Source organism: Shewanella electrodiphila (genome assembly GCF_023283985.1).
GTDB classification, from domain to species: domain Bacteria; phylum Pseudomonadota; class Gammaproteobacteria; order Enterobacterales; family Shewanellaceae; genus Shewanella; species Shewanella electrodiphila.
This window is the reverse complement of record NZ_JAKIKU010000014.1, coordinates 1-57,671: the sequence shown is the minus strand read 5'-3', so window position 1 is coordinate 57,671 and position 57,671 is coordinate 1. Positions and strand designations below refer to the sequence as shown.

Genomic DNA, 57,671 nt, shown 5'->3' with positions numbered 1-57,671 from the left:
TGCTTCCTGCGCTGCATCATCTTTCAACTCAATTGGTGTTTCAGGCTTGTTCAATCCATCAGCGTAACCTGTAATGAAGTGCCCTTCCATTTTATCCAGCACATGACGAAGTACGTCAGCATAAGGACCATAATGATGCTTTTGGAAAACAACCTTATTTAAGGGTTCACCTACTGCAGTTAGGAAATAAACCAACTTTTGTACTTCTAATAAAGACAGCCTGTAACCGAAACCTGTAGATACGTAACGATCAATCAAACCAAGTACAGCAGCTCTACCAATTGTCATTCTTGGACGAGCAGTTTTATTTGGCATAGCTTCAGCTTTAGGAGCTGATTGAGGTGGATATACTCGCCACTCAACATCAGGCATATCGGCTAGAGATTGTTGAATAAGTTGCTCTACTTGCTGCCAAGGCAGCCCGCCTAAGCCACTGCCTAGTGCCGGAATAGCAACAGATTTAAGCTTTAATCGCTTAACTTCGACTTTTAAACTTTCTAATCCTTGCTCTATGTATTCAAGCTTAGACTTACCTTTCCAATGGGCTTTAGTAGGAAAATTAATCACATGAAACGGCGCACTGATTGAATTAAGAGCTACCGTTAGAACTTGGCCTGTTACAAGCGAATGATCATCACATGCTTTTTTATAAACTTTAAAGTTATCAGGAAATGCTTTTTTAAATTGCAGAGCTAAGCCTTTGCCCATCACACCTACCGTATTTACGGTATTGATGATGGCATCAGCCTGATCATGCAAAATATTACCTGCTTGATAAGTAATCATAATAACCTCTAATAATACCACTGCGGCCGCACAACGACCTCTGGCTTGTGCTGCGCAGTTTGAATCAAAGCACTCACTTCATCTGCTAGAGCTTGCGTCTTAACACCAATTTGCTGAATTGTGACCCATTGTACTGATTCAAAAGCTAAAAACTCAGCTTGTTTTTCTTCTTTAAAATCTTGCCAGTACTTCTCATTAATAATCCGCTGAATATCCAGTTCACCAATCCGATCAAAGTCATCAATCTGCTCGGCATAATCCAAATCTGCATGGATGTCGGTGAAGAAGCATTGCTGATTGCTCAAACGAATAGTATCTGTATCACTGATCAAGTGTAGCACTCGATCTTGCCCGTCTTGAAAATCAGGGTGTCCTTTATGGATAACAAACAGCATGACTGAACGAGGGCAGAAATTAAATGGCACATACTGACCTATAGTTCCACCAGCAGCCACGTTTACAAGACGCAACAAACGACGTTTTTTAATATGACTGTAACCGATATTTTGATTTGCTAAACCAAGCTTAATACGCTTGGAGTCTGACCATAAACATGAATGTTCAAGAATACTTGCCAAGTTATCAATGTGCGTAATGTGTGAAATCTTTACTGTCATAAATTAACTCTTGGGAACATATTGGGGCGTTTATTGACGTATATACCTAACTTGTTTTTTCTTACCATCCAAGTAACTCTTTCTTCACAAGCATCAGTTTTAACAAAAATTGAACTAATGAGGCTCGCATCTACAATTCCTGGAGCAAGGCATTCAGCCATGCAAACACTTTTACTATTCGCATCACTGTAGTCCCTTTTATTCATCGCAACCCAATCAATAGCTTCTATTCCTTCATCGTATGCCATTAAAGAAATAGCTTCATTAGCTAACGGATGACGTGGTATCACTTCCCAGTTTTGTGCTTGAGAATGTGTTCGCGAAATACCTAGGATCACAAATGTCTTCGTTGGATGAGCTTTAACGACACCGCCATCAAATGGGTTATTGACAAAGAAATGAAAGGGCACTTTCTCATCAAGCCTAAATCGTTTTCTTTTTGCCAGAATCTCATGATCAGCTACATCAGAAAACCCGGTCAATTGACTCCTTGGCTTAATGCCTTCACTTAATATCGAATCGAGATTTCTCATATCTGTCATGTGATAGATAAGTTTTTGCTGTTTAATATCCTGTTTTTCAAAACTCATATACATCCTTGTAAATTGGTTTAAAATATTATTCTATAAAATTCTACATAGCCTGAACAGAGTTAGCCAAACGCTTTTCATGCCCTAACGGTGTAGTGTAAAAACGCTGCTCAATGCCGTAGAGCAGGTATTTAAGTTCATCGTCTGAGCTGATTTCAAACGTACTATTATCAGCATCAAATTCAAGTTTACCTTCACAGTAGCTATGGATATAGGTATACATTTGGTCGCGGTCAGCTTCTGGCAGAGTAGCAAGTGTCTCCATTGCTAAAGCAACACGTTTACGGTTTGGCTTTGACACTTTATTCATATCGTAATCGTTCGAGAGCTCTATGAAATCTTCATCTAGGAATGCTTCAACTTCATCGTTGGTGGCTTCTTTGTATAGAGTATCAATCCCTTTAAAAATACTAGATATAGTCGCAAGGTTACGGAATATAAGCGTATCGTCGTCTTTAAAATATACGGCATCAGGCAGAGTGTTAACCACCAATCGAGTATTGCTATCTTCAACCTCTGCTGCTTCACCAAAGGCTATCATTTTTTTCTTTAAAAATAATGAAGGCGTCACTTTTTGAAAGTAAAAGTCATCACCCTGCACTGCAAAGATAAATCCAATTTTTGCAAACTGACCTTTAGTTAAATCATCATACTCAGCTGAGTTAAAATCTGTTTTTAATAGCTTTAAACACCAACTTTTAAATTTAACTAAGAGAGTATGGGATAATCAAATAAAAAACAATGACATAAATCATAACACTCTAGGTGGTTTTCACTTAATTAATAATCATTTGATGACTTGCTCCAGTACTGTGTAAATCCCGCTCTTCTATCCTTTCTAAAATCCAGTCTTGCACTTCGCTCTCCACCCAAGCGACCGCTCTAGCTCCTAGACTTACTGGTTTTGGGAAAGTGGCATCAGCAATATAGTTATAAATGGTTGAACGCCCTAGCCCAGTACTATCCATCACTTCTTTTAATTTAATTAGTCTCATTGTGAATACCTCATGTTTGATTCACAACATGGGGCGAGCTAGTAAAAAAATACCGCCGACATCAGCCTCACAAATACGATTCCAGAAAGTTTCAGGTATATATCACTGCTGTGCATAAGCCATTAACAGTTAAAGGAGATTTTTATGCACAGTAATTCAAATCAAAACAAATCATCCCATTGGCCAACTACAGCCCTTCAAGTACTTGAAAGCGCTGCTAACATCATTGCTGAGAAACTAAATCATCAGGACGTATACACTAACCCTCAAAGCACAAAGGACTTCCTTACCTACAAGTTAGGTGGGTATGAGCGGGAGGTGTTTGGGGTGATGATGCTCAACAGCCAACATCAACTAATTGAGTTTCGTGAGTTGTTCTTTGGCACCATTGACGCTGCCAGTGTTTATCCAAGAGAAGTAGTAAAAGCTGTGCTTGAAGTAAATGCCGCAGCTGTCATCTTTTCCCACAATCACCCTTCAGGTGAATCTGAGCCTTCAGAAGCTGATAAGAGAATTACTCAAAAGTTAAAAGATGCTTTGGGATTAATCGATGTCAGGGTCTTAGACCACATAATTGTGGGTAAATCCCCGGTGTCACTGGCGGAAAGAGGTCTAATCTAACGATCTCGGCATTCAGTATTTTCTATTTCGAAAGCTTCGGCTTAATAACCTTCGAAGTCTATCCATTTCGATGTAGCTCAAAATCAATCAACCACCAGCTAGCAAGAGATTAAGAGCACAGGCTCTTAATCTCTTGCTGTTGCGTGTTTATTCATTAAGGACGTTTATATGACAATTTCAATTGATACTAATCAAAGGCCTGTAATGCCAGCCCCTTTTTATCAGTTACTAGCACAAGAGTTGATTAACACTAATCCAAAGGAGGCAAATGCCATCACCTTGTATTTTAGAGATCCCGACTACTCGCCTGAACAAGGTGGGTTTCATCCTGTTGAAGTAAGGCTTGAGAAACAACTTAATCAATGGCGATTAGTTTACGTTACTGATTTTGCTTTTCATGGGCATGACTTTCCTGACCTCATTAAAGACATCGACATTTGCTTCAACAGCAAACAAGTCTATAGCTCTATTGGTGGATGGATAAAACATGATGAAGGCGCAGAGCTTATTGAACTGTTTAGTGACAACTTCACAAGCTATCACCATATGGATGTTTATCAGGTGCAAATTGCACTGGGTTAACGCCATTTCAAACCCAAGTTCCCATATTGGTAAAACGGGAACAAGCAAACCCTTACCCCATGGGCCTTTGCGAAACCAAAGTGCCCAAAACATCGATATAGCAGAAAAAAGGAACTTGCCCATGCCTGAAGTTCAAGCAGTTAAAGATCATGATACAGTTAAACTTATTAGCTTCTTACTTGAGAAACAGTTTAGCCAACAACTCGCTGATGTGTGGAATATCGGCCTTAACCTGGCTTTACGTATCTCTGACCTACTTTCTATTAAGTTTGATGATATTCAAGACGGCAGGTTAGTCATCCGTGAATATCACATAGAAGTTAAAACATCCTATGCCAGCATATTTATGGAATGAAACAGCTCAGCTAGCTATGAGTTAATTGACTTATTATCCAAAACTAATCAAATACGACGACTCACTCGCCATTTTACAGTCACCAACGGATCAGTTAATTTAACCCTGATAATAAATATTCTGATCAACAGAAACTAAATACCACATTAATCGGAAAGGATTTCCTGTGAACACATCTCTTAGCCGCATTGCGGTTTTCAGTGCTTTTTCAGCACTGGCTTTAATGCCAATCACGTCTCAAGCAACTGAACAAGACAAGCAAGCTTTATTACTTGAGTGGATGCAAGGCCACTTTGATAGCGAGCAGCAATCTATTAGTGATAAAGACTTTTTTAATATCCACCTCAATATGGTGCAAATTTGGCCTGAGGATAAATCCACTTGGCTGTATGTTGAACAAGCTGCTGCAACACATTTAGATAAACCATACAGACAGCGTGTTTATGAGGTCACTGCACTATCAGCAACTGAGTTTGCGAGTAAAGTGTATACCTTTGAAAACGATAAAAGCTTCGCTGGCGTTTATAAAGATGATGCACCTCTGAGCGAGCTAACGCCTAAAGACTTAACTGAAAAGTCAGGCTGCACTGTGTTGTTAACTTGGTCTGATAAGTCACAATCTTTTGCAGGTTCTACTGATGAGAAAAGCTGTTTAAGCAAGCTACGCGGCGCAAGTTATGCCACTTCTGAAGTTACGGTTACTAAAGACAGTATTGTCAGCTGGGATCGCGGTTATGACAGTAACGATAAACAAGTGTGGGGCGCTGAAAAAGCGGGCTATATTTTCTTGAAAGAGTAAATAGCCTCCATACAATTAAGTTGAAGCCGCGCACCTTTTCAGTCTGCGTAGTTTCAACTTTTAAGCTTTAAGAACATTCCCCATCAAACCCCAATTGACTCTTTTAAAATAAAAAACACTGGTCAAAGCTGACTTAATCAATAGCTATGATAAAGTGAGTTATCTAACTGATTTTGTCGTTAAGTTGCCGTTTTTTAAGAGGGTGTAGTGGAAGAACTGAATATCGTCATCGACTTTTTAGCAACCTATAAGTTGTTTGTAACCGTATTAATCATCCTATTACTGTCGATGCTTAAACGCTTTGTGGTGTCTAAAATTCGCGGTGATATTGCGTTTGTCAGTGAAGGCCAACGTAAATGGATGTCACGAACGAAAAATGGCACTTTTATCTTAATTGTCATGATCCTGTTTTTATTGTGGCAAACCGAAATCAATAAATTTGCCCTGTCAGTGACTGCAATTGCGATTGCCTTTGTGGTGGCATCTAAAGAAATTATCTTATGTTTTACTGGCTCTATTCAGCGGGCGAGTTCGCGCTCATTTGTGATTGGTGATTGGATTGAAGTGGGCAAACTTTGTGGTGAGGTCATTGAGCACAACTTAATGGCAACGGTGATCCAAGAAATCGATTTGCACCATGGCCAGTATCACTACACGGGTAAAACAGTCACTTTCCCTAACAGTATGTTTTTTAGCTATGCGGTGAAAAACCTCAATTTCATGAAGCGTTATGTTTACCATAGCTTTACGATTACTGTGGTTGAGTTTGTAAATCTGTACCCTTTATTTCCAGCGTTAACCAGCAAGATTGAAGCGCATTGCGAGGACTTTTTAGAAGTGGCAACTCGCTATAACAATATTATCGAAAGACATGCTGGCGTTGACTTACCAGGACCTGAGCCACACATTCATATCCATAGTGGACCTGCGGGTGAACAAATGGTGCATATTATGATTTTTTGCCCAACTGAGCGTGCAACCCATTTAGAACAACACATTAGAGAAGACTTTATGATTGCTTATCATGAAGCATTTCCTAAAGCGGCTGACGCTATTACTTTGAGCTAATTCGAGCTAACGATTTTTCCAAAAAAGAAGCCACTCAATCGAGTGGCTTCTTTTTATGCTAAACAGACGAGCAGCCTACTTCAATGCATGCAGCTCATCATGCAGTTGATGCAAATCTTTCACTTCAAAAGTAGGAGTAATCCCATCAACGGTCTCTTTACCGTGATGATTAAGCCAGCAAGTATCTATACCAGCATTCACGCCACCTAAAATATCGGAATGTAAGTTATCACCCACCATTAGAACGGTATTTTTATCTGGGTTACCCATGAGCTCAAAGGTATGCTCGAAAATGCTCACATCGGGCTTCGCTTTGCCAAATTGCTCTGAAATCACCACATGTTCAAATGAAGACTTAAAGCCTGTGCGCTCTAGGCGTACATTTTGCAGTTCAGTCAAACCGTTAGTGATAATGCCCAGAGTCGCTTTACCTTCTAAACTTGATACCAGTTTTTTTGCACCTGGTAAGGGCTGACAAATGTCTGCCATGGCTGCTAAAAAGTCACTGTTCAAGCGCTTAGTGGTAACCCCAAGTTTTTCAGACCAATGTAAAAAACGCGTATGTTGTAATTGCGCTGCATCAATCAAGCCTTGTTGATAATCGACCCAGAGCTGTTTGTTTACCGACTGATAAAAAGCAAAATCATTGTTATCAAAGTCGATATCAAAACGGGAAAACATGAGTTTTAAGCCAGCAAAAATATCGAAATCAAACAAGGTTTCGTCTGCGTCAAACAATATCCATTGGTACTTCATTGCTTACTCTTTATGTTTTTAAATAAGGAAGATTTAAATAATCGAAATCGCCAATTTAATCAAGATTTTTTGACCAACAAGACCTTTATTAGATCAGGCGCTTATTCAAAAAGTCTTATTCAAAAAATGCCTTAAGTGACGACTCTTGTGCGACTAAACTTTTGAATACAGTAAGCTGGTTAGCTGCGCGATCTAGGTTATGACCTTCGCGATGAATACCAAAGTACACGTCACCATTTAAATGGTCGGCTAAAAAGCGAGAACCCAACATGAGTGCCATCACTTTAATGCCTAACCAAAGGCTGCGCTTTTCAAGCGGGGTGAGAATATCTGCCAATTGCTCGGTATAGGCTTCACAAGCTGCTTTGATAATTTCTGGTCGTGCAATGACTTTATCAAGCGCTGTTGAGTCCTCTTCTTCAGGAGAGCAAAACGCGCGCACCATGTCACCAAAGTCATACATTAAGTAGCCTTTCATGCAGGTGTCGATATCGATGACTGCCATGCTCGACATATCACGCTTATCAAACAGCATATTGTTGATTTTGGTGTCGTTATGGCAAATACGAAGTGGCAGCTGACTTTCCACGTGCTTAAGCTCATCAAACAAGCTTTGCTGCGACAAGACAAGCTCTGCCCACTCACTGCAATCAACCAATCGGGCTGACTTATCATCTGCTATTGCTTGTTTAAGCTGAGTAATACGCTGCGGGAGATTTAAAAAGTTAGGAATAACATCATTTAAGCTATTAGCATCTAAATCACTTAATGCATGGGCGAAATGCCCAAAGGCACTAGCGGCCATTTTGGCTTCTGCTTGATTAGTTACGACTTCAATAGTGTGGCTGTTAGCTAAATAGCTGATGGCGCGCCAAAATCCTTTATCGCCTAAATCGGCAGATAAGCGACCGTCTTTTAGCACTACCGGAGAAATCACATCGAGCTGATACTCACCATTGTTGGCTTTTTGAATGAGGTGATGGCTGACTTTAGCGGCATTTTCGATTAACACTTCAGGCTCAGTAAACACTGTAGTATTAATTTTTTGTAGCACTATCTGGCCTGTTGCCCATCTTACTAAGTAAGTTTGGTTAATATGGCCATTGCCTAACGGCGAAATACTCGCATGTTCATCATTAATTCCATACAAAGGCAAAATCGTTTGCCTAATAAACTCAACCACCCAACTCTCCATATCTTTTCATTGCGAGCGAGACAGTTTAATACGATTGATATAAACCACAACACTTACTTACAAAGACATTTACTCGCGAATTAACACCGTTTAGTGTAATTCGCGATGCTTTCTATCATAAACCTTTAATGTATTTCTCAAAGGCAGGTTGACTTGATAGCGTGGCTTGGCTGCCTTTCAAGCTAAAGTTATAGCCACATAATTTAAAGCTGCCACGCATGGCGACATTATTAATAATGCGGCTATTATCTAATGGTGAGAATCTGGCTTCTGTGCCACTGTCAGCCATTAAATCGACCTGCATTGGCCTAAACTTGCTGCCATCATTAAAGGTCATTTCAGCACAGCGCTTATCACCTTCTGCGGTATCAAGTCGCCAAATAGATTGTGCGTCGCCTTCGTCGCCTAACCAGCGAAGTACTAATACTTCATCTTCAAGAATTAACCAAAAACCATCGGGTAATTTAACCCTTGTGGTGTCGTTAATGGCAACAGGCTCTTCAATCGGGGCTGTTTCTAATGGTCCTTGCTCTACTTCTTCGCCGGTAAATAGCAAACTGATCAAATAGATAATAATGCTTATTGCTAGGACAACGCCTAAGCCTTTAGCGACCATTATCAACATTTTTTGATTGCCCTGTGCCCAAATCAGCCAAGATTTAAGTAATTCAGACAATGAACCAGACTCTAGTGCACCGCGATCAACCCGATAACTTGGTTTGTCATCTGCGCCGTATTGGGATTCACTATCTTCAGGTATCTCACTATGGTTTGCTGCCGTTGGCGTTTCTTTATATACGGTTTCTTGTTGGTAACCTGGCTCATATCCATGCTCTTCATCGTAAAAGCTGGCGTCATTTCCACTGTCAATGTCCTCAGTATTAAAGCTACTTTGGTTTTGCTCACCAATGGTTGGCTCTCTTCTTCGGCGTGTGTGCCCATGGCCTGCATCATCTTTGTTATGCGGGCCGTTATAGCCTTGCACATAGACTGTTTTACGTTGATTCGTTTTAGAATCAGCAAACCAACCAAACCCAGCAGCCACCGCTACGCCAAGTATAAACAGCACACTGGATACAACTGCGGGAAAACTAAGGCTTAACGATAAACTAAAGAGTAATAATAAGGTCACAGGCACAGCGACAAGAGAGCTAGGTTTAGCGGCGTCTCGTAAACGGCGTAAACAGCTTAGGGCACAAACAGGTATCGCAATGACAGCTGCGATTAAGGTCACAACGGTATTGGCAAATAATAGCGAGATGAGTAATACCAACACTAAACAACTTATTTGAATAGCGATAGCTCTTAGGCCGTTGTCTCGACCTTGACGACAAAATAAGGATGCGAATGACACAAGAAATCCTAATATCTAAAAAATGATCTGTTGGCAGACTAAACAATTTCACCGCCAAAGTCAGTGAAACCACCAAAAAATGGCTTAAAAAATTCTAAAAATGTCAATTTGAACTTAAATCGGCTCGAAAGCTTAATCAGTCTGCTTTTTAATTAAGGTTAATTTCAGTCTATCTGGGGGTTAAGCGCATGCCACAAAGGCCTTAGCAAACAATGGCGCTGCATTAAATCTGTTTTTTCAAAGCTCAGATTTGTGCACTTTTATCCTTCACGTATCTCGCAAATTTTATCGCTTTGAGTATAATACTCGCCCTGATAAATAATCTGGTTGGAAATTGCACTATGAGCGCTCGTGGAAATCTATTTATTGTGTCTGCCCCAAGTGGCGCCGGTAAGTCTTCACTTATCTCTGCATTACTAAAAGATAAACCTAGCGACATGCAAGTGTCTGTGTCACACACCACCCGTAAACCGCGTCCAGGTGAAGTTAATGGTCAACATTATCACTTTGTTTCGGTTGAAGAATTTAAAGCACTTATCGCTGATGAAGCTTTTTTTGAATGGGCGGAAGTGTTTGGTAATTACTACGGCACATCCCGCACGGTTATTGAACAAACATTAGCGAACGGTATTGATGTGTTTTTAGATATTGATTGGCAAGGCGCCGAACAAGCTAAAAAATTGATGCCTGACGCGATTGGGGTATTTATTTTACCTCCTTCTAGAGCTGAGCTTGAACGTCGCCTAACTGGTCGCGGTCAAGACAGTCAAGAAGTCATCGATGGACGTATGGCTGAAGCCGTATCAGAAATGTCACACTATAAAGATGCAGATTATATTATTGTTAATGATGATTTTGACGTTGCTTTAGGCGATCTTTGCGCGATCATTCGCAGTCAAAGATCAACCTGTGCTAGTCAGATCCATACTCACAATGATATGATAAACGATCTGTTGGCAGATTAATTGTCATAGTGTACAATTTTGCGTCATTTTTTCCCATATATAACACTGGAGTTTCACCACATGGCTCGCGTAACTGTAGAAGACGCCGTAGAACAAATCGGCAACCGTTTTGATATGATCCTGGTTGCAGCGCGTCGTGCACGCCAAATCGCTGTGCAAGGTAAAGACCCAATGGTAGAAGAGATGAATGATAAGCCAACGGTTATCGCTTTACGCGAAATCGAATTAGGCTTAGTCACCTCTAACACTTTAGACGCTGATGAGCGTCAAACTGTTCGCGAACGTGAAGCCGCTGAAATTGCTGCAGTAGCTGCAATTGCTGAAGGCCGTACGCTTTAAGGAGTAGCGCCACTTGTATCTGTTTGAAGGTCTAAAGGAGTCTGCGTCAGGTTATTTAGAACCCGCGCAAGTAGAGTTACTCAAGCAGGCGTATATTGTTGCGCGTGATGCCCATGAAGGGCAAATGCGCACAAGTGGCGAGCCTTATATTACCCATCCCGTTGCGGTTGCCCGCATCGTGGCTGACATGCGTCTTGATCACGAGACATTAATGGCAGCCCTGCTCCATGACACCATCGAAGACACCCCAGTTACCAAAGAAGAACTCACTGAGTTATTCGGCGTTACTGTGGCTGAACTTGTCGAAGGCGTGTCAAAGCTCGACAAAATTAAGTTCCGCGATAAAAAAGAAGCCCAAGCTGAAAACTTCCGCAAGATGATGATGGCAATGACGCAGGATATCCGCGTTATTCTAATCAAACTTGCTGATAGAACGCATAACATGCGCACTTTGGGTGCATTACGTCCTGACAAACGTCGTCGTATTGCCCGCGAAACCTTAGAAATTTATGCTCCGATAGCCAACCGTCTTGGTATTCACAATATCAAAAGCGAGTTAGAGGATTTAGGTTTCCAAGCCTATTATCCAATGCGTTATCGTGTGCTTAAAGAAGTCGTTAAAGCAGCCCGTGGTAATAGAAAAGAACTGATTAATAGTATTGAAGGTGCTATTACGACTCGTCTTGAAGATGCCGGCATTAAAGGCACCGTCAAAGGTCGTGAGAAAAACCTTTATTCCATCTATCGTAAGATGAGTAATAAAGAACTGCAGTTTCAAGAAGTCATGGACATCTATGCGTTCAGAGTCATGGTCGATACCATTGACACCTGTTATCGCGTGTTAGGTGCTATGCATGGTCTTTATAAGCCACATCCTGGCCGCTTTAAAGATTATATTGCCATACCAAAAGCCAATGGTTACCAATCATTGCATACCTCATTATTTGGCCCTCATGCGGTTCCTGTTGAAGTACAAATTCGTACTGAAGAAATGGATCTCATGGCGGATAAAGGGGTTGCTGCTCACTGGATGTATAAGAGCGGCACCAATAGTTCGCAACAAAGTACCACTCAAATTCGCGCCCATAAGTGGATGCAAAGCTTGCTTGAGCTGCAACAAAGTGCCAGCAGTTCGTTTGAGTTTGTGGAAAACGTTAAGACCGAACTATTCCCAGAAGAAATTTACGTCTTCACCCCAGAAGGCCGTATTTTAGAATTACCGGTTAACTCAACTGCAGTCGATTTTGCTTACGAAGTCCACACCGATGTAGGTAATACCTGTGTTGGTGCACGCGTTAACCGTCAAGCATACCCCTTAAGTCAGCCTTTAATCTCAGGTCAAACCGTTGAGATTATTACTGCTAAAGGCGCTCGCCCGAATGCGGCGTGGCTAAACTTTGTGGTGACCGGTAAAGCCCGCGGCAAAATACGCCAAGTATTAAAGAGCTTAACCAGTGACGATGCTGTAGCACTAGGTAAACGCCTATTGAATCACGCTTTGGGTGAAACCAAGCTTGATAGCATCGATCCTGAACAGCTTGATAAAGTGATTTCAGAAACCAAGCATGACGATTTAAATTCATTGCTGGCTGATATCGGTTTAGGCAACGCCATGAGTATTGTGATTGCTCAGCGTTTGTTAGGTCAAAAGCTGACGACTACTGATAAAGATGACGACACTGAAGAGCACTTGATGCCAATCCGTGGCGCTGAAGGCATGTTAGTGACCTTTGCCAACTGTTGTCGCCCTATTCCAGGTGATGCGGTTGTTGCTCATGTTAGCCCAGGTAAAGGCTTAGTGGTCCACATGGAAAACTGTGCCAATATCCGTGGTTACCAAGGTGAGCCTGACAAGTATATTCCAGTGCATTGGGATAACGTCGAAGGCGAAACTTACCAAGCAAATCTTCGTGTTGAGATTGTGAATCATCAAGGCGCTTTGGCTAAAATTACCAATATCATTGCAGCTGCAGGCTCAAATATTCATAACTTGAGCACTGAAGAACGCGATGGACGAGTTTATTTAATTAACCTGCGTATCTCGGTCGACGACCGTGTTCACCTCGCCAATGTAATGCGCCGCATTCGTGTATTACCGGAAGTCTTGCGTACCTCACGTAATCGCTAGTAAGATTAGAGCAACTACCTAAGCTGATTGATTCTTTTACAAGATTCAGACTTAGGTTTGCTTGCATCTAATTTAAATTACCCAGAGGGCGTCATGGCAGAAAAAATCATTATCGCAACTGATAAAGCTCCACAAGCAATTGGCACATATTCTCAAGCAGTAAAAGTAGGCAGCACTGTTTACCTGTCTGGCCAAATCCCACTTGTACCAAGCACCATGCAAATGGTTAGCGATGACTTTTCAGAACAAGTTGTTCAAGTATTTGAAAACTTAACAGCTGTTACCGAAGCTGCAGGCGGCAGCATGGCTGATATCGTTAAGCTTAATATCTTCCTGACTGACTTATCTCACTTTGCCACGGTAAATGAAATCATGGCACGTTACTTCACTCAACCTTACCCAGCACGTGCTGCTATTGGCGTAAAACAACTGCCAAAAGACTCTTTAGTCGAAATGGATGGAATAATGGAGATCTAGGTCACAAACCGACTTTTCCACTACAGGCGCCTATTGGCGCCTTTTTTATTAGAGTTATTACTCGATATTGGTTCACTTTTCAGCAAAACCTGCTAGTTTATTAGTCGTAATTGCCTAAATTTTATAGGTTATCGTTTGCGCAGGTATCTTTATAAAGCCATACTGATACCGATCGTATTGAATATCTTATCGTTCACTGGGGGCTGATCAAGGTACGCTTTTTAGTTTTAACATTCAGTATTGGCTATTCGCTTTTACTGCATAAAACTAATCTATAGCGAATTGAGACTGGTCTGAACTGATTAGATATTCAATAGGATTACAATAGATTATTGCGTTAATGACATTGAAATATGTACGTCCTACATTAAAACAAAAACGAACACGGAATTGTCGATGGAAAATCTAATGAAAACACCAGTAGAAATGTTATCGCACTGGGTTGAGACTCAAGGCGACGAAGTATACTTACGTCAACCAATTAACGGTCAATACGTTGACTTTACATGGCGTGAAGTACAACAAAAAGTACAGCAAGTCGCAGGTGCACTGCGTCATTTAGGTTTAGAGCCTGGTGACAAAATCGCTGTACTCTCAAAAAACTGCGCAGAGTGGTTTATTACCGATTTAGCCTTAATGCACGGCGGCTATATCAGTGTGCCTATTTACCCTACCGCTAACGCTGAAACGATTCGTTATGTCCTTGAACATAGCGGTGCAAAAGCTATTTTCACCGGTAAGTTAGATTACTGGGCAGATCAAGAAGCCGGTGTCGGCGGTGAAATCCTACGTATTTCGATGCCATATGAAACTATGCCAGCTCAGTACCACTGGGAAAAGTTTGTTCAATTAGGCACGCCATTAGTAGACGCGCCTACTCCGTCAGCTGAAGATATGATGACCCTGATTTACACGTCAGGTTCAACAGGTAAGCCAAAAGGTGCCATGCAAACCTTTGGCAGCTACGGCTGGACTTGCGAAGCTGTAGTACGCGATTTAAAAACCAATACGGCTGATCGTTTACTTTCTTACCTACCTTTAGCGCACATTACTGAACGTGTGGCGATTCAAGGTTCTTCTTTCTATTCAGGCTCTTCAGTGGCTTTTGTTGAAAGTTTAGACTCGTTTGTTGCCGATGTTCAGCGATGCAGACCGACGGTATTTTTCTCAGTACCACGTTTATGGACACTATTTCAGCTCAACATTATTAATAAAGCGGGCGAAGCGAAACTGAACTTCTTACTTAAGCTGCCAATTATTAGCAGCCTAGTAAAACGTAAAATTCAAAAAGGCTTGGGACTGGAGCATTGTCGTTTATTAGGTTCAGGCTCAGCACCTATTCCGCCAACTCAATTAGAGTGGTACAACAAAATCGGTATGAATATCTCAGAAGCTTGGGGCATGACCGAGAATTGTGCTTATTCCATTATTAACTTCCCATTTGATGCCACTAAAATCGGCACTGTAGGCCGCCCTGTTGAAGGTTGCCAAGTACGTCGTACTGACGATGGTGAATTAATGGTGAAAAGCCCTGGCTTAATGACGGGTTATTACAAACAAGAAGAAGCCACTAAAGCCTGTTTTGATGAAGACGGCTTTTTCCATACGGGTGATTTATGTGAAATCGATGAAGATGGCTACATTTCAATTACTGGCCGCGTTAAAGATAACTTCAAGACGTCTAAAGGTAAGTATGTGGCGCCAGTGCCAATTGAGCGTAAGTTAGCACAGGATTCTCATATTGAATTATTGTGTGTTATTGGTTCAGGTTTACCGCACCCTGTTGCCTTAGTGCAGTTATCAGAAGGTTCAGCTCTTCAGCCTCGCGAAGAAGTGCGCTCGTCACTCAAAGCAACGCTTGATAGCATCAACCCTAATCTTGAGTCACACGAACATGTCGATGCCGTTGTGATAGTCAAAGAGCCATGGACTGTCGAAAACGATGCCCTTACGCCGACATTAAAAATTAAGCGTCATGTGCTTGAAAAGCAGTTTAGTGCCAAAGTTGATGGTGTACGCGGTGCTAAAGTGGTCTGGGAAGATGAACTGTAATTTCCTTGCGTAACCACGCCGATTTATAACACTTAAAAGCACACATCATTGTGTGCTTTTTTATTGGTTGAATTAATGCATTTTAATCACTCGATTGGATAAATTAGATTGCGTATTATTAAAAAATATCTATGCTTGCCATCCTTTTCGATTTAACCCATTTGTGAGCCTTGTTCATGTTAATTCTATTATCGATTATTGGTGGTTTTGTCATCCTAACTATTGGGGCTGAAGCCCTTGTGCGTGGTGCAAGTCAAATTGCCCTAAAGCTAGGACTAACCCCCTTAATTATCGGTTTGACTATTGTAGCCTTTGGTACCAGTGCACCAGAGCTTGCCGTGAGTGTAAAATCTGCACTGGCAGGCAATAGTGGTATAGCTTTAGGCAATGTGATTGGTTCAAACATTGCCAATATTGGCCTTATTTTAGGTATTACGGCATTAATACGCCCGATTAAAATTGAGTCACAAATGGTGCGCCGTGACATTCCTATTATGATTGCCGCATCACTGCTATTTTGGAGCTTGTTACTCGATGGCGGCTTAAGCTTTTGGGATGGAATGCTGCTGACCTGTTTATTAATCGGTTACCTGTCTTTTAGCTATATCACCGCTGATAAACAAAGCAATGAAGATGGTTTAGCAGTTAATGCGCAAAGTAACTGGTTGTCGATAGTCTTGATTATTATTGGTATTTCTATGCTCGTTGGCGGCGGTATTTTGTTTGTAGATGGCGCTGTTGCCATGGCTAAGTCATTTGGTATTAGTGAAGTTATTATTGGTTTAACTATCGTCGCTATTGGTACTAGCATGCCAGAATTAGTCACCTCCATTGTTGCGGCAATGAAAGGCGAAAGTGATATTGCCATTGGTAATGTGATTGGCTCAAACCTATTTAATATTCTAGGTATATTAGGGGTTACCGCCTTGATCCATCCAATATTAAACAGCGAGATAAGCTCGATTGATTGGATAACGATGATCGCACTTGCCGTAGTATTGCTGCCATTTGCTTACACAGGTTTACGGATTGGTCGCCGTGAGGCTGTTGTATTAGTTCTCAGTTATCTTGCCTATATCAGCTACCTGATCGTACAAGTATAAGCCTGACAGGCTTAGAGATTTATAAGCTTCCCAATACCGTTAATGAACGCCAGCCTATTAACCCGATAGGCTGGCGTTTTTGTTAGTCATTGCTACCGCTTTTGCTTATCACTTGATATCGAATGTTTTCACTGATGACATTTGTCACCTCAAACTGATGACGTTTGTGCCTGCACAGTTTACGCCCATTCTTAGATACTAACTCCGAAGCAACAAACCTTTAATTGAATAAACGGAGTTAATCATGAAAACATTATTTATTGCAGTCACCCTTTCATTAGTCAGCCAAAGTAGCATGGCAGATATTAGCGCAATTGATTCAGCAGCAAACGCGATGAACATAAATGAGCTTAAACAAATCAGCGAACAAAGCGTGGATTACGAACATGCTTACGCAGAATATCGCACCGCAATTACCGCGAATATTGTCGGACAGCGTGGCATGTTCAAGCGCTCACTAGATGAAGCTCAAACCACTCTCGAAAATATTCTTGGCCGTGAAGATGATGTTGAGTCAATGGCATTACTCGCATCAGTGTATGGCATGCAAATTTCAAATGATCCAACGAAGGGGCAAACATTGGGCATGAAAGCTGGCACTCTACTCGCGCGAGCTGAACAGATTGAACCCAATAATCCTCGTATTGCATTGGTGAAAGCCATGAGCGCTTATTACACACCGACTCAATATGGCGGCGGTATGGATAAAGCAAAACAATATGCCTCTGTTGCTATCGAGCGCTTCCAAAGTCCATGTGATGACATTTGTTGGGGGCACAGCGAAGCTTATACGTGGCGCGGACTTGCTCAGCAAGAGTTAGGTAATCAACAAGGTGCCGAGCAAGACTGGCAGCAGGCTATCGATATTGACCCTAACTATAGCTGGGCTAATTTTTTACTTAATCCACCGACTTCAGCGCAGCAGTATTAATAAATCCCAGTATTCACACAACTTGAGTTACTTAAGCGGCTGACGAGTAACGTCAAACTGTTTGATAGTGTAAAACGAGCATACAGTTGCAGGTTTTTAATCTGCTACTGTATGCTAACTCAGCAAGGAGAGGTTATGAATCATCAACGATTAGCCCAGCAAATTGAGCAAGGAAAGGTTCACCAGAAAATGACCAACAGCGACACAATTCAACCTGAACGTGACTATAAGCAAAAAACCGCTTGGGTATACTTACTTAACTTGATTTTTTACTTCATCCCATTGTGGTTTATGCGGGACGACGTATTACGTATCAGCGTGAGTTTGTTGCTCCTAATCCCTTTTGTTTACAGTTACTATTGGGCATTTAAAAGCGCCTCAGCTAAAGCCATTTACCCCATTGGATTGATGCTACTTACCGCCAGTGTTGCAGCACCATTTACCAGTGGTGCCATTTCACTTTTCAGTTTTGCCGCCTTTTTTATTGGTTTTTTCTATTCGCTTCGCACCGCAGTATTCTGCTTTTTCATTTTATCTGGATGGTTGTGGACACTGGATTTTCTGATTGGATTTGAAGCCTATTACTTCCCGCTCTATGGCATGCTCATCATGTTTGTCGTGGGATTACTTGGCGTGATTGAGCACAATAATGAGCGAGTGAGACGTCAGCAGCGTCAATCAAGCGATGAAATAGCCAGCCTAGCAACCGCGTTAGAACGAGAACGTATTGCCCGTGATTTACATGACATTATGGGTCACAACTTGTCGTCTATTGCCCTTAAAGCCCAGCTGGCTGAAAAATTAGTTGAAACAGGAAATTTGCCTTTAGCCCAACAGCACTTGAGTCAACTGGCCGATATTGCTCGTGAAAGCCTAAGCCAAATACGTCAGACGGTATCGGACTATAAACATAAAGGGCTGACCGATACGCTGCAGCAGTTAACGGGGTTACTGCGTGAACAAAGTATTGAAGTGCATCTAAAAGGGACATTACCCAAGATGCCTGCATTACAAGAATCACAATTAGGGTTAATGTTCACCGAATTGGTCAATAATACAATTAAACATGGCAATGCCACTGAATGTGTATGGCAGTTCGCCCATGAAGATGAACAGCTGAGCATTAGCTTTAGCGACAATGCATCGACTAAGGAGATCATTGAAGGCAACGGGCTTAAAGGAATCAGAGAACGAGTCGAGTTGTTATCAGGTGAGTTTAATTACACTACGGAAGAGGGTTATCGATTCATGATTTCTTTACCACTTTCAGCCCAACAAATAGCACAAGACAAGGACGTGGTTGAATGAGAATTTTACTGGCAGAAGATCAAGCTATGGTGCGTGGGGCACTTTCTGCATTGCTAACCCTGACAGACGATGCCGCACTCGGTAAGGTAGAAGTCACCGAAGCCGAAGATGGCGCCCAAGCGATGGCATTATTAAAACAGCAGTCCTTTGATTTACTGCTCAGTGATATTGAGATGCCACAACATACGGGACTTGAACTCGCACAATGGCTGCAGCAATATCAAGCTGACTCATCCCATAAAACTAAGATTATTATCCTGACAACCTTTGGCCGTGCGGGTTACATAAAACGCGCACTAACCGCTGGGGTTGAAGGTTTTTTACTTAAAGATGCCCCAACCGAGAGCTTACTGTCAGCCATTAAGCAGGTGATGTCAGGTAAAAAGGTTATTGATCCCGAATTGGCGATCAGCGCAATTGGCGATATCGATCCACTCAATGATAAAGAGCGCAAAGCCTTAAGGCTTGCCAGCGAAGGCTTATCAACCAGTGATATCGCAGCACAATTATTTATTGCCGAAGGCACATTACGTAATTACCTGTCCGAAGCTATCAGTAAGCTAAATGCCACCAATCGCATTGATGCTGCGCGGATTGCTAAACAAAAAGGCTGGTTATAGAGTCGCTTAGCATAGAATCAGGTAATATTATTGCCTTGTTTTAAAACTCTGCTAAGATAAGCCATACATCTGTATATATTTACAGTACTATTGTCCCTAGCAGCGATTAACGCTGCAAAGTGAGTTGTATAACTCTTTGGATAACTCTCTTTGCCTGCTAAGCGCAAAATGAGATAAACCGTAAATAAAGTCGTTACCAGACACTATAAAGGCATTGTGGATTTGCAACCATTGGATCAGGTTCCTATAACCGACTTAAAAGGCGTCGCGAAAAAAGTCGCCGAAAAGCTCGAAAAACTGGGTATTAAAACAGTGCAAGATGTACTGTTTCATTTGCCTATGCGCTATGAAGACCGCACCCAAATCTATCCTATTGCCAGTCTATATCCTGCCATGTACGGCACTGTTGAAGCTGAAATCGTTTCGACCCAAATCGTACCCGGTCGCAGACGTATGCTGACCTGCACCATAGCTGATGACAGCGGCATGCTGACTCTGCGCTTTTTCAACTTCTCAGTTGCCCAACGTAATGGCATGCAAAACGGCGCCATCATTCGTGCTTATGGCGAAATAAAACGTGGCAAACGTCACTTCGAGATCATTCATCCCGAATACAAAATCATCAAAGAAGGTGAAAACCCAGCTTTGAGTGATTCGCTTACGCCTATTTATCCATCCACTGAAGGCCTAAAGCAAGCCAGCTGGATTAAACTGACCGAACAAGCCTTAAATCAATTAACACAAGGTGGATTAACCGAGTTATTGCCTAGCGAGTTGCAGCCCAACAATATGAGCATTGGCCGCGCGCTTCACCTCATTCATCGCCCCCCAAACGACATTGAACAGTCTGATTTAGAGCTGGGTATGCACCCCGCTCAGCAGCGCTTAGTGCAAGAAGAATTACTGGCACATAACTTAAGTATGCTGAAACTACGTCAGCGCAATAACCTTGATAAGGCGGTGACCTTGCCCGCTACAGGTCAGTTGCTAAATCCATTTTTGAAAGCATTGCCATTTAAGCCGACAGGCGCACAACAACGAGTCGGCGCTGATATTAGCCGTGATATCGAACAACCCACTCCAATGATGCGTTTAGTGCAAGGGGATGTAGGCTCCGGAAAAACCTTAGTCGCGGCGCTCGCGGCGCTACAAGCAATAGAAAATGGCTACCAAGTCGCTATGATGGCGCCCACAGAATTGCTGGCAGAACAACACGCGGTTAACTTTGCTGCATGGTTTGAGCCACTGGGGCTAAAAATTGGCTGGCTTGCAGGAAAATTAAAAGGCAAAGCAAGAGCGCAATCGTTAGCGGACATCGCAGATGGCAGCGCGCAAATGGTGATTGGCACTCACGCCATTTTCCAAGAGCAAGTTAGCTTTAATAAACTCGCATTAATTATCATTGATGAGCAACACCGTTTTGGGGTGCATCAACGTTTAGGCTTGCGTGAAAAAGGCGTCAGTCAAGGTTTTCATCCTCATCAGTTAATTATGACGGCGACACCTATTCCCCGTACTCTCGCTATGACGGCTTACGCCGATTTAGAAACCTCGGTGATTGATGAGTTGCCACCTGGTCGAACGCCAGTATCTACTGTCGCCATCAGTGATAATCGCCGTGATCAAGTGATTGAGCGAGTGAAACAAGCTGCACTAAATGACAATCGACAAATTTATTGGGTCTGTACCTTAATTGAAGAGTCTGAAGTGCTCGAGTGCCAAGCCGCTGAAGATACAGCCGAAGAACTCAGTCGTTTACTACCAGAGCTTAAAATAGGCCTAGTTCATGGGCGGATGAAAAGCGCTGAGAAGCAACAAATAATGGCCCAATTTAAAGCAGGTGAGCTACATTTATTAGTAGCAACCACAGTGATTGAAGTCGGTGTGGATGTGCCCAATGCCAGCTTAATGATTATCGAAAACCCTGAACGTTTAGGCTTAGCACAATTGCATCAGTTACGTGGCCGTGTGGGACGAGGCTCGATTGCCAGTCACTGTGTATTACTCTATAAAGCGCCTTTATCGCAAACGGCGACCAAACGTTTAGGGGTGTTACGCGAAAGCAGTGATGGCTTTGTGATTGCACAAAAAGATTTAGAAATTCGTGGCCCAGGTGAAGTCCTCGGAACACGTCAAACAGGGCTAGCAGAGATGAAAATTGCTGACTTGGTCAGAGACCAGTATTTAATTGAAAATACGCAAAAGTTAGCCGCACATGTTATGCAACAAGTCCCTGGTAATGTTGATGGCATCATTCACCGTTGGTTAGGTGATCGCCAACAATACGTACAAGCATAAATTATTGTTAACCTAAGCTGTTATCACTAGACAAGTCTTAGGAATATTGCAGAATGAAATTTGAGCTTAAGGCTAAATAGTCTGATTTTAAGTTAGATAGACTTTATCCCGTGTTCAGTTCCACTTTCGACGTTTAAAGCTAAGGAATAGAAATGCAAGTCAATCAAGAAGACAGAGCGACACCACAATCAGATAAATCGAGTGGTAGCAATGCAGGCGTCATTGGGATCACGGTAGCCGTATTATTAGCGGGGGCGGGGTATTTCTATTTCACTTCAGAAAAGGAACCTGAAATCATTGAGCCTATCCCAGTTCAATTACCAGAACCTGTGCCAGAGCAGCCAATCGAGCAAGAGCCAATTGAAGAAGTGATTGTTGAACCTGAAATCATTGAGCCTGAAGTTATTCCTGCAGAACCTGAAGTGGTCGTTGAGCCTTTACCTGCACTGACTGAAAGCGATGATTTTGTGGAACAAAAAACCATTGCTATGGCTGATGGCATGAAAATCGAGTCGATGATCCTTAAAAAGGATATCGCACGCCAATTTGTGGTCTTTGTCGATAACATGGCACAAGGCGAAGTCATTCACAAAGCTAGCCCATTAAAGGGCCCTAAAGACAACTTTAGCGTCAGTGAAATCACTAACAAAACTTACTTAAATCCAGACAGCTACCACCGTTACGATTTATATGCAGACATGATTGCAGGTATGAATGACGAGCAGCTTGTTAGTACCTTTGAAGAGTTATCGCCTTTGTTCAATGAAGCTTTTGAAGAACTAGGCTACAGCGACATGAGCTTTGATGAACGCATGCTTGAAGCTTTCCAGATGATTTTAGCAGCGCCGATTATTGAAGACCCTATTGAGCTGTCATCTATCAGCGTGAATTATCAATTTGTTGACACTAAGCTTGAAGCCTTACCTAATGTGCAAAAGCTGATGGTCAGAATGGGCCCTGAAAACACCCGTAAAATCAAAACTGCCGTCAGAAAACTGCAGCAGCAACTGAGCAAATAACGAATAGCGTAACGCTATATCGTGAATGCTGGTTCCATATTTATTTGGAATTTTTGCATAGCTATGTGAGCTTGATAAAAATAGTGACATTCGTGTCGCTATTTTTATTTCTGCTCATTGCAAAAAGCTTCATTAAGTCGCAATTATTACGGTACAATTATTACGGTACAATTATTACGGTACAATTATTACGGTACAATTATTACGGTACAATTATTACGGTACCGTTATTACAGTTCAGCCTGATAGTTGTTTTAGAGCAACGCATTAATAAATCAAAAGCACGGAAAATGTCACCCAGTTAGGGATAACGGGGTCATATCAGAGGCAAAATAGTGCAATTAGTATTTGATATCCTGTCATGGGGCGCTTGGTCTGTGGACTTTCAAGATAAAGAAAGCTGGACTCATTGGGATAAAAGCACCGCACCGTCATTAGACAAAAAAGATTCTCCTGCATTAGCCCATGTTCCTGCGATGCAGCGCCGCCGTTTTAGTCGTTTAACTAAAATGATGCTCTATGCTGCCCATGATTGTCAGCCAGCCCAAGATTGCCGTAGTGTATTTTCCTCACGTCATGGTGAACTCACGCGCACCCTTGGCTTACTAGAAGATATTGTTGCTAAAGAAGCCTTATCTCCCCTCGCCTTTAGTCAGTCAGTACATAATACCGCCAGTGGGATATATGGCATCGTAACTGGCAATACTGCGCCTTCAACGTCAATTGCTGCAGGTGAAGAAACGTTATCTCAAGCCGTGATCGAAACTTATGCTCAGTTAGCTGAAAATCCAGCTCCTGTATTATTAGTGTTTGGCGATGATCCGGTGCCTGCGGTTTATAATCAGTATACCCAAGAGAATGAACTACCATTAGCCATGGGCTTGTATTTAGCACCAGCAAATAATGGCCAACAACCCGCTATTGCCCAGCTGACATTAAGCCCTTCAAACGAACAAGCTATGGCAGATAACGTAAGCGGCCAGAAAACATTAAGCTTTGCAGAGTTCATCAATGGCATCGCTTGCCAGAAATCACTATCAGGCCATATAAGTCAGTGGCACTGGCAGTTAACAGCCACTTCTGACTCTGTTGGGCGGTTGTAGACAATGAGCCTAACCCATCAAGGTCACTTTAAGCATCCAAAGCCATTCCCATATTTAACAGGAATGGCCTATATCCCTCGCTGGATTGGTGGCGTGATGTGTTATGTGGTCTTTGGCATAGGAGGGTTATTAAGTTCATTAACCATTTTGCCTGTGCTGCGTTTTTGGCCTGGCTCAAAACAGCAGCGGATCGCTAGAGTTCAAAAAGCGGTGCACTATATGTTTAAAGGTTTTGTGTGGATGCTAACCTTCACAGGGTTAATTAAAGTCAGCGCCCCAAATACCCAAGCATTAGCAGATGCCAAAGGCATGATTGTTATTGCTAATCACCCAACCTTAATCGATGTCGTGGTGCTAATAAGCCTTATCCCCAATGCGGGGTGCATTGTGAAACAATCGCTTTGGCGCAACCCATTCATGCGTGGTGTCTTATCATCAGCTGGTTATATTCCAAATCGCGGCGCAGAATTACTACTGAAAGATTGCCAACAAGTGCTGAACGATAGCACCAACCTCATCATTTTTCCTGAAGGAACTCGCACTGTGGTTGGCACCCAAATCAACCCATTTGCTCGCGGCGCAGCAAACATTGCAATACGCACCCGCACAGATATCCTTCCTGTTTTGCTACATGTCGACGTAGCAGGACTAACTAAGCAACAACCTTGGTACGAACCGCCAAGACAAACAGTAAATATGTCTGTAGAAATTGGCGCAGCTTTTGACCAGCTAAGGTATGATATAAACCAAACGAGTGATGCAAAAATGGCTCGCGTACTGACCAGAGAGTTAGAGCAGCTTTATTCGCAGCAGATAACCGCACTACCGCCCTTATCTGCAACGACTAAGAAATAATTACAATCAAACAAATTAGAATATTAATATGAATCTACATAACGAAATTAAACAACTGATCATCGACTGCCTCGACTTAGAAGATGTCAGTATTGATGATATTGACACCGACGCACCACTTTTTGGTGAGGGATTGGGGTTAGACTCAATTGATGCGCTTGAATTAGGCTTAGCGATTAAAAAGCAATTCGACATCAAAATCGAAGCAAACTCTGATGCCACTAAAGCACACTTTTTCAGTGTGGCGAGTTTAGCTAGCTTTATCGAATCTCAACGTTCTTAGGAGTTATCATGAAAAATCGTGATCAAATCCTAGAGATGCTGACGCAAATATTAGTCGATGAGTTTGAAATCGAAGCTGAAGATATCAGCCTAGATGCTTCACTTTATGAGTCTTTAGATTTAGATAGCATTGATGCTGTTGATTTAGTGATAAAGCTACAGCAAATGACTGGCAAGAAGATTCAACCTGAGCAATTTAAAACTGTGCGCACAGTTGAAGATGTGGTCAATGCCATTGAAGGCTTAATGAAAGATTAATGGTGCTACTACTGCAAATCGTCACAGCCATCGTCATTATCTGTTACCCGTTAGCGGTTTACTTTGGCTTGCAGTACCTTCCACCAGGCACCATTGCGCTATTACTTTGCGCCATATTAATCGCACGCTTAGCGCTAAATAAACGGCAGTTAAAAACCATGGTGTTGCCCATACTGGTTGGTATTGGCTTAACTGCTGCCAGTTTTATTGCTAAACGTAATGACTGGCTACTGTATTACCCTGTAGTCATTAACATGACTATGTTGGGACTGTTTACTAGCTCGTTAATAAAAGGCCCAAGCATGATCGAACGCTTGGCCAAGTTAAAAGAGCCTGATTTACCAGATTCAGCCATTCCATATTTAAATAATGTTACTCGCCTTTGGTGTGGATTATTTATCATTAATGGATTAGCTGCATTTTATACTGCAGAGTTTGCCACATTGGAATTGTGGACACTTTATAATGGATTAATTGCCTATATCTTCATGGGTTTACTGCTCGGTGGAGAATGGATATATCGCAACTTTTGGTTGAAAAAACATGAATAACTTGCTGATAAATTGGCTTAATACTGGCCCTAAAACGCAACAACTAATTAGTTTCAATCATCATGACATCGTAACAGGCTCACTGTTTACAGCTCATGTTGCCCATCTATTCGAGCAACTCAATGCAAGTCCAATTAAGCGTTGGTTATTGGCCGCTGAAACCAGTGATTTATTTGCAGCTGGCATTTGCGCAGCGCTATTAGCAGGTAAACAAGTCATATTGCCGTCAAATACCCAAGGCGGCACATTAAACGAATTAAATCATGCTTTCGATGGCATCATTGCAGATCAGCCACTGTCTGAAGTTAAACACTTTATTCTATTAAAAAAAGAAATGGGCTTAGCCAATAAACCTTGGCCACAATCATCTCAAATCGGTGATTTAGTCCTATTCACCTCAGGCAGTAGTGGTGAACCTAAAGCGATTCAAAAATCCATTGAACAACTGGATGCTGAAGTCAGCGTACTGGAAAGCACTTTTGCGTCAAGATTACCCCAATGCAGTGTGGTATCAACGGTTTCTCACCAACATATTTACGGTTTACTGTTTAAAATCTTGTGGCCATTAGCTGCCAGCCGTCCCTTTTTAAGTGACTTAATTGAATACCCAGAAACCCTGAGTTATTACATAGCATTAATGCCAAACCTGTGTTTAGTCAGCAGTCCTGCGCAATTGTCACGATTACCTGAAGCCCTTGAGTTTGAGCAACAACAGCTTGCACCAAGCCTTATCTTCAGCTCTGGCGGTCCGTTAAGCTATGAAGCGTCGCAGCATATTCATACCTGTTATGGCCAATTTCCAATTGAAGTCTTTGGTAGCACTGAAACTGGCGGCGTTGCTTATCGTCGTCAAATGTCGCCAAACAGAACCTGGCTACCATTCAGTCAAATTGATATTGCCAGCAATCCAGAAGATGGCGCCTTAATGATCAAATCGCCATATTTAGCCTCTGATTCTGAGTGGCTAAAATGTGATGACAAAATTGAGCTTGCAGCCGACGGGCGTTTTACCTTGCTTCACCGTCTCGATCGTATCGTGAAAGTAGAAGAAAAACGCTTATCCTTGGCGCAGATGGAAGGCTTGCTATGCACGCACCCGTTTGTCAAAGAAGCTGCGGTGGTTCAATTAACAGAGCCAAGGATGATGCTAGGTGCAGCCATCACCTTAACAGAACAAGGTCTAGCACAGCTGGATGACTCCGGTAAATTGAGTGTTAACAACCACCTTAAAAAACATTTACTTAGCGAGTTCGAACGAGTGACTTTACCTCGTCGTTGGCGCTACCCAGAAGCCTTACCTGTCAATGCACAAGGTAAGCGTATACAAACGGATTTATTGACAGTATTTAATGATGATTAAATCAGCTTTACCCCAAATAATCAGTCAGCAAACCACTGATGATGGCATCAGTTGGCAAATTTTTGTTGCCGCAGAGCTGGATTACTTTAAAGGCCATTTTGAAGAACAAGCAGTTTTACCTGGCGTAACCCAACTCGACTGGGCTATTCAATTAGGTTGTCAGGCGTTTGGTTATCAGCCCGATGTTGCCAGCCTTGAAGTACTTAAATTCCAGCAGCTGATGCTGCCCGACAGCCAAGTGGAGTTATTTATCAGCCATAACGCCGCAAAATCAAAACTCACTTTCAGCTACCGTGATGGTGAAAAACGCTATGCTTCTGGCCGTATTGCACTGACAGAAAATGCTGGTTCAAGCACTAGCAGCAAGGAGCGCCAATCATGAAGTTGGCACTGATCATTCCCAATTATAATCATCAACAAGCCATTGCAGACACCTTAGTGGCGTTAGCGCCATTTGGCTTACCTTGCTATCTGATTAACGACGGTAGTAATGACGAGACTCGTTATTTATTACAATCGTTAGCGGATAAATATGACTGGGTGACGCTGTTAACTCACCCATTTAATCGTGGCAAAGGCGCTGCTGTGACGACTGGACTGCGTGCAGCCTTCGCGGATGGATTCACCCATGCATTGCAAATCGACGCCGATGGTCAGCATTGCTTAGATGATATTCCTACTATGATTGCCGCCAGTGAAGCGGAGCCTCTTGCACTGATTTCTGGTAAACCTCAGTATGATGAATCTGTGCCTAAAGGCCGTTTATATGGTCGCTACATCACTCATTTTTGGGTATGGGTTGAAACCTTAAGTTTTGATATTCAAGATTCTATGTGTGGCTTTAGGGTTTACCCTTTAGCGGCAACTGAGCAACTCTTTCGCGAGCAAGCATTAGGTGAGCGAATGGATTTTGATATTGAAATCATGGTGAAACTGCACTGGCAAGGTGTACCAGTAACACACATTCCAACCAAAGTGATTTACCCAGAAGATGGCATCAGCCACTTTCAGGGAGTTAAAGATAACATCCGTATTTCAGCCATGCACACTGGGTTGTTTTTCGGCATGTTAAAGCGCTTACCGAAAATACTTTCAAAAAAAAACGCTAATAAACATTGGTCTGCCATGGGAGAACGTGGCAGCTACTGGGGTATAAAGCTCATCGCCGACAGTTACCGTTTAGGCGGACATTGGCTGTGCAGAGCGATCATGTACCCAGTGATTTGTTACTTCTTCTTGACGGGTGTGACAGCTAGAAATGCTTCAATGGACTTTTTACGTCGAGTTAAACTCAAGCACCCACTACATGAACAGTTATCAGATCCTGTCACTTGGCGAGACAGCCTGAAACACTTTTTTGCCTTTGGTAATGCTGCATTAGACAGAATTGATGCTTGGTGCGATCGGATTAAACTCGCCCAAGTCGACTTTCCTGATAGGCATATCTTAGCCGACCAAGTTGAGTCAGGCCAAGGCGCGGTATTGTTAGTGTCTCACTTAGGTAATCTTGAACTCTGCCGAGCGATTTCTATCCACCAGCAGCAGGTTAAAGTGAATGTCATGGTGCTCACTAGCCATGCTGAAAACTTTAATAATGTCCTGAAGCAACTTAACCCGAATAGCGGATTAAACCTTATCCAGGTTAACGAACTTGGCCCAAGTACAGCCATGTTATTGCAAGATAAAATTGCAGCTGGAGAATTGGTCGTGATAGCCGCAGATCGCACCTCATCAGATACTGCCGGTCGAGTGTTTTATCACGACTTTATTGATCAACAAGCGGCATTTCCTCAAGGTCCATTTATCCTTGCTGGCCTGCTTGATTGTCCTGTTTACACCATGTTTTGTTTACAAGAACAAGGTCGATACCGAGTTCATGTAGAACACTTGTCAGATAGTTTAAAAGGCCCACGAGCCGGACGTACTGAGCGTTTAGATGACGCGGCTTGTGAATATAGCCGCCGTCTTGAACATTTTGCTACCAGCCAACCGTTGCAGTGGTTTAATTTTTATGATTTTTGGCGTCGCGACGAAGACTCACAAAGAGTAAAGGCAGAACAAGCACAAACAACTGCTGAATCTGATTCATCGCATAGCAGTTCAACACCGAGCAGTTCTGCACAACCGGCTTCGTCACAGCACTCTTCACCTAACAATAAGCAGGAACAGTAATACCATGAGCCAATCGACTTCATCTTCAGCAACCCCAAATTTGGCAACGGTAAACTTCGGTCAACGATCTATTAGCCTTGAGCAAGTCGTCAGTGTCGCTAAAGGGGCGCCTGTAAAGTTAAATGAGACACCTGAGTACCAAGAATACATTCAAAAAGGTGCTCGTTTTATCGATAGCTTATTAAACGAAGAAGGTGTGGTTTATGGCGTAACAACAGGTTATGGCGACTCATGTACTGTCAATGTTGGTCTGGATTTAGTCCATGAATTACCGCTACATTTGTCCCGTTTTCATGGCTGCGGATTAGGTGATATTTTCTCGCCGATGCAATCTAGAGCCATTATGGCTTGTCGATTAAACTCACTCGCTGTGGGCAAATCAGGAGTGACTTATGAGTTACTTCAGCGCATTGAATTATTACTTAACCTCGATATTACCCCTGTTATTCCTGAAGAAGGATCGGTAGGCGCAAGCGGTGACTTAACCCCGCTGTCATACTTAGCAGCGGTATTGATTGGCGAGCGAGATGTGGTTTATCAAGGTAAGCGCCGCGCTACAAAAGAGGTATACGCCGAGCTAAATATTGTGCCATTAACGCTGCGTCCTAAAGAAGGGTTAGCATTAATGAATGGCACCGCAGTGATGACCGCTTTAGCCTGTTTAGCTTTCGATCGCGCTCAGTATTTAGCACGCTTATCGAGTCGCATTACAGCTATGGCATCGCTAACACTTAAAGGTAATTCAAATCACTTTGATGACATCTTATTTGATGCTAAACCGCATCCTGGGCAAAACCAAATTGCAGCTTGGATCCGTGAAGATTTAAACCATCACACCCACCCAAGAAACTCAGACCGATTACAAGATCGTTATTCGATTCGCTGTGCACCGCATATCATTGGTGTACTACAAGATGCATTGCCATTTATGCGTCAATTCATTGAAACCGAATTAAACAGCGCCAATGACAATCCAATTGTCGATGGCGAAGGTGAGCATATTCTTCATGGTGGTCACTTCTATGGTGGTCATATCGCATTTGTGATGGATTCAATGAAAAACACCGTCGCTAATCTTGCCGATTTAATCGATCGTCAAATGGCATTGGTAATGGACACCAAATTTAATAACGGCTTACCCGCTAACTTATCGGCAGCCGTTGGGGCAAGACAAGCGATTAACCACGGCTTTAAAGCAGTGCAAATTGGCGTGTCTGCTTGGACTGCTGAAGCATTAAAGAACACTATGCCAGCCAGTGTGTTTTCTCGCTCCACAGAGTGCCATAACCAAGATAAAGTCAGCATGGGTACTATTGCTGCACGTGACTGTATGCGTGTATTACAACTTACCGAACAAGTAGCTGCTGCCGCATTATTAGCGATGACACAGGGGATACACTTACGTATCGCCCAAAATGAATTAGCACAAGATTCATTAACACCATCGTTAGCTAAAACTGTTGCACAGGTCAGTGAAGACTTTGAGTTACTCACTGAAGATCGCCCACTGGAAGCGGTTTTACGTCAAACCGTCGAGAAAATTCAATTAGGTCAGTGGGAGGTTTGCTGATATGAAAGCCATTTTCAGCACCGAACTCGCTATGGTGGTGCCCTTTCATGATGTGGACTCAATGGGCATCACTTGGCATGGTAACTATTTACGCTATTTTGAAGTCGCTCGCTGTAAATTGCTCGATGAACTCGGTTATAACTACCGTCAAATGATGCACTCAGGTTACGCTTGGCCCATTGTGGATACTCAGCTTAAATATGTAAAAAGCAGTACCTTCGATCAGCACTTAATTGTGCATGCTGCCATTGTTGAGTGGGAAAATCGCCTGAGGATCAACTATCAAATTCACGATGCTGAAACCGGCCAGCGAATAACAAAAGGCTATACCATCCAAGCAGCGGTAGAAATCGAAACCGAAGAATTGTGCTTTGTCACCCCAGCTGTATTTAGGCAGAAAATTTTACCGTTGTTAGCTGAAGGTGAGCTAAAACAAGAATTAGCTGCTGAACTTGCCAGTCATAGCCAAGAAGTAGCGCAAAATGCCACTGCAAATGAAACCCTTATTAATAAGAGTGTCAGTTAATGAGAGCCTTACTTACCGCAATCATTGCTATAACGCTGCTTACTGGTACTGCGATAGCTCAACCAACTGCAGCCATTACAAGTCAAGATGAGACTGAGACTGAGACTGAGTCTGAGTTATCCAACCTGCAGTTAGCTACGCTATTTACGACGCCTGCGACCGCTGCACAACTCAACACCTTAGCGCAGAACCTTCAGCTAGGTGAACAAGCTAAAGGTGAGTTTCAGCAAACACGTTATCTTGCGGTACTTAAACGCCCACTTAAAAGCGCTGGTCAGTTTATTTTCAGTCAAAATATCGGCTTACTTTGGCAACAAACCTCTCCTTTTAATAGCACCTTATTACTGAAACAAAATACCCTGATTCAACAAGATAGCTTAGGCAATATCACTCAAAGCAAAGCCAATCACACCAGCGCTGCCACGGCTGAGCAGTTGCCGCAATTGATGCAAGCATTGTTAACGGGTGATCTTGATGTATTAGCTCAAGACTTTGATTTATTTATGTTTGAAGCGGCTAATGAAACACCAGATAACAACTCGGAAAACACTGACTGGCAACTGGGCTTAGTGGCAAAAGATCCATTAATTCAACAAGCCATTGGCGCGATGGTGTTAGAAGGTGGCAATGTTAATGGTAAGCAGCAAATTAATCGCCTTACTATGCTATCAAGCCTTCCCCAAAAACAAGCCAGTGCCACGACGGATAAAACCCTTATTCATTTTTCAAATGTCGTCCAAGAACTGACTGAAGAGGATGTGCAAAAAATGACACTCTTGCCAGTCACAGCGACTGAAGATGCCGTTAGTGAAGCCAAGTAATGTCCAAACTGGCTAGTTGGTTTAACTCACCCAAACAAGCTGTTCCACGCTTTATCATCTGGTGCTTATTGATTGCGCTAGTGAGCGCTTATGGTGTTTTGCTATGGCAATCAGGCGCTAAAATTCAGAGTAACATTTTGGCTATGTTGCCAACGCTTACTGAAACCCCATTAACCCAAAAAGCACTTGATAAGGTTGAGCAGCGCTTAGCAGATCAGGTATATATTGGTCTATTAGCGGACAACAAGCAGCAAGCTATCAATGCTGCAACTCACTTAATCGAGCAGTTACAACAGTCACCCGATGTATTTACCGATATCCGCAGTGGCGAAAGTCAGCAGATGCAGACATTAAGTCAATATTACTTTGATAAGCGCTTTTTTTTACTGACCGATGAGCAATACGGGTTGCTTGCTGATACTGAACACTCTGCAGACTGGCAGCAATTATTACTCGCAGCTCAGCAGCAACTATACAGTAGCTTTGGCTATGCCAGCAGTGCATTGCTGACTCAAGATCCTTTACTGCTTTTTCCTGACAATCTCATTGCGCTCGCTCCTACACAAAAGCTCACGAGTGAACAACATATTTTATTGGGTAAATCTGAGCAAAAATTTGTGGCTATCGTTATGGCAAAAGGCGTTAAGAGCGCCTTTAACCCTGATGGTCAGCAGCAACAAATGACCGTATTAAATGATGCTTTCAGCTCGCTCAAACCTGTTAATTCACAACACGCTCCCAATTCATACCGCGGTGATAATACCGATATTGAAGTCTTGAAAGCGGGAACCTTATTTCATGCGCAAGCGGCAACCGATTCCGCTAAGTTTGAAGTATCGACCATTGGCTCTTTGTCGTTACTCGGCGTGATGATATTAGTTTGGCTAGGGTTTAGAAGTGTGATGCCATTAGCGCTTGCCGTGCTGACCTTATCTAGTGGTTTCTTGTTTGCAGCGGTTGCCACCCTGTCTATATTTGGTGAATTACACTTGCTGACGCTGGTGTTTGGCACCAGTTTGATTGGCGTTGCCATTGACTATAGTTTTCACTTTTACTGTGAAAAGCTATTGTTAAATAAACCTAACGCCACAGCAGTCATCAATAGAATTTTACCTGCAATGACACTGGCTTTATTAACCAGCGCCATCGCCTTTATTGCGATCGGAATGACACCATTTCCAGGTATGCAACAGGTGGCAATATTCTGCGCGGCAGGTCTGTTGGGCGCATATTTAACGTTAGTCTTTGCCTATCCATTATTAGCTAACTCTCGACTCCCCACCTCATCGTTCTTGCTGGTTTGGGCTGAGCGGTATTTGCAATGGCTCACTAACGTTACGACTCACAGCGCACATGCAAATTTGAAAGTATCTGCGGTGGCATGTGTTATTGCTCTCTTCATGATTGGCGGGATATCCACACTCAAAAGTAACGATGATATTCGTAACTTACAACAAAGCCCTGAACGGATTACCACTGAAGAGAATAAACTCAGACAAGTACTAAGTGGCGGAACGGATAATCAATTTATCTTGGTCACGGCAAATGATGAACAAGCCTTACTCAACGAACTCGACAAAGCGTCAACCTTGCTATCTGATGCGGTTGTTGCCAACGAAATCAGTAGTTTTGTTAGCTTAAGTCGTTACTTACCGAGTGTGGAGAAACAAAAGCAGAACTATCTCGCTTATCAGCAGTTATACCATCATCATTTAGATGAGATTATTGACGCTCTTGGTTTAGATGAATCGCTTAAAGCAGAGTTGCTGAACCAGCTTGCCCTGAGCGAAAACCAGTATATTTCTCCAGATTCTGTGCTCAATATTGCCAGCAATGATTTGGCCAGTTTGTGGTTAAGCCCTAACGCAGAAATGAGTACAACAACTCCTATAACAGCGAATATAACAGCGAATATAACAGCTAATATAAAAACGGATTATCAAGCCAGTTCGAACAGTGAATCACATCAGTTTGGCAGCATAATTTTATTAGGCGGGATTAATGATTTATCCGCGCTCACCATTCGCGCAGAGCAAAGTGGTTTATCGGTTAACGTTATCGATAAAGTCGGCGAAATATCTAATCTCATGGCACAATTTAAGCAGCTGACCTTACAATTGCTGGTCTTAGTCTGCGTCGTCGCAATATTCATTTTTAGTGTTAAATTTGGCATAAAGCTGGCCATCGGTATTGTATCTGTACCTGCGAGCTCGATACTGCTTACATTAGCTAGCCTTGGCGTCGTCGGCTCACCACTGAGCTTATTTCACGCATTAGCATTGATCCTCGTGTTAGGGATCGGCATTGATTACAGTTTGTTTTTTGCCTCGGTAAAATCAAGTTCTCCAGCTAAGGCAAGTGGCGTGATGATGGCAGTCTTGATGTCCGCCTGTTCAACCTTATTGGCTTTTGGCTTATTGGCCTTTAGTCAAACCAATGCGATACATTATTTTGGCCTCACTTTATTATTTGGCATTGGATTCACTTTTTTACTCGCCCCCTTGATAAGTATAATAACCAGAGAAGTAGTACATAATGGTAAATAACCCTGTAGGTTCCAGTATGGATGCACCACAAGAGACACCGCGAGACATAAATATCGATGTCGTCATCATCGGCGCAGGGCCTTCAGGTGCAATTGCTGCAAGTTTACTTCATCAACAAGGCAAACAAGTGCTTGTACTTGAAAAGCAGCATTTCCCACGCTTTTCAATTGGCGAAAGTTTATTGCCTTATTGCATGCAGTTTATTGAACAGGCAGGCATGCTTGAGGCGGTTGAACAGGCAGGATTCCAATTCAAAAATGGCGCGGCATTTCGTCATAATGGCACTTACACCACTTTTGATTTTACCGAAAAATTTACTCAAGGTCCGGGAACGACATTCCAAGTTCAACGAGGACAGTTTGATAAACTACTCGCAGATACCGCGGTTTCACAAGGCGTTGAAATTCGTTATGGGCATCAGGTTAATGATATCGATTTAGGTCAAAATGCTTCATCTACGTCAATTTTAACAGTGACAGATGAGCACGATAGCGTTTATCGCGTCACCGCCAAATATGTGCTGGATGCCAGTGGCTTTGGTCGAGTATTACCAAGGTTATTACACTTAGAAAAACCGTCTAATTTACCTGCTCGCAGTGCCATTTTTACCCATATCGAAGATAACATCACTGATGCTAGTTTTGATCGCGAGAAGATTCTCATCAGTGTTCACCCTAGTCAAAAAGATATCTGGTATTGGCTTATCCCATTTAGTGATGGACGTTGTTCAGTCGGTGTTGTTGCTGAGCCTCATTTAATTGAGCATTGCCAAGGCGATCTTAAAGAACAATTATGGCAACTACTCAACGAAGAACCCGGCTTAAAAGCTCTACTGAGCAATGCCAAAGTATTGCAGCCTTGCGCCAGTTTAAAAGGTTATTCGGCCAATGTATCAACCTTAGCGACATCGCAGTTTGCACTATTAGGTAATGCTGGAGAATTTTTAGACCCAGTATTTTCATCAGGTGTGACGATTGCCATGCAGTCAGCATCAATGGCTGTTGAGACCTTAATAAAACAACTTGATGGCAATGAAGTCGATTGGCAGCAAGATTACGCTGAGCCATTAATGCAAGGCGTGAATACCTTCCGCACCTATGTTCAAGCTTGGTACGATGGTCGTTTTCAAGATGTCATTTTTTATGACGACCCAAACCCAACCATAAAACAAATGATTTGCTCTATCTTGGCAGGCTATGCTTGGGATACAAACAATCCGTTTGTAAAAGACTCTGAGCGTCGACTCAATATGATTGTCGACCTGTGTCGCGACCACAATAAAGCGAGTTAATTATGTCTCGAATCATTGCTTTTTCGGTTGTCATTATGGCCATATTTGTTTCTGGTTGTAGTCAACAATTGCAGCGTCAAACTTGCGTTAAACTGACACCAGAAGTGAATTATTGCCTTGCACCTATGCTGCAAGCGCCAACCAATAATGAACAACTGCTCAGCCAAAAAATCAGTTTTACTCATGGCGAAAAACACCACGAATTACTGACTCAATTGGAACTTAATTCAACCCAAATGACTTTGGTGGGTCTTGCGCCAATCGGCCAGGCTTTATTCACAGTGACCTTTGATGGTGATGAGGTCATCAGTCAGCAAAACGTGCTTATGGGTGAGGATTTTAAGGCAGAGTATTTGATGGCGATCATGCAGCTGATATATTGGCCTCATGAGCAAATTAATCCGTACTTTAACCAAGGTGAAATGCATGATATCGATTGCACTAAGCAGCGCTGTAGTGCACTTATAGTCAATGACCAGCAAGCCATCACTATTGATTACTCTAATACGAATCCTTGGCTTGCTGAGGTAATATTGCATTTCCCAGCCGCAAATATCACCTTATCGATATCGCCCTTATTATGATGAAAATGGTAAAAACGAAACAGGTTATAATCAATATGCTTGTAACCAAAGTGAATAGTAACCATCACCAACAAGATAAAAGCCAATGACGATGAGCCGTTCCATAGCAATTACACAAATTGGACTATGTACTCCATTAGGCCAAACTCCTGAATCTGTATTAGCACATTTACTTGCTGGTAATACTGATTTTATGGTGCCGCGTGATGAGTTAATGTTTAATGCAACCACTCGCGTAGGCGCTGTCAAAGATACTGACTTGTTGGCGATACCCGAAAGGCTTGCGCAGTATAATTGCCGAAACAACCGATTATTGTTCACAGCTGCAATTCAGTTAAAACAGAACATTGAGCAAGCCAAAAGACGATTTGGTCACGATAGAATAGGCATTGTAATTGGTACCAGTACATCAGGTATTTCAAAAGGCGAAGCGGCGCTTGATTATCATCAGCAAAACGGTCATTTCCCATCGAGCTTTCATTACGCCCAACAAGAACTTGGTAGCACCAGTGACTTTTTACGCCAACTCTTTGAGCTAACAGGCCCTTGCTATACCGTTTCAACAGCATGTTCTTCTAGCACCAAAGTATTTGCCAGCGCCCAACGATTACTTAATGCTGATTTATGCGATGTCGTCATTGTCGGTGGCGTTGATAGCTTATGCCAATTAACATTAAATGGATTTAATTCCCTTGAGTCTGTTTCTAAAGGCCTCTGCAACCCTTTCAGCCAAAATCGAGATGGGATTAATATTGGCGAAGGTGCAGCGTTATTCCTACTGCAAAAAGCGAATACCCTAGATAGTCAGCCTGAGGTGATGCTTGCTGGTATCGGGGAGTCCTCTGATGCACACCATATTTCAGCGCCGCACCCTCAAGGTTTAGGCGCGATTGCAGCAATGAAAGCTGCACTTAATGATGCCGATATCAATGCAAGCCAAGTGTCATACGTCAATTTACATGGCACAGCGACCCCTAAGAATGATGCGATGGAATCAGTCGCCATGCATCAAGTGTTTGCAGGCGAAATAACAAATACTATTTCTAACACGAGTACTCAAAATACAATCCCTCTATGCAGCTCGACCAAGCCTTTAACGGGTCATTGTTTGGGTGCTGCTGGCGCCATTGAAGCAGCATTTTGCTATTTGTTATTAAGCTCATTCAACCAAGCTCAATTACTGCCTCCCCACGTATGGGATAAGCAACAAGATCCAAACGATCCAATATTACCTCTTGTTGAGTCAGCACCTTTAAATGGTACGGTTCAGTCAAAGCCACTGAATTATATTATGAGTAACTCATTTGCTTTTGGTGGCAGTAATGCCAGTATCATTTTCGCGAAAGCAGGAAACCAAGATGTCTGAAAATATTGCAGATAATACTTTACTAGCAAAAAACATTGCTGAGTTTGTGCCCCACAGAGCACCAATGATCTTGATAGATAGAGTCATTCAACACCAGCAAGACAGCCTTATCACCGAAGTGGAAATTACCCCACAAAGTGCTTACTTTAACCACGCTATTAATGGCGTTCCCAATTATGTCGGCATTGAATATATGGCGCAAAGTATTGCTGCATTAGCCGGTGTTGAAGCCCACTTAAGAGATGATAAAATTCGAGTCGGTTTTTTATTAGGCACACGTAAATTAGTCATGCATCAGCCACAATTTACACTAGCCGAAAAGTATCGAATTAGCGTGACAAGGTTATATCAAGAAGACTCTGGTTTAGCGGTATTTGATTGCCAAATATTAGCGGGTGCCACGGTTATCGCCTCAGCCAATGTTAACGTATTTCAACCCCAAGATACCCAAGCGTACATACAAGACAATCAAGTGTAGCCAAGCATAGCCGCTTGCGCAGAACAATCACAGCAAGCTGGCGCTGCACTTTTGGAGAAAACATGACAGCAACGAATAACAGAGTTTTAGTCACAGGCTCAAGCCGCGGAATAGGTAAAGCCATCGCGTTAAAATTGGCCTCTCAAGGTTTTGATATCGCAGTTCACTACCACAGTAATGTGAATGCTGCAGAGCAGACCCAAGCTGAAATCCAGGCCCTTGGCGTTAATGCCAGTTTGATTGCTTTTGATGTTGCAGACAGACAAGCCGCTAAAGCACAAATTGAACAAGATATTGCCCAGAATGGGGCTTATTACGGCGTGATATTAAACGCTGGGATAACCAAAGACACCGCATTTCCTGCAATGACAGAAGATGAATGGGACAGCGTGATCCATACTAACCTCGACGGCTTTTATAACGTTATTCAACCCACTATTATGCCCATGATCCAAGCTAGAAATGGTGGCAGAATTATTACTATGGCTTCTGTTTCAGGGATTGCTGGTAATCGTGGTCAAGTAAACTATAGCGCCTCCAAAGCTGGGCTTATTGGCGCAACAAAAGCACTCTCACTTGAGCTTGCTAAACGTAAAATTACCGTTAACTGTATTGCACCAGGTTTAATTGAAACCGATATGGTAAGTGACTTCCCTAAAGATATGGTTAACCAAATTGTACCAATGCGCCGTATGGGTAAAGTCAATGAAATAGCAGGGCTGGCTAACTTCTTAATGTCTGATGATGCAGCTTATATTACTCGCCAAGTGATCTCAGTTAATGGAGGCATGATATGAGCAATAGAGTCGTTATTACCGGCATCGGCGGCGTTTCAGCACTAGGCCATGATTGGCCAACTATTGCTCAGCGATTACAGCAAAAATATAACTGCGTTGTCACTATGACGGAGTGGGATAAATACCCTTCGCTCAATACTCGCCTTGCAGCACCTGTCACTGATTTTGAACAGCCAAAGCATTATTCACGTAAAAAAATTCGCTCTATGGGGCGAGTGTCCATTATGGCAACACGCGCCAGCGAAATCGCCCTTGAAGATGCAGGTCTGCTAGGTGACCCGGTGGTATCTTCTGGTGACATGGGCATTGCCTACGGTTCATCAACTGGGAGCACTGAGCCCATTATTGGTTTTGGCGATATGCTAAAAAACGGTGATATGTCGGGTATCAATGCCACCAGCTATATTCGTATGATGGCGCATACGACAGCGGTAAATGTCGGGGTGTTTTTTGGCCTTAAAGGCCGCGTTCACACCACCAGCAGTGCATGCACATCAGGTAGCCAAGCAATAGGTTATGCCTATGAAGCCATTAAATTTGGTCAACAGACCTTAATGCTAGCAGGTGGTGGTGAAGAGCTTTGTCCCACTGAAGCTGTAGTGTTTGACACCTTATTTGCCACCAGCACTAAGAACGATGAACCTCAATCCACTCCGAGACCCTTTGATAGTCAACGAGACGGTTTAGTGATCGGCGAAGGCGCTTGTACCTTAGTCTTGGAAGAGCTTGAGCACGCAAAATCTCGAGGCGCAACCATCTATGCTGAACTCGTTGGTTTTGGCACTAACTCTGATGGCTTGCACATTACACAGCCTAATGCCGACACCATGGAAGTGGCTATTCGTCTTGCACTAAAAAATGCCGATGTTGATGCAGAAAAAATTGGCTATGTTAACGCTCACGGCACCGCCACCGACCGTGGTGATATTGCAGAGTCAAAAGCCACTTATGCAGTATTTGGTGAACACACACCAATTTCATCACTTAAAAGCTACACAGGACATACCCTCGGCGCATGTGGTGCGCTAGAAGCTTGGGTCAGTATTGAGATGATGAATGCAGGCTGGTTTGCTCCAAGTCTTAACCTTGATCAAGTGGACCCAGAGTGTGCACCGCTTGATTATATTAAGGACGACGTCCGACCGATTAACACCGACTATGTCATGAGCAATAATTTTGCTTTTGGCGGCATAAATACGTCATTAATCTTTAAACGGTGGCAGGCATAAATGCTTGCTATGACTCTACACTCATTCATAAGGATATAGAATGAAACTGCTACTCAATACACTCTTGAATACACTCATCATTAGCTGCTGTTTATTCAGCTCTATGACATTAGCGAAAACCTACACCACAGAAGAGTACCAACAGATTTTTGCGGGTGATGATACCTATAAACAACAGCAAGCTGTTGAATCAATGATCTTGGTGGGGCTTGAAGACCCAAGTATCTACAACACCATCCAAGCAAAAATTGTCGCCCAAATGCATACTGCAACAGATAAGCACGCCATTGATAATACTGCTTGGTTAATTAAGGGCTTAGGATATTCAGGCGACCCACAATACCATGATTTCCTATTAACCCTCTCTGAAGGGTATGCCCATAAAAAAATCCGTAAATATGCTAAACGTGCCGTTGACGATTTATCTAAATTTCAAGTGTGGAATGTGATCCTTCAAGATAAAACCCACTATGATAATAAGCAGCCACATCGTCAAAATATCTATGCCGCAGCCTTAAGAGGTGACGATTTAGAGTTAATGCGAATCGCAGCTAAACGAATCGCCAACGAATACCTTTTTGACGATTTTATGCTCGAGCAATTAGCGACACAGCTCAAACCAATGCGCTTAATGGATGACAGTAAGCTTGCTATTGATACTTATGCCTGGGTAACTCGCGCACTAGCAAGCTCAGGCAACGAAAAATATAAACCTGTTGTTGAAGCGGTATCACAAACTGCAGAACAGAAAAAACTGAGAAAGTACGCCACTAAATATTTAAGAAAATATTACTAGCGCCCTTATGACAAATCGCTACAGCATCAGTAAATGCTGTAGCGATAAAACTGATCCACCCTACTGCCTACTGCCTACTGCTTACTCACTAATCACTAATCACTAATCACTAATCACTACTCACTACTCAACTTTCCCACGATAAACAGCCCCCTTTAAGTCAACTTGCTAATTGTTCTACCGACACCAATAGCTTGAAGCAATTATTTCAGGCTTGATTTAAACACTTTATTAGAATAATCTTATTGAGATAAATCTTATAGAAATGAATTTTATAGAGATAAGTTTTATAGATAGTCAATAAACGATTCGTAGAGTTAACATTAGCAGGTGGGTTCATCATGACAGACGCAACTATAGTTTCAGACCATAGCAATTTATCAACCGCTGCAACAAAACTAGCAGGCAAACAAGAAACAGATGTTTGCTGGCAGCTCGTTAAGCAAGGCGCGCCGTTAATTGATGTTAGAAACCCTGATGAATTTGCTTTAGGTCACCTGCCTAATGCCATCAATGTTCCATTAACAGAGCTTGCTCAATGGTTGCGCGCACATAAAGCAAAGCAACAACAATTTGTTGTATATTGTGGTGCAGGCATTCGGGCACAAAAGGGCTGTGATATTTTTGAAGCTGAAGGGTTTAGCTGCGCTGTAAATGCCGGTGCAATGAAAGACTTACTGTGTTGTGAGTCACTTAATAACTAACATAAAGACCAGTAAAAGTTGCACAGAGTTTACCTGCGCAATGTAGCTGAACCTCTAGTGTCACTTTCACTTTTCCGCCTGTTTTTAATGCATCAAGTGATGTTGATTCAGGCCAAGTGACACTGACTTGAGGCGCTTGAGTAATAGGCGCGGTATAGCGGATATGGGCATCGGCTAAGACGATATTACCTTCAACCCCATGGACTCGTTGCTGCAGCCACAACATTCCCCAACCCGTTAACGTCATCAGAGTATAAATACTGCCAGCAAACATCGTTTGATGTAGGTTAATATTGGGTGCTAACGGTGCTGTGCAGGAAAATTGATCACCATCAAAATGAACGGGGGTCACTTGCATAAACTGACTCACAGGAATGGTTTGGTGCCATGTCTGCTGCAGCTCAAGCAATAATTTTGCTGTCATTGTTGAGTCAGTTTTCATCGATTAAACCTGTTACACCTGCAAGTTAAAAGTCACTGGGCCATCATTAAGTAGTTCAACTTTCATATTGGCGCCAAATGAACCCGTTTGCGTTGTTACGCCTTGTTCACGGCAAAAGGCGATAAACGCTTGGTATAATTCATTTGCTTGCTCGGGTGTAGCAGCACTGGAGAAACTTGGGCGTAAACCGCGACCGGTATCGGCAGCCAAGGTAAATTGAGAAACGACTAATAACTCTCCGCCAACTTGTTGAAGGTTAAGGTTCATTTTGTCATTTTCATCATTAAAAATGCGGTAGCCGATAACTTTTTTAGCTAACTTGCGCATTTTTTCAAGGTCATCATCTTTCTCGACCCCAAGCAGCACTAATAAACCTTTATTAATACTACCTGTAACTTGCTCAGCCTGTTCGGGATCTTCGCCTTCAGCGGCAATAGTGACACTGGCATGTGCCACCCTTTGGATTAGTCCAATCAATGCTATGTCCTAATTTACGGGATCTATGAACACATTCTACAATATTAAGCGCCTGCGTCAGGCTTAATAACAGGAATTGGCTTAATCAAATCCTCTGAACCTTTTGGCAGTGATTTACCCACTTGCTTAAGGCCTTCATCGGTCCACAACATGAAACGACGTAATTCTTCTAACTCAATTGAATCGACAAATGTAGCTGCACCTTGCACTTGGATCACGCCGCCATTCTCGCGAATAACAAACTTAGCAAAGTTCAGTTTTTGGTTTAATGATCCAATCAATACAAGCAGTTCTTTACTGCCATGTAATTGCGGATGAACAGCAAATAAGCGATTAGTTAAAATTCTATCTACGCCTTGCTCACTCATGCTTGGCTGTAACACAAATTGATTATCACCAAACTGGACAGCCACGCTGGTTGGGCTGAGTTTGGTGGCTAAATAGCTTGATTTCAATAATGCGTTATACAATTCATCAGTGGCTTGCTGATCTGTCATACCTGCCATATTAATCATTGTAGGGGCAGCATTGGTTGCACTTTCTGTTGTTGAATTGTCGGTTGCAGCACAAGCTGTTAAACCTAATACACATGCCGCAATAAGCAATTTTTTCATTTTCGTTCCTTGTAAGTACTTCCGGTATAACCTCATGATGAAGTCATAGCCAATATTTTATTATTATTTACCACTTGGATAGCAATATACCGTGTAGTGCTAGCTTAAGCACAGATAAATTATTCATGTTGTTCATGAACACCTACTGTATCGCTTATCGCTCCGTTGATTTTGTGGCGTCATTTTCTGGGTTAGACACTGCCAGCTCAATCACATCAGAGTGAGAATCAACGTCTTCAATTTCAGCGTTATCTTTACTTGTATTTGCTTTAGCCTGTGCGTGAAGCTGGGCTTTTTTCTTAACTGAAAAAATACCCGAGGTGAGATACTCTGGCAACGCTGCGGTAATTTCAGCGCCTAATAGCACGATGACCCAAGACAAATAGACCCAAACAAATAAAATAGGAATGGTTGCTAGCGCACCATAAATCGCTTCATAACTTGGAAACTGAGTCACATAAAATGCAAAGCCTTTTTTACCCGCCTCAAAGAGTATTGCTGCCACACTTGCGCCAATAAGAGCATGCCAAAAATGCACTTTTTTATTAGGTACCACCATGTACAGCAGCAAAATTGAAGCCACTGAAAATAACATCGGCAAACGCTCCACCATCCAAGTCATTAAGGCCGATATTTCGCTGCTATCAAATACCTTGAGTGACACAACATAAGACGTCGCAACGATGCTCGCCCCCATTAAAACGGGTCCGAGAGTCAATACCATCCAATACATTGAAAATGACACCACATAAGAGCGCTTTTCTGTGGTGCGCCAAATATTATTCAACGCTTTATCAATCGCCGAGATCAACATTAATGCGACAACAACTAAGGCCAGGACACCGACAAAGGTCGCTTTTGAGGCATTATCAACAAATTCATTAATATAAATTTGTACCGTATCCCCTGATGCGGGCATAAAATTACTGTAAATGAAGTTTTCGATCTGACCGCGAATACCTGAAAAACCAGGAAAAGCAGATAACATCGACATCATCACTGCCACCATTGGCACTAACGATAGCAAAGTCACATAGGCTAAATGTCCGGCTTTGACATTGATTTGGTCTTCCTGCAATCTTTGCTTCAGGTGAACTAAAAACCGCCAAATGCTGACATTCATATTTTTTAGATAAGCTACATCTATCTTATTTGTCACAATATTCTCTGATTTATTAATTTCAATTACGCGTTTAACTTCGTACAATGTTATAACACGATAGTTACACTCCTAGGGAGCAATTTAATGTCTCAACAAGGTTCTGCAGGCAATGTTATTGCCGCAATTGCCAGCTTCTTTTTTCCAGGTTTAGGCCAACTGGTTCAAGGGCGCATTATAGCTGCAATTCTATTTTTCTGTATTACAGCAGTAGGTTACTTTTTTTGGGTGTTAATTATCCCAGCGATTATTGGTGCTGTTTTTCATCTTTGGAGCGTTATCGACGCAGCCATATTTAAAGCAGATTAGTGCAACGACAACAATAAAGAGATCAGAAGATGAAGAAATGGATATCACTAGTATTCCTTAGCGTCAGCTTGTTATTAAGTGGCTGCCAAAGTGCCTATTATGGTGCAATGGAAAAAGTAGGCTATCACAAGCGTGACATCATGGTCGATCGCGTTCAAGAAGCGAAAGAGTCCCAAGAAGAAGCTCAAGAGCAATTCAGTTCAGCGCTAGAAGAAATGCAGGCTTTGCTGGCGTTTGATGGTGGCGATCTTGAGGATGCTTACAACAAAGCTAAAAATGAATATGAGTCAGCTCAAGCTGCAGCAGATGAAGTTGGCAGCCGTATTGATAAAGTCGAAGATGTCGCCGAAGCTTTATTTGACGAATGGGAAACTGAAATTCAAGAAATCAGTAAAGCGAGCCTTCGTCGTAATAGCACCAATAAACTCAATGAAACTCAGCGCTCATATAATTCATTAGTTAAGGGAATGCGCCGTGCAGAAGCGAAAATGCCGCCAATCTTAACGGCAATGAAAGACAATATGCTGTACTTAAAGCACAACCTAAATGCCCAAGCAATTGGCGCAATTAAAGGTGAATTTAATAGCTTACAATCTGACATTTCAAGCTTGATTACTGAGATGAACAAATCGATTGCTGAATCAAACAAATTCATCGAAGCGATGGAAAAAGGCTAACTCCGGTCATAACCTCGTTAGACTTACTGCAATCTAAATACTAAGGCGTAACATCGTTGTTTACGCCTTTTTTATTACTTGTCTAATCATAAGATAAAACACAACAAACAAAACTGGGATATTCCGACTTACTGACACTGTCCTAACCAGAATGAGTCACAGTCTCAAAAGTGAGACAAATAGCTATAGAAACCAATCTATTTAACTTATATTTCAGTTTAGTTAGTCCAAGGTCGCTCTGTTAGAGCAGATTTTTAATTTAGGTTTAGCTTTTATCTGTCGGTTCAAAACAATTACATCGTTAATGTAGCCGCAACTTTTTCTTTTCAATTTCGTTTAACGATAGCTTTATTACGGTGGATTTAATGAGCAGTTTAATGCATACCTTGCGCTTTTTTATACTGCCATTCTTTATTACATTTCTGTCATTAGCCTTATTGGCGCATTTTCAGAGTCACTGGATAGATTGGCAAGATACTTTGCATTACGCACCGTATTGGTTACTCGCTGCATCATCATTAATTTGTCTGCAATTCAATCGCAGCCGTCTATTTTATATAGGCTTATTATTACTATGCTTTTATACCCTGCAAAGTCACCGACTCTTTCTTTCCCCTATAATCCATCAGTTTTTACCGCTATTTGGCACTCTGGTCATTTGCATGTTTTGCTTTATTAAAGACCGTGGAGTGATAAGTGTGCATAGCTTTTACCGCATGGGTGGAGTTGTTATATGTGGGATACTGGCTTACCTTTGGGTTTATCTTATCGGACAATACTCACAGGGATTAAATCAATTTCAGCAAAGTTTTGGCCTGAGTGTAGAAAGCTCGCCACTGCATTTATTGCCAATTTATCCGCTAGCCATCGTGCTGATTTTCCGTCTCAGTTGGCACAGTAATCTCGCGCAAACCAGCTTAGGGATCTGCTTACTATTGTGGCTTTGCTATTTTTTAATCCCGACCAATTTACCCTTATCTATCCTATTTTGCGGCATCGCGATTAGCTTCTTATTTACAGTGCTTTTTGACTCGTATTTCTTAGCTTACCGCGATGAGTTAACTGGACTGCCTTCTAGACGAGCATTATTTAACTTGAGCCTAGCATTAGGACGTAAATATACCGTTGCCATGGTCGATATCGACCACTTCAAAAGCTTTAACGACACTTATGGTCATGATGTTGGTGATGATGTGTTAAAACTGGTCGCAGTAAAACTCGCTAAGGTGACCGGTGGCGGCAAGACTTTCCGTTATGGTGGTGAGGAATTTACCATTGTATTCCCGCGTAAAGACATAGACCAAGTCTATTCACACCTTGATGATGTCAGACAGAGTATTGAAGATTATGACATTGTCTTGCGTGATGAGAGCCGTAAAACCAATTCAAAGCAGAGTCGCGGTAAAGCGCCGGTAAAAAAGAAAACCGTGAATGTCACCGTCTCTATTGGCTGCGCTGAACATAAGTCAGACCAAAGCTTTGAACAAAGTATGAAACTTGCTGATAAAGCCCTGTATCGTGCTAAAGATCGCGGACGTAACCAAGTTAGGTTTTAATATCGCCACTCATTAAACCTGACTAAATAATTCCCCCATACCAATCTTATTAAAATCCCTGTTACTCGGATTGAATTGATTCTTAGGGAAAACTTGTACCAAAAGAGCAAAAAGAACAACTAGATGTGAGCTGGTCAATAACGACCTAAAAAGCACTATATTGACAAGGGTTATCGCTCGAAGTACATGCCACAATAGTCACGGCAATGCCTGAAGGTGTTGCTTTTGACTCAGTCATAAAACCATAAGCTTCCACAACCTTTTTCATCACCATATAGTCTTCACTTTGTTGCGATTCAAACTGAAACTTATCTCCGAGAGTAAATATTGGGTCTTCGGCCATGTCGAGGAAATTATTATGCTCATCTTGCAGGGCGATAAATTTATAATGCAGCTGTTCGTCCATATCAATCATGTCAACTTCAGAATTAAACTGCGACTCATCAGAGAATCTATACACTATTTTCGGAGATAAATTCGTCACAAAAATCCTAGTTTGATAGCTTACCTGCATGCCGTGTTTATAACGATTTACCAGATCTGAATATTCACTTTGTTGACGCCAAGTATCACTCACCTTATTAGGCAAGTATCCACTGCCGATTAACTCCCAAGCAGAGCCTGCAACTTGGTAATCTACCGATATATTAACAGGTTGAAAGAAATCGATTTGATACAGTTCTTCTGCGAAAAGGATAAATTGTTCACGGGCAATATTAGTTAGCTTAAGCGGCTTTACTATCGAGCCATCTTCCATCCTGCAGAAACCTTTGGTCGCTGATTTACTATAATCACTACACACTTCCACTTGCAGTTTTTTGACATCAAATTTACGAACGTCAAACTCATTAAAATTAACCACATTAACGACTTTTTGTTCTCTGTCTCTCAGGGCTGATATGGCTGCGACACGATAATCATCACTAGAAACGCACTCATTACATTGCACACTCACAACCGTATTGAACACATTTGCCATCACAGGTGGGCAGATCTGCATTAAAAAAGAGAAAACCGATATTGAAATCAAAACTTTCATTGAGTAAAAATCCATTTTTATACGCGGGCTAGGTGATATTTGAAACGAATGCTGATTTATCTTACGCGATGACCTAATTAACTTTAGATAAAACTCAGCCTTAAAATTCAGTCTTAAAAATTAGCTTAAGCCATCATCGCTGTTGAACATAGTGAATGATAAAGTCAGACTTTGAACCTAAAAAAGAACTAGCACCCCTCTAAATCCCTTTCAACTACCGGGGTTTCCTTTGCGGCCTGCGGCTCAGAGTAGCGGATCTCGCAATCATTCACTGAATAATCTGCAGCAGGTCTAATACGTAAACCACTGCGTCCAGAAATGCTATATGAAGTAACTTCGAAATCATCTCCATCAACGATATTAATAGCGCGGGCAATACCAGCGTTAGTATGTCTCGGGTAACCATAAGCTAGCGTAATGTTTTGGCCCTCTACAACAATACTATTACTAATACCTGAAGCAGCAGCCGTTTCATCACAATCAGCACTAATTACGCAAGCGGAATACACTAAATCTTTAGCGCTGCTAATCGCACCAGACACTCCTTGCATTTGTCCTGCGTATGCATCTTCTTTTAACGAAATAAACTTTGGCGCAGCAATCACTACAAGTATCGCTAAAATAATGATAACCACAACAAGCTCGATTAAGGTGAAACCCTTGTGAGCGTTTGATAAGGGGTTGCTGTAACATACAGATTTTATTGACATATGACCTCTAACGACATTATATAAATTCTAGTATATATTGCGCATGCATGATTAACTCGCGATGGTAACTTTGTTTTTGCCTTGGCGTTTTGCGCGGTACATTGCAGTGTCCGCTCTATGGATCAAGCTATCAGTGTCTTTATCAAAGCCACTTGATAAAGCCAAACCAATACACGCACTAATACAAATCACACTGTCTTCAATAATTACCGGTTCAGAAAATAGTTGCAGTAATTTTTCAGCCGCACAATCTGCAGCAATGATCGAATCCATATTCGGCATTAATACGATAAATTCATCACCACCATAACGAGCAAGAATATCGTGAATAAATAGATGGTTATTGACTTTATCTGCTAAGGTTTTTAGTAATTTATCACCCACTCTATGTCCATATTGGTCATTCACCCCTTTAAAACCATCGAGGTCGATAAACAATAATGAGAAATGTTTTTGCTGCTGTAATAACTCAGCAATTTTATCTCTAATCGCGACCCGATTAGCTAGCCCTGTCACCGCATCATGATTGGCGAGCTGTAAGGCTTTTTCTTGAGCTTCGGCTAAATCAGCGGTGCGATCAGCAACTCTCACCTCTAGCTCTTCTCTTCCATTTCTAATTTCTAATGACATTTGTCTAAAGCTATCAAATAACTTTGCAAATTCTGCGGTATGAAAACCTCTAGGGTGTCTCTGCGTATCCGAACGAATATCAGTGATGACACGAGTTTTAGCCGTTAAAATATCGATAGGTCGAGTAATTAAGCCGACAATCCACCAACTAAACACACTGCATACAATCAGCGATACCAATGCCACTAAAAGAGTAAATTTTATAACGACAAAAGCACGTTGATCGAGCTCAACAAGAGGTTGTGGGATCATGACTCCCCAGCCCGTGGTAGGCACCACATCAAAGCCCGCAATCATGTCCGCTTTTACCGCTGGCGAGTAGAACTGACTTACCCCCGTTTCACCCGCCATCATCTGCTTAACGATGCTCACTTTACTGATATTTTTAGCCTCTGCTTGCCACGTTTTGTTGGGATGAGCCAACACGTTACCTCGCTTATCAACAATTGCCGCATGGCCTTTATCGCCGAACATCACCGCCGATTGTAATTGCTCAATATAAGTGGCATGCATCGTCGCCAACCAAATACGCATATCTGGGGTTTGACGTATCATGTATAAGGTTGGCTGTAGCACACCATTTTTATGAATAGGGGTAAAATGCGCTTCTGATAATTCAGATAAATCAAATGGGTTATTGGCGTCGGTTAGGCTTAAAGGTTGAGAGTTTTCAGCACCATATACGACGTTTTCTCGTTGTCCTTGGGGGTTAAAGACACCAATTGAAACCACATCAACGGTGTTCAATAAATCAAACATGATGCTATCAACACCCTGATGGGAGTTGCTGTTGGTTACTGTAGTAAAAATAGCGAGTGCATCAATCGCATAACGATTAAGTGCTTTGGTAATGTTTTGCGCGAGTAATAGATGCTTGTCATGCACCATATTATATTCGTTCTCAAGAGCTGAATTTGCCGACCAAAATGATATTGCAGTAATGGGGATGAGTGACGTTAAAATCATCACCAAAAATAACAAATGGCGAAAAGAAAGTTTCATTGAGATTCCATGCTCAGGTTATTGTATTAATACGCCTTATACCGACGTTTTATTGCCTTACAGTCTAGAAAAGCTAGGACTAATGTAAGCCTGCTCAACCTGTAAAAAAAATGCTACACATTTGGTGCAGCATTGTTACACACGCTCAAAGAGTGTTCAACCATTAGCACGCAAAACTGAATAGTTACTCTAAAGAAGTGAGAGGATCATCAATAAATATTGAGTTGATACTCAAAATAGGCTTAACAATATAGGTGCTTTTCGGGTGTTCGAGCCTAAAACAAGGCTCGAATGATAGATGAGTTAATATGAAAGTTTATTCAGCAGTGTTTGTTGTAGCTTGATAATGTTTACCATTAATACGTTGAATAATTTGTGTTGCAGTCAAGTCGTGAACCACATTAATGACTGTTGAAGCCGCATCAGTTATCGCGCCTAATACCACCAAAATAGGGATCACTTCTAAAGGCAAGCCTAAGGTAGTAACAATAAAAATCTCACCTAAAAAAGCGCCACCAGGTACTCCACCAATAACAAACGCTGACAGTACAGATATCAAGATGGTTAACATAAACACATCGGAAGTGAACTCCATACCCAATAGCGAATAAATAAATACGATTTTGAGTGCAGTTATCATCGCTGCGCCGCCTTTATTAAGGTTCACCAATAGCGGTAAACTTATCTCAGCGATTTGCTCATTTAAGTCCATTTTGGCCGCAGCCCTGATATTCACTGGTAAGGTTGCTAATGATGAGCTTGTCCCTAACGCTGTCACCGCTGGTTCAAGCATGTTTTGCCAAAAGCGTTTCACTCCTGCTAAACCGCCACCGACCCATGCATAAAGCGTCGAACCTAAGGTTAAATACACCACTGTTGCGACTAAAAAAAGTCCTACAGCTCTTGCAAATGTTCCCATTAATTCAGCGTCTTGACTGGCCATAGTGGCGGCAAAATAAGCACCTAAGCCAATTGGCGCAACATACATTAATATCGCAATAATTTTCATGATCACGGTATTCAAGCTATCAAGTAACGCCGACACTTTACGGCCATCTTCGCCAGATTGACCGATGGCAATACCACTGATTACTGACATGATAATCAGCGCTAAAATGTTCGATTTTGATAACAACCCAACAAAATCATTGGTGGTCAATAAGCTAACAAAGTCCATACTGCCAGCGGCTTCTACGGTTTCCGCAAGTTCTAGTGTGACTCCTTGAGCAGGATCATAGGCGAGTGCCAATAACACAATCCCAATGGCAGGCACCATTGCCATCACCACAGACACGGCCATTATCGAAGCCAAAATAGAACCTAACCTTTTTAAGTCTGTCATCTTCGCAATTGAAGACATCACACTCACGGCCACTAAAGGCACAATAATCATAAACAATAAATTCAGGAAGATTTGCCCAATAGGCTTAAGCTTGATAGCAAATTCTGGCAATGCAGTCCCAAGTAATCCGCCAAGCAATAAAGCTGACAATAAAATAATTGATGACCGATAGGCTTGCAGGGTATTCCACATAAATAATGTCCGTTTATTGTTGTGCAGCTAAATATTTCACTTAATAGTCAGAATAATAAAAAAGCCTGCAACTTGCAGGCTTATTTTCTTATTGGCTCAATTAGCGATGCACACGTCCTCGCCCTTCTCTTGCCATACCTGATTGACGAGCTTGACGAGAGCGATTCAAGCTTTGGTGATCAAAGCCACCACTTGGACGACTGCGGTTTATCGAGTTATTCATATTCGATGGACGTGAAGAAGGCATCGTTGCTGGCATATTTGACGGCCTTGACGAAGGTAACGTCGACGGACGAGTGGATGGCAGCGTGCTAGGTTTACTAATATTACTAGGCTTATTGATATTACTAGGCTTATTGATATTAGCGGGCTTGCTCAAGTCCCGAGTGGCAGGAGCTGTATTCCACTTGCCATCACTGCGGTTCTCCCACTTACCTTGATTATCACGAGCCACATTACCGTGTTTATCTGCAAACACATCATTGCTGCGATTCTTATTGTAAGTGGCTTTTTTCAAGTTTTTATTGGCGACAGCAGGGCTCGCTAAACGATCGCGAGTGGCTGGGCGGTTATACAAATTGTTCTGCTTGCCAATTCTATTTCCATTAATATTTGTAGAATTGATTCGATTAGACACCTTAGTTCGATTGCCCACACTAATACTGTTACCAATATTAATATTGCCGGTATTAATCACCACAGGGCGGCGGTATCCACCACCATAATAGCCACCGCAACATCGATATGGACGGTGGTAGCCGTAGCCACCTCCCCACACAACACCTGCACGGTAAAAGCCATTACTCCAGCTCACGCCCACATTCCAGCCTGTCCAAGGGTTATAACCTACATGTAAGCCCCAGGTTGGTGGACGAGGATAATAGTAACGCCCCCAATATGGCGGGTAATACCAACCAGTGCCATAAATAGGCACGCCGTAATATGGATAAGACCACATATAGCCTGGGGTATAACCCACGTAAACCACTTCAGGGGTCGAGTCATAAACTTGTACGTAAGTGGTGTTATAGACAGGTGAACTTGCCGGAATTTTTGCGATTTCTTCATTCGGAATATCATCAGCAACAATCCAAGGGCCTTTAGCTGATGCCGATGTAAACCACACCCCATTGTCGACGGCGTAATACACTTTGTTGATCAATAAAACTTGGGTTGAAGTGTTAACAGCGTAAGAAACTGAAGTGCCTGTTACCGCCTCGAATTCAGGCTCGCCATCATATTCCACTTCAAGCTTAGCTTCGTCACGTTTAATCGCTGCTGTTTGCGGAATTTGCGCATCTAACATGGCTTGATTTGCTTCATCAGTGCCCGCAACAGAAACCCTTAAACCACCAATATCGGATTCTGGTGGAATATCTTTGAAGCTTTCAGGTAATTTATCCCCGCGCACAAAAGCCCAAGGTCCAGCTTGTTTTTTTGATTTAAACCAGCGACCCGAAAGTAACAGATACATATCACCTGATGTTGTTTCACGGATCCAGGCCGTTTCTGTATTACTGACATATAAAAGTTTGCCATCGATTAAACTCTGCCAATTAGGCGAACCATCAGTTGAAATCAATTCTGTCGGGACATCCGAGGTAATAATATGCGGTGCATTGGCGGTGCTTTTAGCTGGTTCATCCTCCTCGGTATTCACCATACTAACCAAATCTTCAGGTGGATAAAGTGTGACTTGCCATGGCCCCATAGGATTTTCTGCCACATACCAATATGTGCCACTACTTAAATAGAGTTTCTTTGACTGGGTGTCACGGGCAACAGCGAAAGGAGTATTGAGAATACGTTCGTAAGGGCTATTTTCGATTTCCCTAAATTGTGGCTCACCATCGTAAGACAGCAAAACACTCAAGGTAGAACTGAAGATAATCTCTGGTGCATCATTTTTTATATTATCTAAGCTACGTTTTTCTTGCTCCGCCGTTTCTAAGCTGGCGGACAATCGCTCCATTGAGATTTCAAAGCTTGTAGTGGCTAGTGCCTCTGAAACGGTATCGGTAAAGGTTTGCTGATCTTCTTCTGTTGAAGATGGCCAACGCACTTCAGTCACCTGAATATTACGCACGGTTGTTACATCGTCAGTGGTATCAATTCGGGCACTAAACCAAAATGCACCAAATACGGGATCTGTTTGATCCTTAACCTCAAATGACATCGCTGCACGACTTTGTAATACATTGCCATTAAGCGACTCTGGTTGCGGTTGGTAGACAACCAATATCCCCAGTTTCGTCTGAACTTCCTGCGGCCATTCCAGTGCGATTGCGCCATACGAAAAGCCATACAAGACAACACCAACTATGATCTTATGAAACCAACGAGATATAACTGTAGACATCATGCTTATCCTTTGCGTGCTGTAGTCACTAATCTAACCATGTAAGTCACTCTCAGAGTTAGACAACTTATTAAAACGATGCATTTTAAGATTAACGATATGAAGTCATCTAAACAAACAGGCATTAGTACTAAAAAGCAAAAAGACCTAAAAATGATTTGATATTTGAAAGCTTAGTAATTGTATAGTTAATATACAGACATAACAGCCACATATGTAAAAATCTTTAAAAAAGAGATTCAATTGTAAGGTCAAAGAATAAGGAGTAAATTAAACAAAAGTAAAAATATCAGGCGTATCATGGCTAAAAACTTGTTTCAAAACCTTGATTTAAATTTATTGCATGTCTTTTTTATTCTGTATCGAGAACGCAATATGCGCCTTACCGCTGGCCGATTATTTGTAAGTCAGCCAGCTATCAGTAAATCTCTACAAAAATTAAGACACCACTTTGGCGACGAATTGTTTGTTAAGATCCCTTCAGGGCTCGAACCGACTCCTTTTGCTGTCAACTTATTTCAATCGATTAGCCCTGTTTATCAAGACCTTGAACTGGCGGTAAACAGTGTTAATGAATTTGACCCCGCCGCACTAGAAGACACGTTTCACATTGCGCTTTCGCCATTTTTGCTCAACAGCATCGGCAGCAAACTATTTCTAAATATTATGGCATCAGCACCTAAATGTAATGTTCAAATGTATAAATGGTCTACTGATTCATTATCTCAAATTCAGCAAGATCGACTTCATTTAGGGCTCACTTATCAAATACCTGAATTGCCATCTGAAGTGAGTGAGAAGTATATTTCGACAGAACGTTTTAAATGTTACGTTCGAAAAAATCATCCCTGTAAAAAAACTTCTATCAGTTTATCTGAAGCGGCTCAATATGATTTCGCTGCAATTATTGCTGCAGACTGGAATTATCAACAAACGATAGCACAGGGGATCTTCGCAAAAAACAATCTAGATTATCGGGTTAAATTCCGCTCAGAATTACCATCCACCATCTTAGATGTCATTAGTGAAACTGACATGATAGCCCCATTGTCAGGTTTCTTAGATATAAGCCATTATCCTCAATTAAGGGCAATTAAAATTAATGTTGATGAGGGAGTACTTGATTACAAAATATCTACTTATTTTCATTATAAGAACCGCCAAAATCCATTGACGCAATGGTTGAACAATTTGGTATTAAAAACCTTTGAAGAGCAAAAGCAAAAGCAAAAAAGCCCATTAATTTAAATAATGGGCGAGAGCAACCAAATGGTTAAAAGCGGTTATTTTTGATTTTATAATAAATTTTTTTAAAAATTAAAATTAATTCCAAATTCAACTTGGCTTTCTGATGTCACAGGTTCGCCTGGTCTAACTCGGTATTCACCATAGGTGTATTTCACATAAGGTGAAACGTATTTAGGTTTGAACGTCAACATAAAGTCATGACTGGTTATATTGTCATTTTCCACTTCTAAAAATCGGTTACCTGAAAGTAAGCGATCATGATTGAGCGTATAACCCAAATTAACCCATGAAGCAGGACTGTAATTAACACCAATGCTATTACGCCATTCACGTTGGTCAAACAGTCCCATAGAACTACCTATAATACGGTTTGATTCACGCCATTCATGTGCCGTATTAGCAAAAAGCATCCATTTCTGACCTAACATTACACCTGACATTAAACTCACATCATAGATATCAAGTGTATCTGCACGGCCATAACGCCCGCCAATTTCGGTATAGAATTGACCCAACATCATGCCGTAACCAGCACCGACCTCTAAGTAACCCGTTGAATCAACTTCAGCACTAAAGTTCAACTCTTCAGTCACTTGCACACTACCACTCGCTACAGCAATGACTTCATCATTATATTGAAACACCTGCAGGCCGCCAGTTGATTCTGCATTTGCAGCCGAACTGGCAATTGCAACTAAACCAATAATAAATCGCATCATTAAAATCTTTTTCATTTCGTTAATCCTCAAAAAAGTTAAGGAGGCTTTCGCCTCCTTATTCTTGCATTTATCTAAAAATTAACGATTTAGACGAGCCTTAACAGCATCTCTAATCTGAGACACCTTACGACGAAGATTTGATTTCTGTTCAGCAGTCATGCCTTCTGCCATTTTAGCAATTGCTTGACCTTCTTCTGGTACGAAGCCTGGGATAGTGTTGTCAATTGACTCATCTTTATCGATGATTGGACCATCTACAGGAGGAAGAATCTCAGGACGGCCAGGGTTACCATCAATTGGAGGCAACTCTACTTCAGGAGCATCTGGTCCAAAGCCTGGAGCCATATCACCATCGTCTCCACCTGGGTTAATACCACCACCACAGTTTGAAGTACATGGAGCAGTACCATCTATACCATCGTCACGACCTGGCACATTACCGAAGCCATGGTCAAAGATAGGCATGTCAGCAATCTTCTTGATAGTCACTTCACCAGCAGCATTAACGAATACGATTTCACCGTTATCATTCTTGCTTGCGGTAACAACGCGCTCACCGTTTTCATCGATAATGTAAACAGTATCGCCATTACGGATGATTTGATGCTCACCTTGAGTTGGCATATCAGCTTCTGGAGTATCACCATTGCCCCAACCGTTATCAAACATTGGCAAGTCGGCGATTGGTTTAATTACAATGCGACCATTAGAGTCTACTGCTACAATTTCATCGTTGTCATTCTTAGTGATTGTAAGCACGTTATCACCGTTAGTGTCTTGGACGTAAACAGTGTCGCCATTACGGATGATTTGATGCCCACCTTGAGTTGGCATGTCTGCTTCTGGAGTATCACCATTGCCCCAACCGTTATCAAACATTGGCAAGTCGGCGATTGGTTTAATTACAATGCGACCATTAGAGTCTACTGCTACAATTTCATCGTTGTCA

At 42.1% G+C, this 57,671-nt stretch carries 57 protein-coding genes and 2 pseudogenes (1 of these 59 running past the window's edge); 40 read left to right on the top strand and 19 right to left on the bottom strand.

What is annotated here, in order from left to right; all coding sequences use genetic code 11:
- The 5 genes from darG to L2737_RS19250 form a co-directional block, all read right to left on the bottom strand.
- Positions 1-786, bottom strand: the 5' portion of a protein-coding gene (darG, locus tag L2737_RS19270; RefSeq protein ID WP_248956810.1) for a type II toxin-antitoxin system antitoxin DNA ADP-ribosyl glycohydrolase DarG. 279 nt of this gene lie to the left of the window's left edge; the window shows 786 of its 1,065 coding nt (coding positions 1-786); the start codon lies at positions 784-786; the stop codon falls past the left edge of the window.
- A gap of 8 nt (positions 787-794) precedes the next feature.
- Complete coding sequence (gene darT, locus L2737_RS19265; RefSeq protein WP_248956809.1) at positions 795-1,403, bottom strand: type II toxin-antitoxin system toxin DNA ADP-ribosyl transferase DarT; 609 nt, start codon at positions 1,401-1,403, stop codon at positions 795-797.
- Entirely contained in the window at positions 1,400-1,993 is a 594-nt protein-coding gene (locus L2737_RS19260) for a DarT ssDNA thymidine ADP-ribosyltransferase family protein (RefSeq protein ID WP_248956808.1), read from the bottom strand. The genes darT and L2737_RS19260 overlap by 4 nt, the downstream gene beginning before the upstream one ends.
- A 43-nt stretch (positions 1,994-2,036) precedes the next feature.
- The gene (locus L2737_RS19255; protein WP_248956807.1) at positions 2,037-2,534 is read right to left on the bottom strand and encodes a hypothetical protein; all 498 of its coding nucleotides are present in this window, start codon (positions 2,532-2,534) and stop codon (positions 2,037-2,039) included.
- A 235-nt stretch (positions 2,535-2,769) separates the two neighbouring features.
- Complete coding sequence (locus L2737_RS19250; protein ID WP_248956806.1) at positions 2,770-2,988, bottom strand: AlpA family transcriptional regulator; 219 nt, start codon at positions 2,986-2,988, stop codon at positions 2,770-2,772.
- Positions 2,989-3,132: 144 nt separating this feature from the next.
- On the opposite strand from L2737_RS19250, the gene radC reads away from it, so the two are divergent.
- From radC to L2737_RS19225, 5 genes and pseudogenes are all read left to right on the top strand, one after another.
- Positions 3,133-3,609: a RadC family protein gene (gene radC / locus L2737_RS19245; protein WP_248956805.1), complete on the top strand. Its 477-nt coding sequence runs from the start codon at positions 3,133-3,135 to the stop codon at positions 3,607-3,609.
- A gap of 168 nt (positions 3,610-3,777) precedes the next feature.
- On the top strand, positions 3,778-4,191 hold the full coding sequence (locus tag L2737_RS19240; protein WP_248956804.1) for a DUF2787 domain-containing protein: 414 nt from the start codon (positions 3,778-3,780) through the stop codon (positions 4,189-4,191).
- Between the two features lie 121 nt (positions 4,192-4,312).
- Positions 4,313-4,498 (top strand): annotated as a pseudogene (locus tag L2737_RS19235) (site-specific integrase); the annotation flags it as partial.
- 214 nt (positions 4,499-4,712) lie between these two features.
- Positions 4,713-5,345 carry a chromophore lyase CpcT/CpeT gene (locus L2737_RS19230; RefSeq protein ID WP_248956803.1) on the top strand — a complete coding sequence of 211 codons (633 nt, stop codon included), beginning with the start codon at positions 4,713-4,715 and terminating at the stop codon, positions 5,343-5,345.
- 207 nt (positions 5,346-5,552) lie between these two features.
- Entirely contained in the window at positions 5,553-6,413 is an 861-nt protein-coding gene (locus L2737_RS19225) for a mechanosensitive ion channel family protein (RefSeq protein ID WP_102526812.1), read from the top strand.
- A gap of 75 nt (positions 6,414-6,488) precedes the next feature.
- On the opposite strand, the gene yjjG is transcribed toward L2737_RS19225, so the two are convergent.
- From yjjG to L2737_RS19210, 3 genes are all read right to left on the bottom strand, one after another.
- A complete protein-coding gene (gene yjjG, locus L2737_RS19220) occupies positions 6,489-7,169 on the bottom strand; it encodes a pyrimidine 5'-nucleotidase (protein WP_248956802.1) in 681 nt (226 codons plus the stop codon).
- Between the two features lie 115 nt (positions 7,170-7,284).
- Positions 7,285-8,352: a phosphotransferase enzyme family protein gene (locus tag L2737_RS19215; protein ID WP_248956829.1), complete on the bottom strand. Its 1,068-nt coding sequence runs from the start codon at positions 8,350-8,352 to the stop codon at positions 7,285-7,287.
- Between the two features lie 127 nt (positions 8,353-8,479).
- Positions 8,480-9,718: a hypothetical protein gene (locus L2737_RS19210; RefSeq protein ID WP_248956801.1), complete on the bottom strand. Its 1,239-nt coding sequence runs from the start codon at positions 9,716-9,718 to the stop codon at positions 8,480-8,482.
- 341 nt (positions 9,719-10,059) lie between these two features.
- Between L2737_RS19210 and gmk the strand changes: the two genes are divergently transcribed.
- The 31 genes and pseudogenes from gmk (at position 10,060) to L2737_RS19055 (ending at position 42,247) form a co-directional block, all read left to right on the top strand.
- Positions 10,060-10,683 carry a guanylate kinase gene (gene gmk, locus L2737_RS19205; RefSeq protein ID WP_229370460.1) on the top strand — a complete coding sequence of 208 codons (624 nt, stop codon included), beginning with the start codon at positions 10,060-10,062 and terminating at the stop codon, positions 10,681-10,683.
- Between the two features lie 60 nt (positions 10,684-10,743).
- A complete protein-coding gene (gene rpoZ / locus L2737_RS19200) occupies positions 10,744-11,022 on the top strand; it encodes a DNA-directed RNA polymerase subunit omega (RefSeq protein WP_055025248.1) in 279 nt (92 codons plus the stop codon).
- A 13-nt stretch (positions 11,023-11,035) separates the two neighbouring features.
- Positions 11,036-13,150 carry a bifunctional GTP diphosphokinase/guanosine-3',5'-bis pyrophosphate 3'-pyrophosphohydrolase gene (gene spoT / locus L2737_RS19195; protein WP_248956800.1) on the top strand — a complete coding sequence of 705 codons (2,115 nt, stop codon included), beginning with the start codon at positions 11,036-11,038 and terminating at the stop codon, positions 13,148-13,150.
- 93 nt (positions 13,151-13,243) lie between these two features.
- Complete coding sequence (locus L2737_RS19190) at positions 13,244-13,627, top strand: RidA family protein (RefSeq protein ID WP_102526870.1); 384 nt, start codon at positions 13,244-13,246, stop codon at positions 13,625-13,627.
- A 396-nt stretch (positions 13,628-14,023) separates the two neighbouring features.
- A complete protein-coding gene (locus L2737_RS19185; protein ID WP_102526807.1) occupies positions 14,024-15,679 on the top strand; it encodes an AMP-binding protein in 1,656 nt (551 codons plus the stop codon).
- Between the two features lie 176 nt (positions 15,680-15,855).
- The gene (locus tag L2737_RS19180) at positions 15,856-16,782 is read left to right on the top strand and encodes a calcium/sodium antiporter (protein WP_248956799.1); all 927 of its coding nucleotides are present in this window, start codon (positions 15,856-15,858) and stop codon (positions 16,780-16,782) included.
- Positions 16,783-17,026: 244 nt separating this feature from the next.
- A complete protein-coding gene (locus L2737_RS19175; protein WP_248956798.1) occupies positions 17,027-17,713 on the top strand; it encodes a tetratricopeptide repeat protein in 687 nt (228 codons plus the stop codon).
- A gap of 135 nt (positions 17,714-17,848) precedes the next feature.
- Positions 17,849-19,021 (top strand): sensor histidine kinase, encoded by a 1,173-nt coding sequence (locus L2737_RS19170; protein WP_346349200.1) that lies wholly within the window; start codon positions 17,849-17,851, stop codon positions 19,019-19,021.
- Entirely contained in the window at positions 19,018-19,641 is a 624-nt protein-coding gene (locus L2737_RS19165) for a response regulator transcription factor (protein WP_102526804.1), read from the top strand. Before L2737_RS19170 ends, L2737_RS19165 begins: the two co-directional genes overlap by 4 nt.
- A 222-nt stretch (positions 19,642-19,863) precedes the next feature.
- Complete coding sequence (gene recG, locus L2737_RS19160; protein WP_248956797.1) at positions 19,864-21,939, top strand: ATP-dependent DNA helicase RecG; 2,076 nt, start codon at positions 19,864-19,866, stop codon at positions 21,937-21,939.
- A gap of 152 nt (positions 21,940-22,091) precedes the next feature.
- Positions 22,092-22,958: a DUF3014 domain-containing protein gene (locus tag L2737_RS19155; RefSeq protein WP_102526802.1), complete on the top strand. Its 867-nt coding sequence runs from the start codon at positions 22,092-22,094 to the stop codon at positions 22,956-22,958.
- Between the two features lie 335 nt (positions 22,959-23,293).
- Positions 23,294-24,061: a beta-ketoacyl synthase chain length factor gene (locus L2737_RS19150; RefSeq protein ID WP_248956796.1), complete on the top strand. Its 768-nt coding sequence runs from the start codon at positions 23,294-23,296 to the stop codon at positions 24,059-24,061.
- A 3-nt stretch (positions 24,062-24,064) separates the two neighbouring features.
- Positions 24,065-24,916 carry a lysophospholipid acyltransferase family protein gene (locus L2737_RS19145; protein WP_102526800.1) on the top strand — a complete coding sequence of 284 codons (852 nt, stop codon included), beginning with the start codon at positions 24,065-24,067 and terminating at the stop codon, positions 24,914-24,916.
- A 28-nt stretch (positions 24,917-24,944) separates the two neighbouring features.
- Positions 24,945-25,199, top strand: coding sequence for a phosphopantetheine-binding protein (locus tag L2737_RS19140; RefSeq protein WP_102526799.1), 255 nt, complete (start codon positions 24,945-24,947; stop codon positions 25,197-25,199).
- A gap of 8 nt (positions 25,200-25,207) precedes the next feature.
- The gene (locus L2737_RS19135; RefSeq protein ID WP_102526798.1) at positions 25,208-25,456 is read left to right on the top strand and encodes an acyl carrier protein; all 249 of its coding nucleotides are present in this window, start codon (positions 25,208-25,210) and stop codon (positions 25,454-25,456) included.
- Complete coding sequence (locus L2737_RS19130; protein WP_248956795.1) at positions 25,456-26,007, top strand: COG4648 family protein; 552 nt, start codon at positions 25,456-25,458, stop codon at positions 26,005-26,007. Before L2737_RS19135 ends, L2737_RS19130 begins: the two co-directional genes overlap by 1 nt.
- Positions 26,000-27,367, top strand: a complete 1,368-nt coding sequence (locus L2737_RS19125; protein ID WP_102526796.1) for an AMP-binding protein — start codon at positions 26,000-26,002, stop codon at positions 27,365-27,367. Before L2737_RS19130 ends, L2737_RS19125 begins: the two co-directional genes overlap by 8 nt.
- Entirely contained in the window at positions 27,360-27,749 is a 390-nt protein-coding gene (locus tag L2737_RS19120) for an ApeI family dehydratase (protein ID WP_102526868.1), read from the top strand. The genes L2737_RS19125 and L2737_RS19120 overlap by 8 nt, the downstream gene beginning before the upstream one ends.
- A complete protein-coding gene (locus L2737_RS19115; RefSeq protein WP_248956794.1) occupies positions 27,746-29,539 on the top strand; it encodes a glycosyltransferase family 2 protein in 1,794 nt (597 codons plus the stop codon). Before L2737_RS19120 ends, L2737_RS19115 begins: the two co-directional genes overlap by 4 nt.
- 4 nt (positions 29,540-29,543) lie before the next feature.
- Positions 29,544-31,109: an HAL/PAL/TAL family ammonia-lyase gene (locus tag L2737_RS19110; RefSeq protein WP_248956793.1), complete on the top strand. Its 1,566-nt coding sequence runs from the start codon at positions 29,544-29,546 to the stop codon at positions 31,107-31,109.
- Position 31,110: 1 nt separating this feature from the next.
- Positions 31,111-31,536: pseudogene (locus tag L2737_RS19105) on the top strand (acyl-CoA thioesterase); the annotation flags it as partial.
- 98 nt (positions 31,537-31,634) lie between these two features.
- Entirely contained in the window at positions 31,635-32,456 is an 822-nt protein-coding gene (locus tag L2737_RS19100; protein WP_248956791.1) for an outer membrane lipoprotein carrier protein LolA, read from the top strand.
- The gene (locus tag L2737_RS19095) at positions 32,456-35,002 is read left to right on the top strand and encodes an MMPL family transporter (RefSeq protein ID WP_248956790.1); all 2,547 of its coding nucleotides are present in this window, start codon (positions 32,456-32,458) and stop codon (positions 35,000-35,002) included. Before L2737_RS19100 ends, L2737_RS19095 begins: the two co-directional genes overlap by 1 nt.
- A 16-nt stretch (positions 35,003-35,018) precedes the next feature.
- Positions 35,019-36,293, top strand: coding sequence for an NAD(P)/FAD-dependent oxidoreductase (locus L2737_RS19090; RefSeq protein WP_248956828.1), 1,275 nt, complete (start codon positions 35,019-35,021; stop codon positions 36,291-36,293).
- Between the two features lie 2 nt (positions 36,294-36,295).
- On the top strand, positions 36,296-36,877 hold the full coding sequence (locus L2737_RS19085; RefSeq protein WP_248956789.1) for a DUF3261 domain-containing protein: 582 nt from the start codon (positions 36,296-36,298) through the stop codon (positions 36,875-36,877).
- Positions 36,878-36,968: 91 nt separating this feature from the next.
- Positions 36,969-38,243, top strand: a complete 1,275-nt coding sequence (locus L2737_RS19080) for a beta-ketoacyl-[acyl-carrier-protein] synthase family protein (protein ID WP_248956788.1) — start codon at positions 36,969-36,971, stop codon at positions 38,241-38,243.
- Positions 38,236-38,721, top strand: coding sequence for a hotdog family protein (locus L2737_RS19075; RefSeq protein WP_248956787.1), 486 nt, complete (start codon positions 38,236-38,238; stop codon positions 38,719-38,721). Before L2737_RS19080 ends, L2737_RS19075 begins: the two co-directional genes overlap by 8 nt.
- Before the next feature lie 62 nt (positions 38,722-38,783).
- On the top strand, positions 38,784-39,518 hold the full coding sequence (locus L2737_RS19070) for a 3-ketoacyl-ACP reductase FabG2 (protein ID WP_102526787.1): 735 nt from the start codon (positions 38,784-38,786) through the stop codon (positions 39,516-39,518).
- On the top strand, positions 39,515-40,747 hold the full coding sequence (locus L2737_RS19065; RefSeq protein WP_102526786.1) for a beta-ketoacyl-ACP synthase: 1,233 nt from the start codon (positions 39,515-39,517) through the stop codon (positions 40,745-40,747). Before L2737_RS19070 ends, L2737_RS19065 begins: the two co-directional genes overlap by 4 nt.
- Positions 40,748-40,787: 40 nt before the next feature.
- The gene (locus L2737_RS19060) at positions 40,788-41,543 is read left to right on the top strand and encodes a hypothetical protein (RefSeq protein WP_248956786.1); all 756 of its coding nucleotides are present in this window, start codon (positions 40,788-40,790) and stop codon (positions 41,541-41,543) included.
- A 341-nt stretch (positions 41,544-41,884) separates the two neighbouring features.
- The gene (locus tag L2737_RS19055; protein WP_248956785.1) at positions 41,885-42,247 is read left to right on the top strand and encodes a rhodanese-like domain-containing protein; all 363 of its coding nucleotides are present in this window, start codon (positions 41,885-41,887) and stop codon (positions 42,245-42,247) included.
- On the opposite strand, the gene L2737_RS19050 is transcribed toward L2737_RS19055, so the two are convergent.
- The 4 genes from L2737_RS19050 to L2737_RS19035 form a co-directional block, all read right to left on the bottom strand.
- Positions 42,237-42,689, bottom strand: a complete 453-nt coding sequence (locus tag L2737_RS19050; protein WP_248956784.1) for a thioesterase domain-containing protein — start codon at positions 42,687-42,689, stop codon at positions 42,237-42,239. The genes L2737_RS19055 and L2737_RS19050 overlap by 11 nt on opposite strands.
- A gap of 12 nt (positions 42,690-42,701) precedes the next feature.
- Entirely contained in the window at positions 42,702-43,166 is a 465-nt protein-coding gene (gene dtd / locus L2737_RS19045) for a D-aminoacyl-tRNA deacylase (protein ID WP_102526783.1), read from the bottom strand.
- 44 nt (positions 43,167-43,210) lie between these two features.
- The gene (locus L2737_RS19040) at positions 43,211-43,780 is read right to left on the bottom strand and encodes a hypothetical protein (protein ID WP_102526782.1); all 570 of its coding nucleotides are present in this window, start codon (positions 43,778-43,780) and stop codon (positions 43,211-43,213) included.
- Positions 43,781-43,934: 154 nt separating this feature from the next.
- Complete coding sequence (locus L2737_RS19035) at positions 43,935-44,939, bottom strand: virulence factor BrkB family protein (RefSeq protein WP_102526865.1); 1,005 nt, start codon at positions 44,937-44,939, stop codon at positions 43,935-43,937.
- Positions 44,940-45,026: 87 nt separating this feature from the next.
- Between L2737_RS19035 and L2737_RS19030 the strand changes: the two genes are divergently transcribed.
- The 3 genes from L2737_RS19030 (at position 45,027) to L2737_RS19020 (ending at position 47,481) form a co-directional block, all read left to right on the top strand.
- A complete protein-coding gene (locus L2737_RS19030; protein WP_102526781.1) occupies positions 45,027-45,248 on the top strand; it encodes a hypothetical protein in 222 nt (73 codons plus the stop codon).
- A 29-nt stretch (positions 45,249-45,277) separates the two neighbouring features.
- Complete coding sequence (locus L2737_RS19025; protein WP_248956783.1) at positions 45,278-45,925, top strand: DUF2959 domain-containing protein; 648 nt, start codon at positions 45,278-45,280, stop codon at positions 45,923-45,925.
- Positions 45,926-46,290: 365 nt separating this feature from the next.
- Entirely contained in the window at positions 46,291-47,481 is a 1,191-nt protein-coding gene (locus tag L2737_RS19020; protein WP_248956782.1) for a GGDEF domain-containing protein, read from the top strand.
- A gap of 145 nt (positions 47,482-47,626) precedes the next feature.
- Here L2737_RS19020 and L2737_RS19015 read toward each other — a convergent pair whose 3' ends face one another.
- The 5 genes from L2737_RS19015 to L2737_RS18995 form a co-directional block, all read right to left on the bottom strand.
- Positions 47,627-48,520 (bottom strand): hypothetical protein, encoded by an 894-nt coding sequence (locus tag L2737_RS19015; RefSeq protein WP_248956781.1) that lies wholly within the window; start codon positions 48,518-48,520, stop codon positions 47,627-47,629.
- 188 nt (positions 48,521-48,708) lie between these two features.
- Entirely contained in the window at positions 48,709-49,230 is a 522-nt protein-coding gene (locus tag L2737_RS19010) for a prepilin-type N-terminal cleavage/methylation domain-containing protein (protein WP_248956780.1), read from the bottom strand.
- A gap of 51 nt (positions 49,231-49,281) precedes the next feature.
- The gene (locus L2737_RS19005) at positions 49,282-50,862 is read right to left on the bottom strand and encodes a sensor domain-containing diguanylate cyclase (protein ID WP_248956779.1); all 1,581 of its coding nucleotides are present in this window, start codon (positions 50,860-50,862) and stop codon (positions 49,282-49,284) included.
- Between the two features lie 316 nt (positions 50,863-51,178).
- On the bottom strand, positions 51,179-52,396 hold the full coding sequence (locus tag L2737_RS19000; RefSeq protein WP_248956778.1) for a dicarboxylate/amino acid:cation symporter: 1,218 nt from the start codon (positions 52,394-52,396) through the stop codon (positions 51,179-51,181).
- Positions 52,397-52,496: 100 nt separating this feature from the next.
- Positions 52,497-54,758, bottom strand: a complete 2,262-nt coding sequence (locus L2737_RS18995) for a carbohydrate-binding family V/XII (protein WP_248956777.1) — start codon at positions 54,756-54,758, stop codon at positions 52,497-52,499.
- Positions 54,759-55,055: 297 nt separating this feature from the next.
- Here L2737_RS18995 and L2737_RS18990 point away from each other — a divergent pair, with 297 nt between their 5' ends.
- Entirely contained in the window at positions 55,056-56,003 is a 948-nt protein-coding gene (locus tag L2737_RS18990) for a LysR family transcriptional regulator (protein WP_248956776.1), read from the top strand.
- A gap of 62 nt (positions 56,004-56,065) precedes the next feature.
- Here the strand turns inward: L2737_RS18990 and L2737_RS18985 are convergent, their stop codons facing one another.
- Both L2737_RS18985 and L2737_RS18980 read right to left on the bottom strand, forming a co-directional pair.
- A complete protein-coding gene (locus tag L2737_RS18985) occupies positions 56,066-56,737 on the bottom strand; it encodes a hypothetical protein (RefSeq protein WP_248956775.1) in 672 nt (223 codons plus the stop codon).
- A 63-nt stretch (positions 56,738-56,800) separates the two neighbouring features.
- The coding region (locus L2737_RS18980; protein WP_248956774.1) for a hypothetical protein at positions 56,801-57,671 on the bottom strand (871 nt) is incomplete at its 5' end.

Bases quoted from the DNA above. Each gene is read 5' to 3' on its own strand.
- darT (WP_248956809.1), bottom strand. From the start codon at position 1,403: ATGACAGTAAAGATTTCACACATTACGCACATTGATAACTTGGCAAGT.
- L2737_RS19260 (WP_248956808.1), bottom strand. From the start codon at position 1,993: ATGAGTTTTGAAAAACAGGATATTAAACAGCAAAAACTTATCTATCAC.
- L2737_RS19255 (WP_248956807.1), bottom strand. From the start codon at position 2,534: ATGATAGCCTTTGGTGAAGCAGCAGAGGTTGAAGATAGCAATACTCGA.
- L2737_RS19250 (WP_248956806.1), bottom strand. From the start codon at position 2,988: ATGAGACTAATTAAATTAAAAGAAGTGATGGATAGTACTGGGCTAGGG.
- radC (WP_248956805.1), top strand. From the start codon at position 3,133: ATGCACAGTAATTCAAATCAAAACAAATCATCCCATTGGCCAACTACA.
- L2737_RS19240 (WP_248956804.1), top strand. From the start codon at position 3,778: ATGACAATTTCAATTGATACTAATCAAAGGCCTGTAATGCCAGCCCCT.
- yjjG (WP_248956802.1), bottom strand. From the start codon at position 7,169: ATGAAGTACCAATGGATATTGTTTGACGCAGACGAAACCTTGTTTGAT.
- gmk (WP_229370460.1), top strand. From the start codon at position 10,060: ATGAGCGCTCGTGGAAATCTATTTATTGTGTCTGCCCCAAGTGGCGCC.
- rpoZ (WP_055025248.1), top strand. From the start codon at position 10,744: ATGGCTCGCGTAACTGTAGAAGACGCCGTAGAACAAATCGGCAACCGT.
- L2737_RS19190 (WP_102526870.1), top strand. From the start codon at position 13,244: ATGGCAGAAAAAATCATTATCGCAACTGATAAAGCTCCACAAGCAATT.
- L2737_RS19185 (WP_102526807.1), top strand. From the start codon at position 14,024: ATGGAAAATCTAATGAAAACACCAGTAGAAATGTTATCGCACTGGGTT.
- L2737_RS19180 (WP_248956799.1), top strand. From the start codon at position 15,856: ATGTTAATTCTATTATCGATTATTGGTGGTTTTGTCATCCTAACTATT.
- L2737_RS19175 (WP_248956798.1), top strand. From the start codon at position 17,027: ATGAAAACATTATTTATTGCAGTCACCCTTTCATTAGTCAGCCAAAGT.
- L2737_RS19170 (WP_346349200.1), top strand. From the start codon at position 17,849: ATGAATCATCAACGATTAGCCCAGCAAATTGAGCAAGGAAAGGTTCAC.
- L2737_RS19165 (WP_102526804.1), top strand. From the start codon at position 19,018: ATGAGAATTTTACTGGCAGAAGATCAAGCTATGGTGCGTGGGGCACTT.
- L2737_RS19155 (WP_102526802.1), top strand. From the start codon at position 22,092: ATGCAAGTCAATCAAGAAGACAGAGCGACACCACAATCAGATAAATCG.
- L2737_RS19145 (WP_102526800.1), top strand. From the start codon at position 24,065: ATGAGCCTAACCCATCAAGGTCACTTTAAGCATCCAAAGCCATTCCCA.
- L2737_RS19140 (WP_102526799.1), top strand. From the start codon at position 24,945: ATGAATCTACATAACGAAATTAAACAACTGATCATCGACTGCCTCGAC.
- L2737_RS19135 (WP_102526798.1), top strand. From the start codon at position 25,208: ATGAAAAATCGTGATCAAATCCTAGAGATGCTGACGCAAATATTAGTC.
- L2737_RS19130 (WP_248956795.1), top strand. From the start codon at position 25,456: ATGGTGCTACTACTGCAAATCGTCACAGCCATCGTCATTATCTGTTAC.
- L2737_RS19125 (WP_102526796.1), top strand. From the start codon at position 26,000: ATGAATAACTTGCTGATAAATTGGCTTAATACTGGCCCTAAAACGCAA.
- L2737_RS19120 (WP_102526868.1), top strand. From the start codon at position 27,360: ATGATTAAATCAGCTTTACCCCAAATAATCAGTCAGCAAACCACTGAT.
- L2737_RS19115 (WP_248956794.1), top strand. From the start codon at position 27,746: ATGAAGTTGGCACTGATCATTCCCAATTATAATCATCAACAAGCCATT.
- L2737_RS19110 (WP_248956793.1), top strand. From the start codon at position 29,544: ATGAGCCAATCGACTTCATCTTCAGCAACCCCAAATTTGGCAACGGTA.
- L2737_RS19100 (WP_248956791.1), top strand. From the start codon at position 31,635: ATGAGAGCCTTACTTACCGCAATCATTGCTATAACGCTGCTTACTGGT.
- L2737_RS19095 (WP_248956790.1), top strand. From the start codon at position 32,456: ATGTCCAAACTGGCTAGTTGGTTTAACTCACCCAAACAAGCTGTTCCA.
- L2737_RS19090 (WP_248956828.1), top strand. From the start codon at position 35,019: ATGGATGCACCACAAGAGACACCGCGAGACATAAATATCGATGTCGTC.
- L2737_RS19085 (WP_248956789.1), top strand. From the start codon at position 36,296: ATGTCTCGAATCATTGCTTTTTCGGTTGTCATTATGGCCATATTTGTT.
- L2737_RS19080 (WP_248956788.1), top strand. From the start codon at position 36,969: ATGAGCCGTTCCATAGCAATTACACAAATTGGACTATGTACTCCATTA.
- L2737_RS19075 (WP_248956787.1), top strand. From the start codon at position 38,236: ATGTCTGAAAATATTGCAGATAATACTTTACTAGCAAAAAACATTGCT.
- L2737_RS19070 (WP_102526787.1), top strand. From the start codon at position 38,784: ATGACAGCAACGAATAACAGAGTTTTAGTCACAGGCTCAAGCCGCGGA.
- L2737_RS19065 (WP_102526786.1), top strand. From the start codon at position 39,515: ATGAGCAATAGAGTCGTTATTACCGGCATCGGCGGCGTTTCAGCACTA.
- L2737_RS19060 (WP_248956786.1), top strand. From the start codon at position 40,788: ATGAAACTGCTACTCAATACACTCTTGAATACACTCATCATTAGCTGC.
- L2737_RS19055 (WP_248956785.1), top strand. From the start codon at position 41,885: ATGACAGACGCAACTATAGTTTCAGACCATAGCAATTTATCAACCGCT.
- L2737_RS19050 (WP_248956784.1), bottom strand. From the start codon at position 42,689: ATGAAAACTGACTCAACAATGACAGCAAAATTATTGCTTGAGCTGCAG.
- L2737_RS19040 (WP_102526782.1), bottom strand. From the start codon at position 43,780: ATGAAAAAATTGCTTATTGCGGCATGTGTATTAGGTTTAACAGCTTGT.
- L2737_RS19030 (WP_102526781.1), top strand. From the start codon at position 45,027: ATGTCTCAACAAGGTTCTGCAGGCAATGTTATTGCCGCAATTGCCAGC.
- L2737_RS19025 (WP_248956783.1), top strand. From the start codon at position 45,278: ATGAAGAAATGGATATCACTAGTATTCCTTAGCGTCAGCTTGTTATTA.
- L2737_RS19020 (WP_248956782.1), top strand. From the start codon at position 46,291: ATGAGCAGTTTAATGCATACCTTGCGCTTTTTTATACTGCCATTCTTT.
- L2737_RS19015 (WP_248956781.1), bottom strand. From the start codon at position 48,520: ATGAAAGTTTTGATTTCAATATCGGTTTTCTCTTTTTTAATGCAGATC.
- L2737_RS19010 (WP_248956780.1), bottom strand. From the start codon at position 49,230: ATGTCAATAAAATCTGTATGTTACAGCAACCCCTTATCAAACGCTCAC.
- L2737_RS19005 (WP_248956779.1), bottom strand. From the start codon at position 50,862: ATGAAACTTTCTTTTCGCCATTTGTTATTTTTGGTGATGATTTTAACG.
- L2737_RS19000 (WP_248956778.1), bottom strand. From the start codon at position 52,396: ATGTGGAATACCCTGCAAGCCTATCGGTCATCAATTATTTTATTGTCA.
- L2737_RS18995 (WP_248956777.1), bottom strand. From the start codon at position 54,758: ATGATGTCTACAGTTATATCTCGTTGGTTTCATAAGATCATAGTTGGT.
- L2737_RS18990 (WP_248956776.1), top strand. From the start codon at position 55,056: ATGGCTAAAAACTTGTTTCAAAACCTTGATTTAAATTTATTGCATGTC.
- L2737_RS18985 (WP_248956775.1), bottom strand. From the start codon at position 56,737: ATGAAAAAGATTTTAATGATGCGATTTATTATTGGTTTAGTTGCAATT.